Source organism: Acrocarpospora corrugata, assembly GCF_009687845.1.
Taxonomy (GTDB): Bacteria; Actinomycetota; Actinomycetes; order Streptosporangiales; family Streptosporangiaceae; genus Acrocarpospora; species Acrocarpospora corrugata.
In genome coordinates this window covers 1-57,395 of record NZ_BLAD01000082.1, presented here as the reverse complement: position 1 = coordinate 57,395, position 57,395 = coordinate 1, and the positions used below count along the sequence as shown (strand labels likewise).

The following is a 57,395-nucleotide window of genomic DNA, read 5'->3' as shown; positions in this document are numbered from 1 at the left end:
TTGGCTGAGTCTCCTCGAGACGGAGTGCGATACCTATCGCGAAGAACGTCGGCGCCCATTCACCGATGAACAGGCCCCACCGGTCAGCCCGATCCGTACCCGCGCGCTCGCCGAAGTAGGACGCCACCCACGATGCGAAGGTCAAGCCGATGGACGCGACTCCGGCGGCGTACATCATCTCGGAACGCACCCCGATCTTTTTCAGCATGCGAATCACATTTGCCCCTTTCATGTCTACATAGTTCGCCATATACCCGAACGCCCGTATTCTTAACAGGTCGTTTGAGCCTTGACCTGCTGTGAAGTCATGGATGGGCAGGCCTTGGCGCGTGAGCGTGGCCGCCCACCGCCCGCAGGGAACTAGCGAGCAAGTTGATGGGTAAATTCGGCTTGCCGCCCTGGTGGGCATTGTCGCTCTGGCCCGCTCCAGGCATGATGGGCGCCAACTGGGTAGGGCTTAAGCACTGCGCCGCAGCTCAGGGGCCTCCAGGCCATCTCCTGCGGCGCTGCCCGGGAGGTAAGATGGCGAAGACCGTAGGAGTGGAAGAGGAGTTCCTGCTGCTGGCCGCCTCAGGAGAGCCGGTCGCGCTGGCGGGCAAGGTCCTTGCGGCGGTCGGCGGGCATCCTGGACGGGGCAGCGGCGGCAGCCTGCACCAGGAGTTGTTCCAGACGCAGGTCGAAGCGGCCACCGGGGTCTGCGCGACGCTCGCCGACCTGCGCGCCCAGTTGCACGGGGCCCGGGTGCTGCTGGCGGAGGCGGCGCGGGCCGAGGGGCTGGACCTGGTGTCGGTGGGCACTCCGGTGCTGGCGAAGGCCGTACCCGTGCTGTCGGAGGGCGAGCGGTTCGCGCGTATCGGAAATCTGTACAGGGGTGTGATCGCCGACTATCAGAGCTGCGGGTGCCACGTGCACGTCGGCGTCGCCGATCGCGAGACGGCGGTAGCCATGATGAATCACCTGCGTCCCTGGCTGCCCACGCTGCTGGCGCTGTCGGCCAACTCGCCGTTCGATCGTGGACGTGACTCGGGGTACGCGAGCTGGCGGATGGTGCAGCAGTCACGCTTCCCCGGCTCCGGGGTGCCGCCGTGGTTCGACTCGGCATCCGCCTATGAGCGGCAGGTGGACCGGCTGGTCGACTGCGGCGTGCTGGTGGACGAGGCGATGTCGTTCTGGCTGGCCAGACCGGGCGTCGGGTTACCGACTGTGGAGGTGCGCGCGGCCGACGCGGCCGGCACCGCCGACGAGGCCGTACTGCAGGCGGCGCTGACCAGGGCCCTGGTCGGTACGGCCGAAGCCGCGCTGGCCGAAGGGCGGGAGGCACCCAGAGTGGACGACCAGATTTGCGCGGCGGCGGTGTGGAACGCGGCCCGTCACGGGCTCGACGGGCCCGGCGTCGACGTGGTCGAGGCGCGCACCGTGCCCGCCGCTCGGATTCTCGACCGGCTCCTGGCGCACGTGCGGGACGCCTTGGCCGACAGCGGCGACCTGGCCGAGGTCGAGGAGTCGGTGGCCTGGGTACGACGCGCGGGCACGGGTGCCGTACGGCAGCGCCGCGCCGCCGCGGGAGGGCCGGAGGCCGTGCTGGAGATGCTGCGCGACCAGACCGTGCGGGAACAGCCGCACCCGACGTACAGGAAGAGCGCATGAACGAACCGAAACTGCCGCCCGCGCGCGGACCGCTGTCGGCCGGGGTGATCTCGGCGCTGACGCTCCGGCAGCCGCCGCCTCGGGTGGCCGGGGCCGATCCGCTCGGGGAGGACCTGCAGCTCGCCCTGTATCTCTGCTACGAGCTGCACTATCGCGGGTTCGACGGTGTCAGCGGCGAGTGGGAATGGGATCCCGGGCTGCTGGCGACACGGGGCGAGCTGGAGCGGCTGTTCCTGGCGGCGCTGCGGGGCGGGGTGACCGGCTGCGACGAGGTGAGCGGGGTGCTGGAGGAGCTGCTGGTCGAGCCGGTCGAAGCGACGGGGATCTCACACCATCTGCGTGACGACGGTGAGCTGTGGCAGCTACGCGAGTACGTCGTGCACCGGTCGATCTACCACCTCAAGGAGGCCGACCCGCACGCCTGGGTCATCCCCCGATTGCAGGGCAGGGCCAAGGCCGCGCTGGTGGCGGTGGAGTTCGACGAGTTCGGCGGCGGGCGGGCCGAGCGCATGCACTCCCGGCTGTTCGCCGACCTGATGGACGAACTCGCGCTCGACTCCTCCTATGGGGCATACCTGGAGGTGGCGCCCGCCGAGATGCTCGCGGTCGTGAACATGATGTCGCTGTTCGGCCTGCATCGCCGCCTGCGCGGGGCCCTGGTCGGGCACTTCGCCGCGGCCGAGATCACCACCGCGCCCAGCGCCAGGCGGTTGGCCCAGGGACTGACCCGGCTCGGCGTCGACCCGCTGTTCTACACCGAGCACATCGAAGCCGACGCCGTACACGAGCAGGTGCTACGGCGTGATGTCATCGGCGACCTGCTGCAGCGGGAGCCCGGCCTGGCGGCCGACGTCGTCTTCGGCGTGCGAGCGACGGACTGGCTGGAGGGCCGGTTCGGCGACTTCGTGCTCGGCCGCTGGCGGTCCGGCCGTAGCTCCCTGCTGGCTCCGATGTCCGATTCGCGATAGGGGGCGGGATGTTCCTGCTGAGACCGCCGGGTGTGTACCGGCCGCAGAGCGACACGGCGCTGCTGGCAGCCGCGTTCGGACTGATCGAACTCCGGCCGGGGGCCGAGGTGCTCGACGTGGGCACGGGGACCGGCGCGATGGCCGTGGTCGCCGCCCGCCGGGCCGGTGTGCGAGTAACCGCCGTCGACCGGTCGCTGCGCGCGGTGCTGGCCGCCAGGTTCAACACACTGATCAGAGGGCTGGGCGTACGGGTGGTCCACGGCGACCTGTTCACCCCGCTGGGCGGGCAGGTGTTCGACCTCATCGTGACCAACCCGCCCTACGTACCGGGCGACGCCGCCCCGCCCTCCGCCCACAGCAGGGCACGGGCCTGGAACGCGGGGCTGGACGGGCGCGGGATCCTCGACCGGGTCTGCTCCCTCGCGCCCGCGCACCTGGCCGACGGCGGGTCGCTGCTGATGGTGCATTCGGCGCTCAGCGGCGTCGAAGCGTCACTGTGCCGGCTGCGCGAGGCGGGGCTCAACGCGTGCGTGGTCGCCAGGCGGCGCGAGCACTTCGGGCCGGTCATGCGAGCGCGAAAAGAAGCCCTTCAGGTCCAGGGGCTGCTGGGTCCGGGACACAACGACGAGGAACTGGTGGTCATCCGTGCCGACAAATCCGACACCGCCGCGAGACGGCACGCCGCCTGAGGCCCGCCGGGTCACGATTGTGCCCGGCGGACCGGTGCTGGTCGAAGGGCCGGTCGAGGTCACGCTGGACGACGGCTCGGTCGCCAGGTCCGACCGGTTCCTGGTGGCCCTGTGCGCGTGCCGGCGCAGCCGGACGTATCCGTTCTGCGACACCAGCCACCGCCGCCGCACCCGCCTCCCGGCCGCCGAGGCCGGGGAGAGCGACCAAGCCTGTGGGGGTCAGAAATAGGGTTCGGCTCTGGCCTGCGGGGTCTTGGTGGTGTCAGCTGGCGATCTGGTACTCGTTGATGAGGCCGCCGAGGATGGCTCTGCGATGGACTCGGCGGTTGGCCAGGTCGATCGGGGTTGGCGGTCCGGTTTCGGCTTGCGATGGGGACAGTTGCCCGATGCCGCGGTGAGGTCGGGCTGTGTTGTAGTGCTCTAGGTAGCGGTTGAGTGTCCGGCGTAGATGGTGCTCGTTGAAGATGAGCATGCGGTCGAAGACCTCGCAGCGTAGAGTGCCGATGATCCTTTCGCAGTGGGCGTTCGCTTTCGGGGCCTGGGCTGGGCTCTTGAGGACCCGGAGACCGGCGTCGGCGAACACCGCGTCGAAGGCACCGGTGAACTGGCCCGCACGGTCACGGATCAGGAACTTCAGGTTCGTCGCGTCGATGTCGGAGTTCATGAGAAAGTTGCGGGCGGCTTGGGCGGTCCACTGGCCCGTGGGGTTTGCCGTGACGCCGAGCAGATGCGTACGGCGGCTGCCGTGCTCCAGCACGACCAGGGCGTAAAGGCGTTTGAGGTGGACGGTGTCCACGTGCAGGAAGTCGACGGCGACAATGTGCTCGGCCTGGGCGGTCAGGAACTGCTTCCACGTCGGTCCGCTGCGGCGCGCGGCGGGATCGATCCCGGCCCGGTTCAGGACGTTCCAGACGGTAGAAGCGGCGATCTTGTGGCCGAGGCGGGTCAGTTCACCATGAATGCGCCGGTGGCCCCATCCCGGATTCTCCGCGGCCATGCGCAGGATGAGGGCCTTGACCGCGGCCGCGGTGGGCGGGCGGCCGGGACGGCGATGTCTGCTGTAATCCCATTTCCTCGTCACGAGTTTGCGGTGCCGGGCCAGCAGGGTGGCCGGCGTGACCGGGAAGATCTTCTCCCAGTTGGGGCGGGGTACCAGGTGCGAGAGCGCCGCGAACCACAGGCGGTCGGCTGGTTCATACCGGACGCGTGGGACCTGGCGGCGCAGGACCGCGTTCTGATGCCGAAGCACCAGCAGCTCCGCCTCCTTGGAGGCGTCGCGCCGCAACAGCAGTACGGGCAAAGACATCAGGCGCCGGGTGACGGCGTACACCATAGACAAGATCACAAAGCATGGTCCCAGACGACCCGAACCAGCCGCTCGGCAACTCTCAACCCGTCCACCCCACCCGACGATGGGCTCTGCGCTGGAAGCGAATCGAGTTCTTGAGCCCTACAGGGGGTATCAGCGCATCAGCGGCGAACTGGCCGGCGTCGGCCTTCGAGCACGGGCTGCGGACCTGTCGCAGCAATTAGTGACCTCGTTCCCGGCCGAGGAAGCACGACAGGAGTCGCCTGAAGTCGTGCGGGTGCTCGAGCGCCGGCACGTGCCCACATCGGCCGAGCACGTGCAGACGGACATCGGCCAGGTGATCGAGCAGGGGCAGGGCTGCCGTCCCGAGCGGGGTGACTCGGTCCTCGGCGCCGTGGACGAGCAGCACGGGCGCGCGGATCCCTGCCAGCGTTTGCGCTGAGAGGGTGAGGTCGTCGGCCCAACGTGCCCTAGGTGGAGGGAACAACGACGCGAATGCGGCCGCCCCCGCTTGCATCGCAGCTGCACGGGCGGCGACGGCCGACTCGGTCACGAGCGCTTGGTCGAGGACGAGGCGACTCAACATGTCTCGTGCCCCGAGCGGGCCGGCGGGGGCGGCCCAGATCGCGTCGAGCTCGGCGGACAGCGGCGCCCCGGGGGCGCCCATCGTCGAGACCGCCACGACCCGGGTGACCTGCTGGGGACGCGCGGCCGCCAACGCCAGCGCCACGGCACCGCCCATGGAGTGGCCCACCACGGCGTAGCGCTCGACACCGACAGCATCCATCAGGCCCGCGGCCTGCTCCGTCCACAGCCGGAGCCCACCCCTGGATCCCGCCGGGATCGGTGTCCGGCCGAATCCAGCCTGGTCAGGGGCCACCAGGTGCCAGGACGTGCCCAGCGCCTGTGCCGTCGTCGCCCAGGCGCCGGATCCGGTCGTACCGGGCCCGGAGCCGTGCAGCATCAGCACCGCGGGCCCGGTGCCGCTCTCCAGGGCGTGGACGGGGGAGCCGTCGACTGTGACAGTCCGAAGTGCCGTCACCGGGACGGGCCAGGTGTGCTCATGCCGATGCGGAGTTGACGGACTTCGAGAAGAGCTCCATCATCGCCCTGCCGAATTGCGGCATGTCCGGCCACCCCCGGCAGGAGACGAGGTTGCCGTCCACGACGTCGGGAGCGTCGATGACCGTCGCGCCCGCGTTCTCCATGTCACCGGTGATGGGGGGGAAGCACGCTGTCTTTCGACCCTTCAGCAGCCCGTACACAGCCGGCACCTGCGCGCCGTGGCATACCAGCGCGATCGGGAGGTCGCGCGCGAAGAAGTGCTCGGTGATGCGCCTGACGTCGGCGTCGACCCGGATCCACTCGGGGGCACGTCCCCCAGGGATGATGAGGGCGTCATAGCGCTCGACGTCGACCTCGGCCCAGGGCACGTCGACCGGCAACTTCCGGCCGTTCTTCTCCACGTAGGCGTCGGAGTTGGGGTCGAACTCGTGGATGACCAGCTGAACGTCACGCATCGTCCGTGACGAGACGTCAACATCCCAGCCGCCCTCCTGCACGCGATAGTAGGGATACATGGTGTCGAGCTCCTCGGCGGCGTCGCCGGTCAGAAGCAGCGCTCTGGGCACCTACTTCTCCTCGCATCTCGGGCGGGTGAGGTGGATCCAATCCGATCCGATTGAGTTAGCTTCCTCCGCCCAGCCCGCCCCGTCAAGCCTTTACCGCCATTCCGTCCGCGCCCTTGGCCTCGTCGAACAATCGCCGGAACCGCTCGCCGGACAGCAGGATGTGCCGGCGCATGGCGTAGGCGGCGGCCTCGGGATCACGCGCGGCGATCGCGGCCAGAACTTCTTCGTGCTCGGCCATGGCCAAGTAAGTGACCTGGGTGTCGTGGTGAAGCCGGAACAGGTGCACGTGCGTGTGCAGGCGAGCGAGCGCTTCGCGGATGACCTGGTTCCCCGCGCTCAGGGCGACGAGATCGTGAAAAGCGGCGTCGCGTAGCCCGAAGGCGCCATAGGCCAGGGGCCCGTCGCCCCCCTCCAGCTCCGCCATCTCCTCCAGCATTCGTCGCAGACCGGCCACCTGCTTGGAGGATGCGCGTTCGGCGGATCTGCGCGCCGCTGCCGGCTCCAGGAGCAGGCGGATCTCAAGCATGTCCTCGAATCGTTCACGGGTGATTTGGGGGGGAATGCGATAGCCGGCATGGGGCACACGCACGACCAGGCCCTCGGCCTCCATGCGGTTCAGAGCGTCTCGGATCGGCGTCTGCGAGACCCCCAGCTCTCGCGCCAGGACGTCGATCGTGACGCGGGAGCCAGGCTCGATCCGTAGCGACATCAGCTGTCCGAGCAGCGTGTCGTACACCTCGTCGGCAAGCCGGCCGCGGGATCTTCCCGGCGGCATTCCGTCCGTCATGGCCCCACGGCGCCGCGCGATCATCGCTTCGTCGTCCATCGTGACGTGAGGTCCTTTCTTACGTCTTCTCTTACGTCTTCGGGAACCTGTTGACATCGGTCGCAACGCTGCGGGATGTTGACGCCCCCACTCGGATCGTATAGGAAAGGTGGCGGATGCCAGCCATCCTTCACCCATCGGGGAACCATCCGCCATCGCTCCGCTTCGATCAGTTGGAGCTCCCATGAGCATGCTCGGCGTACTCGTGACGCCTGAACCCAGCGACTGCTCGGCGGAGCATGCAGCAAGGCTCCAAAATTCCCCACCCAGAAAGCAGGCAAGAAAGATGCGGTATCCAAAGCGACTAGGACGACTGTCCGCGGCCATGTTGTTGGCCACGGCCGTGGCGGCTTGCGGCGGCGGCACGGAGGCGAGCGCCCCCAAGGCACCGGCGACCATCCCGGAGCTCACCAAGGACCCGCTGACCCTCAGCTTCATCTGGTTCGAGTGGCCCCCCGCCCAGGCGCTCGAAGCCTTCGCGAACGCGGAGTACACCAAGGATCGCCCGAACGTGACCATCAAGGTCAACACCGTACCGAACGCGAACTGGCACGACGCGATATTCACCCAGTTCGCAGCGCACAAGACCGACTTCGACATCCCGATCCTGGACTCGCAGCACATCGGCGAGGCCGTGACGAACGGCAACATCGTCGACATCACCGACTTCGTCAAGCAGAACATCGACGTCAATGCCTACAACCCGTACCTCCTGGCGGCCTACGGCCAGTTCCCCCAGGCGGAGACCGGGAAGCGCGACGAGAACGCCAGCCTGTACGGACTGCCGCTGCTCGGCGACACCTGGACGATGATCTACCGCAAGGACCTGATCGGCGACAAGCCACCGCAGACCTGGGACGAGATGATCGCAGCCGCCGCGAAGTGCCAGGCGGACAACCCTGGCGTCAGCGGGCTGGCTTTCCACCAGGCCAACGGCTCCGACGCCGCGGCCGTAACCTACAACACGGTCAACGGCGTCTACGGCGGCAACCTCTGGGACCCCAAGACGCGCAAGATCGAGGGCGTCCTCAACGACGCTGCGGGTCAGGAGGCGATGGACGTCCTGGTCAACAAGATGAAGCCGCTGACCGCCACGGGCTCAGGCAACTGGTTCATCGACGAGGTGAACGCGGCGGTCGCCCAGGGCAAGGCGTGCATCGCGTTCAACTGGATCGCCGCGAGCGGCGGCCTGCTTGACCCGAAGCAGTCGACGCTCGGCACCACGCGGGAGGAGATTCTCGGCAAGCTGGGTTTTGCCACCCTGCCGAGCCAGAAGACGAACCTGGTGCCTCTCGGCGGCATGGGGATGCACGTGTCGGCCTACTCCTCCGAGGCGAACCAGGCGGAGGCCCTGAACTTCATGAAGTGGTTCCAGCAGGCCGACATCCAGAAGAAGTGGGCCGCGGCTGGTGGCGTGCCATCGCGTACGGACGCCCTGGAGTCGCCCGAGTTCCTCAATGCCGGGCCGTTCAACAAGGTGTACGCCGACTCGGTTCCGCGGATGCGGGACATGTGGAACGTGCCCGAGTACGCGCGCCTCGTCGACATTGAGAACACCAACGTGAACGCCGCTCTCAACGGCGCGGAGACGCCGAAGGACGCGCTCAACGACATCGCCAAGGAGCAGCAGGCCGTGCTCGACTCCAGCGGCAGCAAGGGCGGCGGCGGGCTGTGAGTGACCCCGTCCCTCTGACGACCGACCACCCCGGGCAGGTGGCGTCCGCGACGCCGCCTGCACCGGGCTGGTCCCGCCGCTTGAGCGACCGCTGGCTCACTGTGGCATTCATTTCCCCCGCGTTGCTGCTGTTGCTCGCAATGTCGGTGTTCCCGTTGCTGTGGGCGTTGTACCTGTCTTTCACCGACTACTCGGCCACCCGCGGGGGGTCCGCCCATTTCGTCTGGTTCGAGAACTACACCGCCATCCTGACTTCGGCGCAGGTCCACCAGAGGGCCTTGACGACGTTGATCTACGTGGTCGGCGCGGTCACCCTGCAGACCGTGCTCGGTTTCACCATCGCCTACCTGATCTCACGGCGCACGCACGGGCGAGGACTGCTGACCACTCTGTTCCTAATTCCGATGATGCTGTCGCCGGTCGTGGTCGGGCTGTTCTGGCGATTCATGCTCGACGCGCAATTCGGCGTGATCAACAGCATGCTCGGCTCGCTCGGCCTGGGGCAGGTGGAGTGGCTCACCCGGCAGCAAACGGCATTGATTTCCCTGATCCTGGTCGACACCTGGCAATGGACGCCGTTCATCATGCTCATCGCACTCGCGGGCCTTACCGCGGTCCCCAAATACTTGTACGAGGCCGCCTCGATCGATCGGGCGTCCGAGTGGTTCCGGTTCCGCACCATCACTCTTCCGCTGGTGTGGCCGCTGCTCCTCATTGCCGTGTTGTTCAGGGCCATCGAGGCCTTCCGGCTGTTCGAGCTCGTCTACATCCTCACCAGCGGAGGTCCGGGGGTCTCCACCGAGACGTTGTCGTTCCACGTCTACAAGGTCGCGTTCCTGGGCTTCAACACCGGAACCGCCTCAGCGTACGGGATCCTCATGGTCCTCATCGTCATCGTCCTCACGCAGCTCTACCTGCGCTACTTGAACAAGCTCAAGGAGGACTGATGGCCGTCTCCATCAACGAGGCCGTGTCCACAGATCCTGCCCGGGATCGCACGCCCCCCGCGCGCCGCTTTGGCGGCCGGGGCCTCTCCGTGCTGGAGATCGCGGTGTTGACCGTGCTGGCCGCCGTGATGCTCTTTCCGGTGCTGTGGATGATCGAGACGTCCATCAAGGAGAACCGGGACGTCTACGCCATCCCGGCCAAGTTCTTCGACTTCCAGGTCACTCTGGACCACTTCAAGGACGTGTTCTTCTCCTCCGGCGGCGGTCGCTCGTCCTTGTCCGTCTCGTTCCTCAACTCCGTCGTGGTCGCCGGGGTCTCCACGGTGCTGGCCACCGTGCTGGGGGTCCCGGCGGCCTGGGCCTACTCACGCTTCGCCGTGAAGGCCAAGAAGGACCAACTGTTCTTCATCCTGTCCACCCGCTTCATGCCGCCCGTGGTGGTCGTGATCCCGATCTTCCTCATGTACCGCCAACTCGGACTCATCGACACCAAGCTCGGCCTGATCCTCATCTACACCGCGTTCAACGTCCCGTTCACGATCTGGATGATGAAGGGGTTCGTCGACGAGGTACCCGCAGAGTACGAGGACGCCGCCATGCTCGACGGCTACACCCGCTTGCAGGCGTTCCGGCGATTCACCCTTCCCCTGCTCCTGCCCGGCATCGCCGCGACAGCGGTGTTCGCACTCATCTTCTCGTGGAACGAGTTCGTGTTCGCCATCTTCCTTACCTCCAGCGACAGCGTGCGGACGGCCCCACCCGCCATCGCCGGCCTCATCGGTGGAACCACTGTGGACTGGGGTCTGGTGGCCGCCGCCTCCGTAGTGTTCGCCCTACCGGTGCTCGTCTTCGCCTACCTGGTGCGTAAGCACCTCATCGCCGGTGTGACGCTCGGGGCGGTGCGACGCTGATGGCGGGCATCGAGGTGAACGCCCTGCACAAGCGCTACCCGGACGGGACGGTCGCGGTTGATCACGTGGACCTGTCCATCGGCGACGGCGAGCTGTTCGTGATGCTCGGCCCTTCGGGCTGCGGCAAGACGACCACGCTGCGGGCCATAGCCGGCCTGGAGAGGCAGACGACGGGCGACATCCGCATCGGCGACACGCTGGTCAACGACCTGCCGCCGGCCGAGCGCGACATCGCCATGGTGTTCCAGTTCTACGCTCTCTACCCGCATCTGAGAACCCGCGACAACCTGGCGTTCCCACTGCGGGCCGAGGGACTGCCCAAGGCGGAGGTGAACGAGCGGGTCGAAGAGGCCGCCCGGCTGATGCGGCTTGGTCCGCTCCTGGACCGGCGACCGCACCGGCTGTCCGGCGGGGAGCAGCAGCGCGTCGCGCTCGCTCGCGCCCTGGTGCGACGACCGCGCGCATTCCTCATGGACGAGCCCCTCACCAATCTGGACGCGGAGCTGAGGGCGGACATGCGCACGGAGATCAAGCACCTGCAGGGGGAGCTGGGGACGACGATGGTCTACGTCACCCACGACCAAGTCGAGGCGATGTCACTCGGTCACAGAATCGCCATCCTCAACAAGGGCCGCGTCGAGCAGATCGGCACGCCGCTGGAAGTCTACGACCGTCCGGCGAGTCTTTTCTGCGCCGCGTTCATCGGCTCCCCGCCGATGAATCTGATTGAGGTGGAGGTGGCCGACGGGAAGCTGCGCAGTAAGAGCGGACTGGTCCTCACGCCACCGCCAAACCTGCCGCGCGACCGTGGCCTGGTCGCGGGCGTCCGGCCGGAGGCGCTGGAAGTCACAGAACCAGGGGCGGAAGGTTCGGTCCCGGCCCGCGTGGTCTCGGCGGAGTGGCTGGGCGACGAAATCATCTACGTGGTCGACCACGGCGGCCAGGGCGACGTACGGGTTCGGATGCCACCGACTGTCCGTTTCGATGCTGACGCACCGGTCGGGCTGCGGCACACCGGCGGGCCCCCGCCGGTCTACGACGTGAGCACGGAAGAGCTGGTGGCCTGATGGGAACCGTGGCAGTGCACGGGCTGTGCAAGTCCTTCGGTAAAGTCCAGGCCCTGGACGGGGTGACGCTGGACGTGCCGGACGGCTCGTTCTTCGTCGTGCTCGGGCCCTCCGGGGCAGGAAAGACGACGACCCTGCGAGCGATCGCCGGCCTTGAGAAGCTTGACGCCGGGTCGGTGCATCTGGACGGGAGGGACGCGACCGGTGACGCCCCGGCCGCACGCGACCTGGCCATGGTCTTCCAGAGCTACGCCCTCTACCCGCGACTCACCGCGTACGAGAACATCGCTTCGCCGCTGCGGGCACGCCGCTGTTCTTCGAGCGAGATCGCCGCTGCCGTCGAGCGGATGTCGAGCCTGCTGCACATCGAACGTCTGCTGCAGCGTCGTCCGGCGCAGTTGTCGGGCGGTGAGATGCAGCGTGTCGCCCTGGCCCGGGCGCTGGTCCGTCGCCCGCGCGCGTTTCTCATGGACGAGCCGCTGACGAACCTCGACCTCAAGCTCCGCGTCGAGATGCGCACCGAGCTCACCCGCATCCACCGGAGCCTCGGAGCAACCTTCGTCTACGTGACCAACGACCAGGTCGAGGCCCTGTCCATGGCCGACCAGGTCGCGATCCTCAAGGAGGGGAAGGTGCAACAGGTCGGCACGCCGGCCGAGGTGTACGAGCGTCCAGCCAACCAGTGGGTCGCGGGCTTCGTCGGGAGCCCGCCGATCAGCCTGCTCGCCTGCCACGCCGAGGGAGATCGTCTGGTCGGGGCGGAAGGCTGGACGCTGCCGCGGCCCCGCTGGACCACGGCTGAGGACGGTCGTCCGCTGCTGCTGGGCCTGCGCGCAGAGGACCTGTCCGTCGAGCAGCGTGGGAACGCGTCGTTGTCGGGGGAACTCTACGGGCTTGAGCCGCTCGGTGACCGAACGGTGGTCGACGTCCGAGTGGGGACGGAGATCCTCAAGGTCAAGGCACGACCCACCGTCACCGGTACGCCGGGCGAGCGGCTGCACGTCACGGTCGACCTGGACCGCGCGCACCTGTTCGATGCGGGCACCGGGCTGGTGCTGTCCGAGGCCGGAAGGTAACCGCGCAGGGGCGGCGACGTCAACATGCGCCCGCACGTGGCAATCGAGCCTCGGCGGACCGTCACCGGTGAGCACGGCCTGACGACGATGAAGCAGCCATGGCCCGAGAAGGCGATCGGTGGTGCGGGGCGTCGCCCTGCAGCCAGGGCCAAGGCCACGTTCGACCCGTTCGTCAACGCGCGTGGCGCGATCGCTGAGGTCACGCTGGACATCACCAAGAACATCACAGGAGGCGACGCAATGAGTGACCCGATGAACGTCCTGGCCCCCGAGCACCGGCGGCTCCGGATTGGCGACGCCTGGCGCGACGCCGCCAGCGGAGCCACCTTTGCCGTCGAGGACCCGGCCACCGGCAAGACCATCGCCGAAGTGGCGGACGCCGGCGTCGTTGACGGGCTCGCCGCTCTGGACGTAGCGAGCAAGGCAATGGCGGTGTGGGCGGCGACCCCGCCGCGAAAACGGTCAGAGTTGTTGACCGCGACGTACCGGGCACTGACCGAGCGATCCGAGGAGGTCGCCCGGCTGATAACGCTCGAGATGGGCAAGCCGCTCGCCGAGGCTCGGGGAGAGGTGGCTTACGGCGCCGAGTTCTTCCGTTGGTTCGCCGAGGAGGCGGTCCGCGTCGAGGGGCGCTACAACACCGCTCCCGCTGGTGGATATCGCATCCTCACCGTGCCGAAGCCGGTCGGACCGTGCGTCTTCGTGACGCCCTGGAACTTTCCGTTGGCCATGGGTGCCCGCAAGATCGCTCCTGCGCTGGCGGCGGGCTGCACGACGATCACCAAGCCGGCAGCCCAGACGCCACTCACCATGCTGTTCCTGGCCCGCATCATGGAGGAGGTCGGCGTTCCCCCGGGCGTCGTCAACGTCGTGACAACCAAGCGTGCCGGCGAGGTGGTCTCAGCACTGCTAGCCGACCGTCGGACCCGCAAGCTTTCGTTCACCGGGTCGACCGAGGTCGGGCGCGTGCTGCTACGACAGGCGGCGGACAACGTGCTGCGCACCTCCATGGAACTGGGCGGCAACGCGGCCTTGATCGTGTGTGCCGACGCGGACCTGGACGTCGCGCTCGACGGTGCCATGGTGGCCAAGATGCGCAACATCGGGGAGTCCTGCATCGCGGCCAACCGAATCTACGTCGAGGAGCCGGTGCGCGAGGAGTTCACGGCTCGCTTTGCCATGCGCATGGGTGCGCTCTCGGTGGGCCATGGTCTCGACGACGGTGTGGACGTCGGGGCGTTGATCGACGAGGCCTCGGTCACCAAGATCGACGAGCTCGTCGCCGACGCGGTCAATCGCGGCGCCCGTGTCTTGGTGGGCGGCGAGCGTCCGGATGGGCCGGGCTACTTCTACCCGCCTACGGTCCTCGTCGACGTGCCCGAAGACGCGCGGATGCTGGAGGCGGAAATCTTCGGCCCGGTGGCGCCGATCATCTCGTTCACGTCCGACGACGAGGTAATGGCGAAGGCCAATGACACCGAGCACGGCCTGGTCGGATACGTCTTCACCCGTGACCTCCAGCGGGCGCTCCGGTTCACCGAGGGGCTAGAGACGGGGATGGTCGGCATCAACCGTGGTCTGATCTCGGACCCGTCAGCTCCGTTCGGAGGCGTGAAGCAGTCCGGGATCGGCAAGGAGGGGTCGCACGAGGGCATCCTTGAGTACCTCGACGTCACCTACGCGGCGATCGACCTACCGTGACCGGCCCGCTGCTCCGGGTGCCCGCCGAGGATCACCGCACCCTGTGCACACATGACCTGACCGGCCTCCACACGTGGGGCGGGGCCCGGGCCATGGTCGGCACGAATCCGCTGGCACCCGGGGACGCCGTAGACTCCGCCGGTGTGCGCGCCACAGACGCGGCCGCGGCGGTGGATGGGGCGATCAGCCCTTTCGGCGGTCCCAAAGGCTACGCCCTCGGGCTCATGATCGAGGTGCTGGTCGCGACCTTGACTCGTACCGCCCTTGGCGACGATGTCCGCGGAACCCTCGACCCGACTGACCCGCCCACCAAGGGCGACGTCTTCATCGCGATGGACCCGAGGGCGCCCGGGCACGACCGAGTCTGGGAGCCCGGCGCGCGCGCCTGCGCCACCCGGCAGCCAACCTTGTCGACGCCGTCCCGGTCTCGCAGGTGACCTGGACGTCCGCCCAGCAAATCACCGCCGACGTTCCAGAGAGGCACTGACATGCTTGAGACCGTTCGCGGACCACGCCAGCTGATAGTGGGCGAAGGGGTCGCGCAGAACATCCCACGAGTGGTGGCCGAGTGTGGCTCACGAGTCCTCATCGTGACCGACCGGGTTCTTCTGGGGCAGCCGGGCGTGGCCGAGATCGTGGCCGCCGTGCGGGAGAAGGTCGAAGTCGTCGGCGTGTTTGCCGACGCGACTCCGGACGTGCCACTCGCCGATGTCGCCCTGGCCGTCTCGGTCGCCGCAGAGGTGGACGCCGACGTAATCCTCGCCATCGGGGGTGGCACGGTGATCGACCTCGCCAAAATCGTCGGCGTCATCCGGCGCCACGGTGGGACGCCGCGCGACTTCTACGGCGAGTCGAAGGTGCCGGGGCCGACGATTCCTCTCGTCGCGGTCCCGACGACGTCAGGCACCGGCTCCGAGCTCACGCCCGTCTCGGTGTTGACCGACCCGGACCGCGAGCTGAAGGTGGGGGTCTCCAGCGTCCACATCGTGCCCGACTTCGCCATCGTCGACCCCGAGCTCACCTACACCTGCCCTGCGACCGTCACTGCCCACTCCGGCATCGACGCGTTTTGTCACGCGGTGGAGAGCTACACCGCGCGACCCCGGGCCCACGGACCGCGCGACCCTGTGGAGCAGGTCTTCCTCGGCCGCAACCCGATCACCGATCACTACGCGCTCCTGGCCGCGGAGCGGATCGCCCGCAGCTTGCCCCGTGTCGTCAGGGACGGAGGCGACAAGGACGCGCGCGCGGACATGTCCTATGGGTCCATGCTAGCCGGGCTCGCATTTTCCCACGCAGGCAACGCGGCTCCGCACGCCCTCCAGTACCCCATCGGCGCAGCCACCCACACACCGCACGGCCTGGGCGTCGGGCTGCTGCTGCCTTACGCGCTGGACGCGGCCAGGGATGCCATCGGCGACCGGTTGACCATCCTCGCCGGGGTGTGCGGGCTCGACGTGACCGACGCCTCGGATGCCGAGGCCGCAGATACGTTCCTCACCTGGCTCGACGGGCTCCTTGCCGACATCGGCATCCCTACCACCTTGGCGGACATCGGCGTGGCACGCGCCGACCTCCCGCGCTTCGCGGAGATGGCCAGTGGCGTCACCCGCTTGATCCAGAACCATCCAGGCCCGACCGACACCGCCAGCCTGACCGCGATCCTCGAAGCGGCCTGGATCGGGGACCGGACCCGACACGTTCTGACTCCGGAGCAGAGATAGTGACGGGCCTTTCACAAGACGACGAGTTCCCTGCCCCACCCTGGGTATCGGAATTGTTGGCTACGCCTTAATGGGAGCCGCCCATTCCCAGGCCTGGCGCACGGCTGCGCGCCCACCAGGCCGGCCACGGCCACAGCAGCCACAATCCCACCGGCCCTGCGCCTGCCGAAAACCTGATCCACGCAGCTCAGGCGGCATGTGAGTATTCGTGAAGGACTCCGCCGAGTCGGTCTTTTCGGCGTACGTTCAGGCGGGCGATTCGCTCTGCATCGATGATCGGATCCTGTGGGGCTCAATAATGGGATTGATGTCTGACCTGCCGGTTCTCGGGGTGTCACTTGGCGATCTGCCCCTTAATTCGTAGGTTGAGGTTCGAATCCCTCACACGCCGCCCATCTGAGATAGCGTTACCCGCTCCGGTAGTCGCGTGCTAACGCCAAGCTGGGCGCACACGTCGCGCCCAGCTTGGCCTAGCAGCCAAGCTGGGCAACAGCACAGAATGGCATGCCGGCGCAAGGAACTGCACCGAGGGTACGCGGTCGGGTTTCAGTAAAGCCGGGGCAGGGTAGCTGACGGTTGCTCGGCGGTTGCTCATTGGCAGGCGATACGGGGCAACATCGCGCACCACCAGCGGGCATTTTGACCTTTTAATCCGTAGGTTCAGGGTTCGAATCCCTGGCGCCCCACCACCGCTGACCTGGGAGTTCTCCCGCACGGCAGATCAGTCGATCATGACCTGGGACACGGATGGGTCACACCTGGGTCATCCAGCCGCACCGCCCCCGGCGCACCTTCCGGGCGGTTCCGCGCGCCGCCGACAGCACCAGCCGCGCCGTCGCCCTGGCCGCCTGGCGGCGCAGTTCCGGCAGCACCGAGGTGTAGGTGTCGGCGGTCAGCACGATGCTGGCGTGCCCGATCTGGCCCTGCACCTGTACCGCTTCAAATTCGAACACGGGGTCTGAGCTGGCGTTTCATCGGGTCAGTTACGCGGCTCGGTGGTACTCGTTGATCGCTCCGCTGAGCACCTTTCGGCGCTGAATCCAGCCTTCCAGCGGCACCACAACTTGCTCGTCTTGATCAGGTGGCCGTTGTTGGCGGGACTGGTGCGGGCGATGCGCGTTGTAGTGATCGGCGTACTCTTGCAGGACTGATCGCAGGTGGCGTTCGCCGTAGATCAACATCTGGTCGGCGCATTCGGCTCGTACGGTGCGCACCCAACGTTCGGCATAGCAGTTCGCTCGAGACGCCCGGGGCGGGATCTTGATCACCTTGGTGCCGTTGTCCGCCAGGACATCATCGAAGACCCGCGTGAATTTCGCGTCCCGGTCGCAGACCCGAAATCGCATTGCGGTCGCACGGTCGCCCAGGTCGATGACGAGGTTACGGGCCTGCTGGGCTACCCGGGCGCCGTCCGGATTGGCGGTCACCCCAAGGACATGCACGATTCGGGTGCCGACCTCCACGACGAACAGGACGTAGAGCCGGCGCAGGGTGACGGTATCGACGGCGAAGAAGTCGCATGCCAGCGTGCTGGCGGCGTGGATGCGCACGAAGTCCCGCCACCGATCGTCGTGACGGCGGGGCGCCGGCCCGAGGCCGGCACGCTTGAGGATCCGGCGGACCGTTGAACCACTTACCCGATATCCCAGGCGCATCAGTTCACCGCGGATCCGTTCATAGCCCCAGGATCGATTTTCTGTGGCCAGGCGTTCGGTCAGCGCCACGATCTCAGGATCGGTCGGCGGGCGGCCTCGGCCTCGTTTGGGGTAAGTCCACTTCCGAGTGACCAGACGGCGATGCCAGCGCAGGAGCGTGCCCGGCGTGACCAGCCGGTGCGCCCGAAGCGCTTTCGGCAGCCCACGGGTCAGGGCTGACAAGATCGCCCGGTCCGGCCAGGACAATCGTGGCTGTCCGGCTTGACGACGCAGTACCGCGACTTCGTGACGCAACACCAGGATCTCCAGGTCCTTGGAGTCGTCACCGCGCGCCAGCAGGCACAGCCAGCCGACCACCCGACAGAAGATCAGATATATAAGACGGAACACCACAGGCGTCGAGGATGCCCGACGTCAGCCACCGCATCAGCCCAGGTCACCAGCCAGAGCCGAATAATGACACCTTTCACGTTCATCACGGCGAGGTGAGGCCGTGTGTGGTGGCCGGACCGAGCCCGGCCACCGCCAGAATCAACGCCTCGTGATCAGTCCTCCGCTCGGATCCCCTCTCTCGAGGGCATGGCGCAGTTCCGCCCGGACACCGTCGTTGCAGAACGCGACCTCGACCGCCGTTCGGGCCATGCCGTCCAGTGCCGCGGGGGGCAAGCCACCTTCGGAGACCAGCGCCCGCACTTCCGACGCGAGCCGCACTCCTGTCGTTACGGGGTCGTCGTCGCCGAGTACCACCCTGCATCCGGCGGCCAGGAAGCGGTGCATCGGATGCTCCGCCAGACTGGGCGCCGCACCCGTCAAAACGTTGGATGTGGGGCACACTTCGAAGCACACCCCCTTGTCGGCGGCCCACTCCAGCAGCCGGGAATCGTCAGCGGCCCGGCTGCCGTGCCCGATTCGCGAGACGCCGAGCAGGTCGACGGCCTCCCGCACGGCATGACCGGGTGCGGCCTCCCCCGCGTGGGCGGTCACGCCGAGCCCGTGCGAGCGAGCCATGGCGAAGGCGGCGACGTACGGCTCCAGCGCGGGGAACAAAAGCTCGTCACCGGCCACGTCGAGGCCGACGACGCCGGCCCCGGCCAGCCGGCAGGCCGCATCCGCCACCTCCATGTTGACGTGCTCGGGAACGTGCCTGAGCAGGCATGCCACCACCCCGGCCGGTATCGGCGCCGAGGCGACGCCTTCGCACACTGCCTTCAGCACCTCGTAGATCGACCGGCCGGGTCCCGCGTGGGTGCTGGGTCCCACCCGGAGCTCGACGAAGGACGCACCGTCGGCCGCGGCGTCCTCGACCGCCTCCCTGGCCGCGCGGGCGATGCCGTCCAGGTGCGCGAGCACGGGATAAGCGGCGGCGACGTGGGCGAGGAACACGGTGAGGTCGGCGCGTTCCCGCATCCGCAGGGCGGCCTCCCAGCCGGCGTCCGGTTCGGGAAGTCCTGCCGCTTTCGCCAGTTCGGCGGCGGTCTCCGGCCGCAGGCATCCTTCCAGATGGGTGTGCAGGTTGAGCAGCACGGCTACAGCCCCAGACGGTAGACGGCCTCGAGGGCCACATCGATGCTGTGCTCCCAGCCCGTGTGCAGCCGTTCGTTGGCCTTGCCGTACACGACGTCGCCCGTCACCAGGTTGCCGGAGACCGCGCAGACCATGCCGGCGCGCAGGCCGCGCAGTCGCGCGACGACGAACATGGCGGAGCTTTCCATCTCGACGTTGGCGAGCCCCATCGACGACAGCTTCGCGATCCACTCCGGCGACTCCGCGTAGAAGGCGTCGTCGGTGGCGTTGAGCCCGGCGTGGGCGGCGAAGCCGCGCTCCTCGCCGAACTCCGTCGCCACCTGCTTGAGCATCATCGTGAGCTCGAAATCGGGCACGGCCGGGTAAGGGAGCGGCACGTACGCCGGCGTCGTACCGTCATTGCGGTACGACCCCTCACTGACGATCAGGTCGCCCACGCTGATGTGCGGTTGCAGCGCCGCGGTGCTGCCCACGCGGATGAAGACCTTCGCCCCCGCGCGCGCCAGCTCCTCGACGCCGATCGCGGTCGAAGGACAGCCCATGCCGCTGGAGCACGCGGTGATCTTCCGGCCCTTGTAGGTGCCGGTCACCGTACGGTACTCACGCTGGTGCGCCACCTCCACCGGGTCCTCGAGCCGATCGGCGATCAACTGCACGCGGAAGGGGTCTCCGGGCATCAAGACGACCTCGCTGATCTGGCCCGCCTGGACGCCGACGTGGTACTGCGGCCCGGTGACCCCGACGGCTGACTTGTCCACCAATTCGGTGCTCATTCGCTTCCCTTTCGCTGAGAGATCATTTCTTGGCCGTCCCGCCCGTGCCTGGCCGATAGGGCACGCCTGCGGCGGCTGGTCCACGGACGCCACGACCGAAGACCACCAACGCGAGAATCGTCGCGATGTACGGGATCATGTTGAGGAACTGCGCGTCGACCATGTCCTGCGGCAGCCGGATCACCAGCGCGCTGGCGAAGCCGAAGAATAGGCCGGCGACCATGCTCCGCAGCGGATTCCAGCCGCCGAAGATGACCGCGGCCAGCGCGATGAAGCCGCGGCCTGCCGTCATGTTCTCCGAGAAGGCGGTGAGGAGGCACAGGGACAGGTAGGCACCGGCGACACCGCAGAGGGCGCCCGACGCCGCGACGGCGCCGTAGCGCAGGCGGAGCACCGGCACGCCGGCCGCCTCCAGAACCTTGGGCGCCTCGCCGGAGGCCCGTAGCCGCAGACCGGTGACGGTGCGATTCAGGAACCACCAGACGGCGAACGCGCAGAGCAGGGCCCCCCAGAGGAACCACGACTGGGCGAAGAGAGCCGGGCCCAGGACGGGGATGTCCTTCAGAACCGGCACCGGCGTGCTGACGAAACCGGCCACCTGGGGGGAGCTGCCCGGATTTCCGTACACCTGGGTGAGGAGATAACTGGTGCCTCCCAGGCCGATCAGATTGAGCGCGGTCCCCGAGATGATCTGGTCGGCGCCGAACCGGATCGTCATGATCGCGTGGACCAGCGCGAGCGCCGTCCCCGCCGCGATCGCGCACAGCAGCCCGGCCCAGGCGCTCCCGGTGAGATACGACCCGAGCACGCCGAAGAAGGCGCCGGTGAGCATCAGCCCCTCCAGGCCGATGTTGACGACTCCCGCGCGCTCGCAGAGGATTCCGCCCAGCGCGGCGAAGATGAGTGGGGCCGCGAACCGGAGTGTCGAGGCGATCAGCTCGGTCAGATCGAGCATCATCGCCCTCCCACGGCGAGCCGGGCGGCGCGTGCCCGCCGAGGCCCGGTCCTTCTGCGCAGAGTTTGGACCGTCACGAAGAGCAGCACGATGCCCACCAGGACGTCGATGAGGTGGGCGGAGATTCCCACGTCGAACTGCATCTGCTGACCTCCGGAAGACAGTGCGCCGAGGACGAGCCCGCCGGCGACGCACCCGACCGGGTGGTTGCGGCCGAGCAGCGCCACACCGATGCCGAGGTAGCCGAGGCTGGTCACGAATGGCACGGTCATGTGGCCGTAGGTGCCGAGGACCTCCCCGGCCCCGGCGAGCCCGGCGAAGAGCCCGCCACCGCCGAGTGCCGCGGCTGCGGCGACTGTGGGCGATGCGCCCATGTAACGGGCCGTTCGTGGTGCGAGCCCGGAGACGCGCAACTCCATTCCGTACGGCGTCCGCCACAGGACCACCGAGGCGACGACGGCGCCGGCCAGCGCGACGACGAGCCCCAGGTGCGCGCCGGCGAGGCCGCCGCCGATCATGGGCAGCCGATTCGACGGAAGCGCGAAGTCCGATCCGGGCACCTGGCTGTGCGCGGAGAGCGGGTGCAGCAGCAACCACGTGGACAGGTCCGCGACGATGAAGTTGAGCATGATCGTCGTGACCACCTCGTGGGCTCCGAACCTGGCCTTCAGCGCGCCGGCGAGAGCGCCCACCAGCCCGCCGGCAAGCCCGCCCAGGGCGAGGACGGCCACCGGCCCGATGACCGGCGGCAGGCTGAGCGTGACGCCGGCCCATGCCGCAGCGGTGGCGCCGGCCGCGAACTGCCCGTCTCCACCGATGTTGAACAGGCCGCCGCGGAAGGCGAAGGCCACGGCGATGCCGGTGAGGATGAGCGGCGTGGCGTTCTGCAGCGTACGGCCGATGGCCTCGGGAGACCCCAGGGCCCCGCGGAGAAGGGACACGTACGCGACGGCCGGGGAAACCCCGGACAGCGCCATGATCACCGCTCCGGCGACGAGGCTCAGTGCCACGGCCGCGGCCGGAGCGGCGAGCCCGCGAAGGACCTGTGCCCTCCAGGCGCGCGGCGTCATCACGATCCGTCTCCCGTGGTGGTCGTCACACGGCTTCCGGCTCCGGCCATGAGCAGGCCGAGGGACTCGTCGGCGGCCTCGCCCCGGGCGAGCTCCCCGGCTACCCTGCCGCCGGACATCACGACGATCCGGTCGCTGAGTGCCTTGATCTCGTCGAGGTCGAGACTGATCAGAAGGACCGCACGACCGCGGTCGCGTGCGTCGAGCAACCGCCGGTGTACGGCATGGCCCGCCATGACGTCGACGCCGCGCGTCGGCTGGCTCACCACGAGGACCTGGGGATCATCCGCGAGCTCTCGCCCCACGAGAAGCTTCTGCTGGTTTCCGCCCGACAGGGATGCGGCGGTCTGATCGACGTGCGGCGGCCTGACGTCGTTGCCCTCGATCAGCCGGCGCGCCACCGCTCGCATCGCACGCCGCGACAGGAGGCCGCGCACACGCAGACCGCGGTGCCGGTGCCGGCGCAGCACCGCGTTCTCGTACAGGGGCAGGTCGAGGACGAGACCCTCGTTGCTGCGGTCCTCCGGCACGTAGCCGAGCCCGGCCTCCAGCCGATCACGAACCCCCGCGCGGGTGACGTCGGCGCCCGCCAGGGCGATCGAGCCGGCTCCCACCGGGCGAACGCCCGAGATCATCTCGGCGAGTTCGGTCTGGCCGCTGCCGTCCATTCCCGCGATGCCGACGATCTCGCCTCCGTGGACTGCCAGATCCACATCGCGAACCCGCCCTGCGCGGTCGGACACTCCCCGCAGGGTGAGCATCGGGGACTCGGATCTGGCCCGGGGCGCCACCGTGAGTTCGAGCTCCGTCTCTCTGCCCACCATCAGGCGCGCGAGCTCCCCTTGGGTGGTGGCGGCCGTGTCCACAGTGCGGACGACCCGGCCGTCCCGGATCACCGTGATCCGCTCCGTCACCGCCAGCAGTTCGTGCAGCTTGTGCGAGATGAGGATGACGGACATGCCCTCCCTGGCCATGCCGCCGACGACCTGGAAAAGGCGGTCGCTCTCGGCAGGAGTCAGCACGGCCGTCGGCTCGTCGAGGATGAGGATCCTGGCTCCGCGGTAGAGGGCACGCAGGATCTCCACACGCTGGCGAGCGGCGACGCCGAGCGCCGCGATCTTCGCGTCCGGGTCCACCTCGAGGCCGAACCGCTCGGAGATCTCCACGACGGACGCTCGGCCCCTGGCCCGGTCGAGTATCCCCGCGTGGGCAGGCTCGGCGCCGAGCACCAGATTCTCCATGACCGTGAAGGCGGGGATGAGCATGAAGTGCTGGTGGACCATGCCGATCCCGCGGGCCAGCGCGGACGCGGGGCCGGCGATGTCGACCGGCGTGCCGTCGATCTCGACGGTCCCCGAGTCCGGCCGCAGCAGGCCGTACAGGATGTTCATCAACGTGGACTTGCCGGCCCCGTTCTCTCCCAGCAGACCGAGCACCTCACCGCCGCGCACCTCGAGGTCGATCCCGTCGTTCGCCTTGACCGCCCCGAACGTCTTGGTGACGCCCCTCATGCGCAGGGCGGCGCGGTCGCGCCGATCTTCCGGGATCATTTGCCGCCGACCTCGGCGAGCGTCGTGGCAGCTTTCAGGGAGCCGTCGACGATCTTCTGCTGGGCGTCGGCGACGGCGGTCTTGACACTCTCGGGCACGACCGAGTCGAACTTGCCGAACGGTGCGAGCGCGATGCCCTGGTTGGACAGGCCGAACGACTGGACGCCCGCCTTCCACGTGCCCTTCGTCTGCGCCTCGATCGTGGACGTGACCGCGGTGTCGACCCGCTTGAGCACAGAGGTGAGGACAGGGGCGTTCGGATTGGTCTGGGCCTGGTCGACGTTCACGCCGATCGCGAAGAACTTCTGGTCCTGGGCCACCTTGAACAGGCCGTCACCGCTGGCCCCGGCCGCGTGGTAGATCACGTCGGCGCCCTTGGAATGCATGTTGCTGGCGATCTCCGAGCCGGTGCCAGGATCGCTGAACGCCTGCGTCGTCGTGCCGACGTACTGGTAGAGCACCTGGCAGTCGGGGCACACCGACAGTACGCCCTGCTTGTATCCCGCACCGAACTTCTCGATGAGCGGGGACTCCTGACCTCCGATGAAGCCGACCACCTTGTCGGCCGGGTTGGTGTAGTCGGTCTTGACCTGGGTCATGAGGCCCGCCACGACGCCGGTGAGATACGAGCCCTCCTCCTCGCGGAAGACGAGGGAGGTGACGTTCGGCGCCTCGACGACTGAGTCGATGATCCCGAAGTGCGTGTTCGGGAACTGCTTGGCGGCGGCGGTGATCGCGTCGGTGAAGGTGAAACCGATGCCGAAGACGGGCTGGAAGCCGCTTTGGGCGAGCTGGTTGAGGTTGTTGGCGTAGTCGGCCGGTGTCTGCGGGACCAGGACGCGGCCCTCGGCGCCGAGGTTCTTTTCCGCGACCTTGAGGCCGGTACTGGCAAGATCGTTGAAGCCGTGGTCGCCGAGGCCGCCGATGTCGGTGACGACGCCGGGCTTGATCGCGACCTGGGAGTTGGTGCCGGTGGCCGTTGCCGAGCCGTCACCGCCACATCCGGTGACTACCATGACGGGGACTACCAGCAGGGCGGCGAGGTGCAGAGCTTTCATGCTCGCTCCAGGGGGTTCAGGGGGACGAGGTCTGGACGACAGTGAGGTGGCCTGCCTCTGGGGTGATGAGGTGCTTGGCCACGTAGATGGGCGAGCCGTCGAGTAGCACGCGTTGGGTAAGGACGAGGATGGGGCTGCCGCTCGTCACTTCGAGGGCATGGGCTCGCTCGCTGCCGGCCGTACTGACCGAGACCTCGCACGAGCTCGGTCCCAGAGCGGCCCCGAACCGGTCGCTCAGTACCGCCAGCATGCTGACAGGATCGGCGTGACGCTCCTGCAGCTCTGCTTTCAGCTCCGGGTGGGTCACGGCCAGGCGGTCCTCTCCCGGAACCCACTCCTGTGCGAGAGCCAGCGGCACGCCATCACCGACGATCAGGCTCTCCCACATGAGAATCACGGCATCGTCGGGCACCTGCAGCCCTCGCTGCGTGAAGTCTGTGCTGGTCTCGAGGTTGGCCTTCCTCCGCCGCACGGAGTAGGCCGGGCCGGGAGCGGCGAGCATCCGCTCTATCGGATGAAGCTGCTCCAACCCGATGGCCGGGATCACGTCGACGACGAACCGCCCGATACCACGCTGGTTGCGGATCAGTCCGTCCTCTTCCAGCAGGATCAGTGCCTCGCGCATCACGCTGCGGCTGACTGCGAACGCGGAGCTCAGCTCGGGCTCCGACGGCAGCATCTGCCCCGGGCCGATCACGCCGCCGCGGATCGCGCCCGCGACCTCGCTGTAGACCGCGACGCGCAGCGGGAGGTTGCCGCGATATCGCAGAGGACTGGCGAAGGTCGACGCCGGAATCGCTCCCGCACGTGTGGCCATTGAGGGTCTCCAAAGGGGGTATATGATGTCAGACATCCTCGATGTGCTGGGAGTCTTCACCAACACGGTTGCTACCGTCAACCCCCCGGCCACACGATTTAACAGAGACGTCACCGAAGGCGTGGCCGAAGATCAGCCAGAGCCATCACACCCGAGGACCCGGGCAAACCCGAACTGACGCTTGTTCGCAACGCCGCCGAACGTCACGGTGGCAAGGTCCTCGCGCAGAGCCGACCCGGCGATAGACACGAGCACGACCCGAACCCCCGGCTGGAGATCGGGCCGATTCACCTGACGCAATACGGCGACCTGATGACGAAGCACCACGATCTCGATCGCCTTGACCCGATCACCGCGACCCAGCAGGACCAGGAACTGAGAGACACGCCCGAGGATGAGGTAGAGGGAGGACCACGACACGTCAGCGGGATGCCCGAGACCTCATGCTCCAGCCACGAACCCCCAGGTCAACCACTGCCGAACACACTGCCGACACCATGCCCGAGGAGAACCGTGACTCGACGAGAACCTTGTGACGCGGACGGACGCAGCCCATCGACGCGAGTAAGCCTCGGCCACCAGTTACGCTGAAGGTGCAACACAGGCGCCGCGACGGAGGGAGTCGAGCGACGGTGAGCGTAGACCTCGAACACGAGCCCATTCATGACCTCGCCCGCCGGGTTATCCGGTTGGCCGAGGAAACCCAGCACGCCGCTCAAGTGCTCGAACGCCGTCTGGATGCGCTGGAACGCCGCTCCGAAGCCGCCGGCAGAGCCGAACGCATCCTGAGCATCGCCGCCGGCATGCGAACCCATCTGGGTCAGGACCGGCTCTCCGTTGAAGACCTGTACGACCCGGACACCGGCCTTCCCGCGTGATCATCGATTCCAGCGCCATCATCGCTGTCATCAACGGTGAGCCCGAGGCTACCCCGTTCGCCTACGCCATCGCCGTCGCCGTGTGTCGCATCTCGGCTGTCAACTACATCGAAGCGGCCATCGAAGCGGCCATCGTGGCGGACAACCGCGGTGAGGCCATGCGCAACGCCTTCGACACACTCGTTGACGAGATGGGCCTCATCATCGAGCCGGTAACACCCAATCAGGCCAGGATTGCGCGCTGGGCGTACCAGACCTACGGCAAGGGCAACAACTCCAAGGCCAAGCTCAACATGGGCGACTGCTTCGCCTACGCTCTCGCCAAAGACCTCGACCAGCCCCTGCTCTTCAAAGGTGAGGACTTCCCGCACACCGACATCACCCCCGCGCAACCCTGACGGTCAATCAATCCCCTTCTCAAGGTGATCACAGGTTCCCTGCGGGAGCAGCCGATGGAATGAGAATGCGCGAGTTCTACCGCCTGGCCCAGACTCGAGCGCGAGCTGAACAGCACGTCGAAAGCCGACGGTTAGTTCACCCGCACCGCCTCCAGCTGGGACGAGCCGTGACCTGGTTGATCAACCGAGGCGCACAGGCGCTTTATGCGGGATGAGTCGCTGGGGCTTCAAGCCGTGGACAGGCGCGGAGCCCATTACAGACGATCGAAATCATGCGCTGCCGTGCAGCGTCGTCGATGCCGTCACGTTCACGGGCCAGGCAGCCGACGACCAGCGCCTTGACGTCGGCGGTATCAACGTCCTGGCGTACCGCGCCGGCTTGCTGGGCCCTGACCAGCAGGCCGCGCAAGGCAGCCCCGAAATCCCGGTTCGCGGTCGATGCGGTGGCTTGAATGTCGAAGCCCGCGCTGCTGAGCGCGTCGCCGACCGAGTGGTCGGCTGCGCCTTCCTCCACCAGAACGGCGAAGAAGGTGAAGAAGGCAGTGGTCGCGTCCTTGTCGGCGGCGAGTTCGTCGGCGCGCTGGACGAGTTGCCCGATGCGGTTGAGGACGACGGCGCTGAACAGCTCCTCCTTCGTCGGGAAGTGCCTGCTGAGGGTGCCGGTGCTGACGCCCGCTCGCCGTGCGATCTCGCGTACGGAAACCGAGGCGCCGTGTTCGGCGAATGCGGCTCAAGAAGCCGCGCCTGATTGCGACGGCCGTCGGCGCGCTGGCGTCTGACCGGCCTGGATGCGGCTCGGTCGTCTGTCGCGCCCGGTTCTGGCTCGCCTGAGTGTCGTTCTTGTGCCATCGATGTCGATCCTAGACAGCAGTGCCGCCCGTCGCAGCGTCCATTGTCGATGGGCGGGACTGTGCGCCTGCCGATAATTCCATCCGTCCAGGTCACGGCCTTGCAGGACTTCTCTGGTACGCAGGCTTCGACTCCTGAAGAGGAGCCAGTGCGGCAGGATGACCGGTCGTGCTCCTTCGCCTGGCCTATCTCGCCGTCACGAACACCTTCGCGGCGCTGCGGTTGCTCCCGATGGGAGATCGGGACAAGGACGTCGAGATCCTCGCCCTGCGTCACCAGATCACCATCCTCGAACGGCAACTCGGCGTCGGTGCCAGGGCGAGGTTCGCGCCCGAGGACCGAGCCTTCCTCGCCGCCCTCCTGACGCCGCCGCCACGCGACGTCCTGCGCCGGCTGAGGCTCCTCATCCGGCCGGATACCGTCATGCGGTGCTACGCCGCCGCCGACCGGGGCGGGGCGGCGTTGGCGCTGCGCCGTGCCCAGTTCGAGCGCGACCGATGCCTGGCGATCTATCAAGCGCTGCAGGCGACGGCGTCGCCGGATCGCCGGCTGGAACTGCGGGTCTGGGCGCTGGAGCTGCTGCGTCATGATGCGCGTACGGCGCGGAGTGGCCTGACCGGATGGTGGCCTCCCTCCGTGCTGGTGGATGTGCTGTTGTGGGAGAACAGCGCTGAGGAGGCGTGGCAGGCAGCGCAGGAGTTCGGCGCCGTCGATCAACAGTGGCTGCGACTGGCTCGGCTGCGGGCGGAAACTCACCCTGCCGAGGCGATTCCCGTCTACGAGCGCCTGGCCGAGAGCGAGATCTCGCTGATGAAGAACGACGCCTACGCTGAGGCCGCCGATTTAGCCGCGCAAATCATCAGACTTTATGATCGTTTGGGCCAGGGTGCGGACGGACACGCCTACCTGGAGCGGCTACGCACCGTCCACAAGCGCAAGCGTAACTTCATGGCGGAGCTTCAGCGGCGCGGCCTTTGAGGTCCCGGGTCGACTCGTCGGTGCTGCGGATCATGAAGTAGCCGAGAACCTCGCCCAGTATGCTGACGCTGTAGGCGGGCTCACACAAGCGACAGTGACGTAATCTGTGAAGCGGACCAGCGAAAGGGGATTGCTCATGAGCGCTCAGCCGCACGAGCTGGCGAACGTGAGCTCACCCGTGCTGGACAGGAACTTGCGGTCGATCCGCGTGGCCTTGACCGTGCCGCAAGATCGCGAGGCTTTCGACGCAGGTCTGCGCCTGACTCTGGATGAAGTGCGTGCCACGCTCGATCTCGGCAAGCTAAACGAGTTCATCCATACCTGGTGGCTGATCGCCCACGACTCCATACACGACCCCGCAGGCCGCGAACGCATGTACGCGCACGCCGCACAGGTACAAGACCTCGCCGACCACGGACAAGCTGTGCCACGTGGAGACAGAACCTGGCGCGAACTACTCGCTGAACGCGGAGTGCAGGCATAGGTGTACTCGATCACCCAGCCGGATCCCATCGCCCAAGACCAGATCGCCGCTCTACCCCTTGATGCCGTCCGTTACCTTGCCGAAGTCTTCGCCCTGCTGGAGACGGCACCATGGGCCGGCAAGCCGTCCAAGCCGGAAGGAAATCTCCGGATCATGCCCTTCGGGACGGGCGGCTCGTTACCTACGTCGTGCTGGAACAACAGCGCGAGGTCTACATCGTCCGCGTCCAGTGGCTCTCTACCGCACAGCGTGTGGGGTGCGAAACCCGAATGTGGCCTCTGGTCTATCCACTTCGTCCATGCGGCCCGTCGGTGCTGTTGATCAGGCCGTCAAATATCTGTTGGCACCTCAGGGATTAGTCCGCTTTCCCCGGCAGTTCGGACACTCTGGCGTAAGATCCAAGGTCGAGAATACGTGATCGTGTTTCAGTAAAGCCGGATAGGGTAGCTGATGGTTGCTCGGTGGTTGCTCATGGGCATGCGACACTGGGCAACATCGCTCATCATCGTCGGGCATTTGACGGCGGCATATCCGGGCGAGATGATAGAAATGGATAGCCTACGGCATTGATTGACACTAAGAAATTCGTCTTTTAATCCGTAGGTTCAGGGTTCGAATCCCTGGCGCCCCACCACCTTTGACCCTGCGGTTTTACCCATTTCACTAGTTGCCGGATGACAGCGAGAGTCATCGTAGGACACATGTGAGTCACATTGGGATTGCTCGTGCCCCTTTCGCGGCACGAGGCGTCTGGCGTGCCGCGACCAGCACGAGCCGAGCGGTCTTTCGGGCGCTATCGTGGTACAGCTTCGGCAGTACCGACGCGTAGATGTCCGCGGTCACTACGATGCTGGCATGCCCGAGCAAGCCCTGTACCACTCGTAGGTCGTCTCCGGCGGCCAAGGCCAGCCGCATGTATCCCCAGGTCTGAAAGACAATGCTCCTCGCGGCGTCCGCGGGCATCCTTTACGGAATCCAGGACGTGCTGATCCGCGACTCCCTGGTGAGGCTGGAGTGAGCGGGGCAGGGGCCCAACTGGCTGCTGACCGCGTGGCAGCCGTACAGCCTGGTCATGGTCGCGGTGGTGGGCATCATGCTCAACCAGAGCGCCTTCGACACCACGCCGCTGCGCGTGTCCCTCCGGGCCGCCACCGCGGTGGAGCCGATCACCATTATCGCCCTGGGCGTGGCCATGCTCGGCGAGCGCCTGGGCGTGGACCCTCCCACGTTGGCGGGCCAGGTCGCGGGCCTGATCGCGCTGGTGACCGGCATCGTCATCCTCGGCCGCTCGCCGTTCCTGGCCAAGTCCGACCAGAACGCCTCTTGCCAGAACAGGGAACGGGGGTGATCCTGCGGTGCGGCGGGCGGATCTAGGATTGTGACGCATGTGGACGCGTTGTTCAGCTCCTGTGGCGCTTGTGCTGTTCCCGACGGTGATGGCGTACGTCGGAAGAGCACTCATCGCGATCACAGGGTTGTTTTATTACGACATATCCGTGCGGGACGGGATTGGGATCTTCTCGCTGGCGCAGGGGCTCGGCGTCGGGTACCTCGGTTCGGCAGTCTTCGACGTGGCCGTCGCCGTCCTGCACGTAGAGATCTTCACGATCGCTTTCGGGGTGCCGGTCGTCCTGGTGGTCGCCGCGCTGCTGTGGCGTGAACGCCACTTCACCAGGACCGTGGTCTGGCTGCTGGCCATCTTCGCGGTGACCAATCTCGGCGCTAACCTGGTCGCCCTGTTCTCGAATCTCTCGGTCTGCCCGCCGCTGGGTGACCACGAGTCCACCTGCTACCGGGGCGCCGGGGCGACCCCGTTCTTCCTCTACGCCCCGGCCTATGCCGTCGCCGCGTACCTGCTGGGGACTCACTCCATCGCTACAAAATCGTTCACCAGTTCGGATCCTATTCGCACGAAAGATCACTAATGTCAAGATTTCGATAAAGAATCTTGGATGTTAGCTTCCTTGTGCGCAATGTCCATGTGATCTCCCCGCACCACCGTGCGGTCTACAGGCATGCCCAAGGAGTGGTTTGTGAGTCTCACCGCGATGGGACAGCGTCCATCAGCGTCTCCACATCGACGAAAGGCCCGCGGCTTTCTCATCCCTGTCCTGGCGGCGTCGGTCACGCTGGCAGCCGGACTTTCCCCCGTTCCGGCGCAGGCGGCACCCTTACCGCCGTTACGCCTGGCCGGCGCCCCTGAGCCGAAACCCCCGGCGGAGGGGGGGCTGGTCGTCGACAAGTTCATCGCGTCCGCCAGGACCAAGGCCACCAAGGCCGGCGAGCGCGTCGAGATTCCCGAGCACAGGACCGAGTCCAGCACCGTCTACGCCAACCCCGACGGCAAGACCCTGCGCATGGAGCTCTACACCGAGCCCATCCGCGTGAAGAAGGGCGATGGGTTCGCCCCCATCGACACCACCCTGATCCAGCGTGACGGCGTTATCGAGCCCAAGGCCGTCCAGGGTGAGCTGGCCCTGTCCACGGGCGGCGACCGCACCCTGCTGCGCAGCGACTCCGAACGCTCGGCCGCCAGCGTGTCGGCCCCGTCCAAATTGCCCAAGCCCGTGCTGAAGGGCAACACGGCCACCTACCGTTCCGCGTACGGCCAGGGCGTGGACCTCCAGGTCACCGCCACCGCGACCGGATTCCGCCAGGAGATCGTCATTGGGAGCCGCCCCAGTGGGCCGCTTCGCTTCCGCCTGCCCGTGGACCTGCCGGAGGGCATGTCCTTCACCGCCGACGCCGCCAGCCGGCCGTCCCTGATGTCGGGCGGCGAGAAGATCCTGGACCTGCGCCCCGGCATGCTGCTGGACGCCGCCGCCGAGGCCCCGGCCGCCCCGATCGACGGCGGCCGTCTTGGTAAGGCCGCCGTCACCCTCGAGCCGGGCGCCTCCACCCTCGTGTACGCCCCCGACCCGGCCTTCCTCGCCGACCCCGCAGTCACCTTCCCGGTGACTCTGATGGCGGTCGACTCCGACTGGTGGGAGCCGGACATCTCCGACGGCGGCTCCGACACTTTCATCAACAACGATGCGTGGACGTACAGCGCCGACGGCTTCAACCTGGATCGCATCCTGGTCGGCAAGTCCAATAGTGGCTCCGTACGCTGGCGCAGTTACCTCAAGTTCCCCGACATCCCGCACGACTCGCCGCTGCGTCAGGGCACGGTGCAGAACGCGGACCTGACGCTGTGGAATCACCTGTCCAACAGCTGCGGCGACGCGGTTGGCTCCGGGGTCATCGCCCGGCGGATCACCTCGCCGTGGGACGAGTTGTCGCTCCAGTGGAGCGCGCAGCCGACGGTCACCAACGCGGGCTCGGACGACGAGCTCGGAGCCTACAGTCCTGACTGCGCGCTGGGCGGCTGGGCGGCCAAGGAGTGGTTTCTGATCCACTCGGTCAACGGGATCGTCCAGGAGTGGGCGGATGGCGCGCCCAACTACGGTTTCCAGCTCACCGCCGGGAACGAGAACGACCTGACCAACTGGCGGCGTTACCGTACCCAGGAGTACACCTGCTGCAGCCCGGGCGCCCACCCGCCGAAGCTGACCGTGGACTTCGAGCCGGGGCAGCGGCTGCGGCTGATGTTCGGCTTCGACCAGCGGCCTTCGGGCCTGCCCACCTACGACGAGGCCGCCGCGAACGCGCTCGAACCTGGCGATGAGGACCTGCCCCCGATGACGGTCGCCGACTCCATCGAGCACGACGACGCGCCAGGCGTCGCCTATGAGGTGCGCAGGAATAACCTGGAGCCGCTGGAGGGCGGCGAGTGGAGCGCCATGGATCCCGAGGTGGGGGACGACCAGCCACCGGCGGTGGTCGCCGTCAGCCCGGTGGCCGACTCCACCCAGGTGCCTGTGGACCAGCAGGTCACGGTCACGTTCAGCGAACCGGTGGATGAGGCCACGTTCAAGCTGAAGACGGCCGCCGGAGTCCCCGTCGCGGGCACGACGGCGGTGGACGAGGCCAGACTCCAGCTCACCTTCACCCCTGGCGCGCCGCTGGCGGAGGGCACGGTGTTCACGGCCGAGGTGGCCGGCGCCATGGATCTGTGGGAGAACACCCTGCCCACCCACACCTGGTCGTTCACCACCGTGGACGGCGGTGAGCGCGGGCGCTGGAGGTTCGACGAGGGCGAGGGGGAGACGGCTGCCGACTCCTCCGGGCGCGGCAAGGACGCGACTCTGAGCGGCACCGCGAACTGGATCACCGGCAAGGCCGGGAACGCGGTCTCCAACACGCAGGCCGAGGCGTTCGCGGCCGCGCGGGCGGAAGCCGTACGCCTAGGCAAGGCCGTCGAGGTCGCCGGGGCCACCACCGCGACGAGCGTCACCCGCGCCGAGCCGGACGGGAAACGTTTCACCACCACGATCACCTCGGGGCCGACGCGGACCCGCGTGGGCGGCGCCTGGATGCCGATCGACACCTCGCTGGTCGACCACGGTGACGCGCTGAAACCGAGGGCGATCGCCTCCGGCGCGAGCCTGGAGGTCTCAAGCGGCGGTTCCGGCGCGTTCGTGACCATGACCGCGAACGGGAAGAGTTACGCGCTGCGCTGGCCGTCGCCGCTGCCCAGGCCAACCGTCGAGGGCAACGTCGCCACCTTCGCCGACGCCGCCGGAGCGGGGGCCGACCTGGTCGTGACCGTGCTGCCGACCGGGTTCCGGCATGACGTGCTGCTGCGGGAACGTCCGGACAAGCCGCTGGAGCTGCGGATCGGTGTGGAGAACACCGGTCTGCGGCTGTCGGAGGGCAGGGGCGGACGGCTGCTGCTGACCGGCCGGAACGACAAGGTCGTGGCCTCGGCGCCCCGCCCGGTGATGTGGGACGGACGCGCGGATGGCCGCCGCCAGCTGGCCGAGGATCGCGCGGTGGACGCGGAGGTGGTGGAGCGGGCTGGCCGAACCGAGCTGGTGCTCAAACCCGACCACGCCTGGCTTTCAAACCCGAAGACCGTCTATCCGGTACGCATCGACCCCAGCACCACACTCCCTCTCCACCAGGACGTCGAAGTCGACTCGCTGAGCGACGAGGACTGGCCGGGCGACCCGACCGGCCCGTTCCTGCTGGCCGGGACGCAGAGCGGCAACCTCAAGTACCGCGTGCACCTAAAGTTCGACACTACCGGCCTGCCCGGCAGCACGGTCACGGCGGCTACCCTGTCGCTCAACAACATCGACGCCCCCAGCTGCGGCAACGCCGTGGGCGCGGGCATCCAGGTGCGTCGGCTCACCAGCACCTGGGACCCGGACAACGTCCACTGGGGCAACAAGCCCACCAGCACCACCGAGGACGCCCAGACCGTTACCAAGGCCATCAATCCGAACTGCGCCACCTGGCCCGGCCTGCTGCAGTGGAACGTTACCGGCATGACCCAGGACTGAGCGGCCGGCGCGGTCAACCACGGCCTGGTGCTTCAGTCCCCGACCGAGGCCAACACCAACAACTACCGGGTGTTCACCAGCGCCGACGACACCGACTTCGGGGTGCCGCCGACGCTGACCGTCACCACCAGCGGCCCCGCCTCCGCACCCGCGATCACTGGCCTGGCGATCAGCCCGGCCCAGCAGGTGGCCGGGGTGACGGTGACGAGTTCGCTCACACCGCAGCTGGCGGGAACCGTGTCCGACCCGGCCGGGGGCAACCTGACCGGCCAGTTCGAGGTCGAGCACGACCCGGCGGCGACCGGGCAGGGCAGCGGCCAGATCTGGACGGGGTCCTCAGGTGCGGTGGCCTCCGGCGGACTGGCGGCGGTGACCGTGCCGGCCGCGAAGTTCCAGGACGGGTGGCAGGTCCGCTGGCGGGCCCGCGCCGTCAACGCCGGAGCGGGGACGAACTCGGCCTGGTCGGCGTGGCAGCTGGCCACCGTGGACGTGCCCAACCCGACCGTCGGGTCGCTCCAGGTGACGCCGTCGCTCGTGGTGGGCGGCACGACGGTGACCACGAGCCTGACCCCGGATCTGCGGGCGACCGTCACCGACCCGGCCGGTCAGGCGCTGCGCGCCGAGTTCGAGGTCGAGCACGACCCGGCCGTCCCCGGGCAGGGCAGCGGCCAGATCTGGGCGGGCGGCGTGAACAACGTGGCGTCCGGAACCGTGGCCACGCTCGCCGTACCGGTCGGGGAGCTGACCGACGGGTGGAAGGTCCGCTGGCGGGCTCGCGCTGTCAACCAGGCGACCACGATCAGTTCGCCGTGGTCGGGGTGGCAGAACGTGACGGTCGATCTGCCCGATCCGGAGCCTGAGCCCTCGGTGACGGGTCTGCGGGTCGATCCGTCGCAGCAGGTGGCCGGGATAACCGTCGCCACCAGCCTGACCCCCGCCCTGGTGGCGCGGGTGAGCAACACGGTCGGCGGGACGCTGCGCGCCGAGTTCGAGGTCGAGCATGACCCGGCCGTCCCCGGGCAGGGCAGCGGCCAGATCTGGGCGGGGGGCGTCGACAATGTCGCCTCCGGCGCGGAGGGCAGCGTGAGCGTGCCCGCCGGAGAGCTCGGCGACGGCTGGAAGATCCGCTGGCGGGTCCGCGCGGTCGCGGGTGAGCTGGCCTCGGCCTGGGCCGACTGGCAGCACGTCACGGTCGAACCGCCCAAGCCGACGGTGCAGGAGCTGTCGCTCACGCCGTCGCGGGTGGTGGAAGGGACGACGGTCAGCGGCGCGCTGACCCCGTCGCTGGCCGCCCGGGTCAGCGACCCCGGCGGGCAGGCGCTGCGCGCCGAGTTTGAGATCGAACACGACCCGGCCGCCACCGGGCAGGGCAGCGGCCAGATCTGGGCGGGCGGCGTCGACAACGTGGCCTCCGGAACCGTGGCCACACTCGCCGTCCCCGCCGGAGAGCTGAGCGACGGCTGGAAGATCCGCTGGCGGGCGCGGGCGGTCTCCGGCCAGCTCAGCTCGGCGTGGGCCGGCTGGCAGCAGGTCACGATCGACATCGTCCACCCCGGCGAGGAACCGCTGGCGGTCACGGACGAAGCGGTCATCCGTACCGACGACAGCTTCACCGTCGCCGCGTGGCTGCGGTGGAACGACAAGGAGGGCGACTACCGCGTCATCGAGCAGCGGGGCACGAACCGGGCGCCGTTCCTGCTCGGCAACACCCCCCAGCACGGGCTGGTGTTCACGCTCGCCGACGGCGACAGCGCCGGGGCGACGGCGGCCGGAGTGCTCTCCGGGGTTGAGCCGCCGGTGGGCGAATGGTTCCACCTCGCCGGTGTCTACGACGCCGGCGCGGACACGGCCACGCTGTACTTGGACGGGGAGGCGATCGGCACGGCTCCGATCGGCTTCGATCCGTGGCACGCCGAGTCGGCCATGACCCTGGGCACCCGCATGCTGGGCGACCTGGACGAAACCCGCGTCTTCCAGCGGGCGCTGTCCGCCGAGGCGGTCACCGGGCTGCTGGCCGAAGAGCCCGCCGCCCGTACGGCTTTCGCCATCGACAAGACCCCGGAGAAGCCCGCGGCCGCGGCCGCCGCGAGCGTGGTTCCCGGGTTCGACTACGAACGGCACAACCTGGAAACCTGCAACGACAAACTGCGGCCCAGCGGGCTGGTCTACACGGCGGAAGGGTTCCGGGAGCTCAAGCCATACAGCGGCTGCTGGACCAAGTGGCTGGGCTGGGGCGAATGGGACGTCGACCGGAAGAAGTCCGTCGCCGCCGGACGGCCGATCCCCGTCCCCGACCCGGACGACGCCGTGGTCGCCGAGACGACCGTGGTCATGCACACCTACCTCGGCAACGCCGACGGGTCGGGCGTGGTCGGCGGCGGCTCCCACAATCCCCGGGACATCTCCGTCTGGACCGAGGTCAAGGACGTACGGGCCTTCGACGACGGCCAGCCGACGACCAATTTCGACAACGACTACATGAGACTGGAGGTCACCGCCGCCAAGGGCGAGGACAGCGGAAACTGCGTACGCAGGGCGAGCGACACCGACCGCCGGGCGAGGGTAAGCACGTGGAGGGCGGGCACCGCCTACGACGACTACGTGTTCACCTCCCAGCCCAAGGCGGGCGACGACGCCTCGATCGACATCTGTGAGATTTCCCCCAAGCTCTACTACGAGGACCGCTGGGGCCCCCTCGACGGAGAGATCGCGTTGTGGAACAAGCCCGAGAACCGCATCTACCGGTACAGCCAGGTCCCCCGGGTCCGCTGTGACAACAGCAAGATGGGGAACAAGGTTGGCTCGGACGACTACCGCCACAAGAAAGCGTGCGTGTTCGGCTCCGCCAACCGGATCTTCACCATGTCGCTGAGCGACACCGTCATCACCGGAGCCGCGTTCCACAACTTCATGGCCATGAACTTCCCCAACGCCACCCGCCCGGAGCGGCGCGACGAGGACGGCAACGTCCTCGACAAGGACATCCCCGGCGACTACGGAACGGGAACGGAACCCGAGGACAAGGACAACTTCCTGCGGCGCGGCACCGCCTCCCCCGGCAGCGCCGCCAAGGAGTGGTCGGATGCCAACCGCGCCAAGATCGTCACACCGTGCCGGCACGAGCGCACCCGCCTCGAAAACGAAGGAGTCACGGTCGCCGGCACCCTGGAATGCGATGAATTCCCCTACGCCAGCAGCAAAATGGGCGCCAAGGACGCCAACGGCAACTTCTCGATCATGTACATCCCGAAACTGCAGAACAACCGGCACGGGCGCTACCTGTCGGCGTTCTACTCGCGTTACCGCGTGGGCACTGATAACAAGTTCTGGGTGAGAGTCGTGGACTAGCCGATCCACGAGAATGATCGCGACACCGCTCTGGCGCGGCCGGCTTCCTGCCGCGCCAGAGCGTTTCCCTCCCCCATCCGAACAGGACTCGACCGTGGCTTTCCCCAACGAGCGTTACGACCTGCTCAACGAATACGAACTGCACGACTTCTTCGTCGGCGTCTGGTGCAAGGGCTTGAGCGTCGTCGAGGCCGCCACGCGGCTACGGGCCGACCTCGATTCGGCCACCGAGTGCGTGTGGGCGGAGATCGGCGACGGCCTGGACGGCCTGGACGCGGACGACGGCGTGGTGTGGATCGGCGAGCAGGCCCCCGGCTGGACGCTGATCATCCAGTACGAGGGCCTGCACATCGGGATGGGCGGACCGCAACGGGAGCTGTCGGAAGGCGGCGCGCTCCTCTACCTGGGCTGGCCGATGCTGGAAATGGAAGGCCCAGAGGACATGGAGTACGTGGTGGACGGGCGCGCGCTCACGAGCATCCCCCTGGCCGCACCCGACGTCAGGTTCGGCCCCGAGCCCGACGCGCTGAACCGCTACCTGGACGGGCTGCCCCTGAACCGGGAGACGGCGGTGGACGAGCGACTCGACGCCGCGTTCCAGCTCGTCGGCCGGATCACCGGCCGGGAACTGGACGCCGCCTGGCTCTACGGCAGCCACACACGATACGTCATCCCCGCCGCTGCCTGGGACCTGGAGTAGCGCAATTTTGGAGAGCAAACCGCACCATTGGCAAAGACAAAGCGGCCCTGCCCATTGCCTGACTATGGGATGGGCAGGGCCGTTGCCTCCGGGGAGAGACGCCCGCGATGCGAGGTCGGGCCTGATCGGCGTGGTAACCGCGGGCCCTCGACCTCTGTGAGTGGGTCCTCAACCTAACTGAAGCCAAAGGGTGAGAGAGGTGCGCCTGCCGAAATTCCGTCCATGCAGTTCAAGCGGCATGTGAGTACTCGTGGAGGACTCCGCCGAGCCGCTCTCTCCGGCGTATGGTCAAGCTCGCGATTCGCTCTTGATCGATGATCGGATCCGGGACGGGACGCAGTGGGGCCGCCTGGGCGAGGGCTTGGTGGGGCCGGGCCGTGTTGTAGTGCTGCAGGTAGCGGGTGAGCGTCCGGCGTAGATGGTGCTCGTTGAGGATGAGCATGCGGTCGAGCACTTCGCGGCGTAAGGAGCCGGTGATCCTTTCGCAGTGCTGCGCCTGGCCGAGTAGCCGGGGGCATCGCATATACACCGAAGCAGCCACCCTATGGACGGAGGTAGCCGGATTGATCACACAGGCTGGCGATACCGGCGACGCAGCGCACCTTACCCAGGCCAGCACAACCCTCCACGACCTCTCGCGAATAGATCATGACGCCATGCAGGCGCTGACCCGGGTACAGACGTGAGGCATCTACAACGAACGATGACGCCCTGAAAGGGTGATTGCACCACTATTAGTCGATCTTGTAGTGGTGGAGGGTATCGGCTCAGTCTGGATCTCCACATGTCGGTGGGCTGCGAGGTGGGCGCGGCCCACATTGCACCGGTCAGTTGCGAGGAAGAAGGTGACATCACGATCAGCTGACGGGAGATGTGATGATTCTCAGGCGAATCGCCGCAGCCATGACCTTGGTGGCGGGCCTGCTGGTGTCGGCGTTACCAGCGGACGCCTCCGCTTCGGTAACGCTGGAGGCGACCTACACGACCTCGCTGGAGAACGGCTGGGCGCTGGTGGAGCGCTACCGCGACAACTCCTCCGGGTTCCAGGCCGAGACCTATCCTTCCGACGGTCGGGGTGATCACTCTGGTCAGACCAAGCGGTTGTTCGGCGACGTCGCCCGGCCGCATTCCTCCAGATTCCTGCTCTACCACGCGCCCGGCTGGCAGAGCGGCACCAAGGCCACCCCGGTGCTGCTGGTCCACGGCGCCAACCAGACGGCCGACCTGGCCTGGGCCAACCCCAACGCCCGCGGGGCCTACGGCTGCGGCCAGGCCAGCTGTCCCACAACAGGGCTCATGCAGTATCTGGACGCGCGCGGCTACAAGGTCTTCGCGGTCGGGTTCCCGCACGTCACGGGCGAGGGCCACTACTGGGCCGAGCAGATAGCCGACGCGGTGGCCAAGATCAGGGCCAAGACCGGTGCGGCGCAGGTGGACGTGATCGGCTGGTCGAAGGGGGCCTTCAACGCGCGCATGTACGTCTCCTCGCTGCGGCAGCCGTGGGGCACGCCGTACGCGGGCGATATTCGCAAGCTGCTGCTGGTGGGCGGGCCGAACAAGGGTTTCGACTGGGGCTACCGGCACGGTTGGACCCACGATTTCGCGATATTTCCCGAATGTGGGGGAACGTTGAACGCGCCCGCCCCACACTCGAAGATGATCTGCTACGGCCTGTGGCGCAACCACCCCGAGCTGAGCTACGAGGGAAGCGCCTACCCGGGCTCGGACGACATGCTCTACCGCTGGGACAACGTCTACCCGCTGCCCGCCGCCGAACAGGACTGGTACACCACCTACTACGGCGGCACCGGTTTCTACACCTACGGCCGCGGCATCCAGTGGGCCATCGACCGTGGCTCCCTGGTCGCCCCGCTGATCGCCGCGGGCACCCCGGCGAGCGTGGCCGTCTACCAGCTGTGCGGCAACTCTCCGGACATGGCGCTGCTGCACAATGAGCACACCGGCCCCTCCGACGGCGCGGTCTTCGTCGCCAGCTGCACCGCCTCCGACGGCCTCACCACCCGAGCCGGTACGGCCACGCTAAGCCTCAACCACCTCAAACTCGGATGGTCCGCCACCGCGATGACCCAGCTCGCCACCTGGCTCGGCTGACGGATCCGAAGGCCGACCGCGGCCTCGGGATCACCTACGCTGCGCGTGCGGTGGCTGGGCTGGTCGTGCTCGTCACCGGGCACCCCGGGCCCCCGCACGCCAGCACCGACTGCTACGCCGGACACTCACCCGCTACCTCGATCATTTGCCGAGCAGACGCCTTCGTCGTGGCTGCGCTTCTGCGGTCTACTGGTAGTCACCTGGCTGGACCGACCTCCGGGAACGCAGCTTCGAGTCGGCCGGCATACAGTCCACAAGACCAACTCGGCGGAATGCTCCACGAGTACTCACATGCCGCTTGGACTGCACGGATGGAACTTTCGGCAGGCGCAACGTCAGAAGATGTTTCATGAGATCGAACGCTGGCCCGTTTGCCAGATTGAGTGGAGCGGAGAGAAGACCAGCTTCACGAGGTGCGCCCCGCCGTCGGCGAAGACGTCGAGGCGGTCGCCGCCGAGGTCGGCGTTGAGGCTCTTGTAGACCAGGCCGTCGTTGCCGAAGATCTCCAGCTGGCCCCGGTCGACCAAGAGCTGGATCTTGACGGTGTCGCCGTCGGGGGGCATCGGCACGCCGTCGAGGGTGGCGGTGGCGGTGTCGTAGGCCACCTCGCGGGGGCCGACCCGGAAGCCGACGCGGGTGGTGCCCTCTTCTATGTGGAACTCGGCCTCGACCGTGCAAACGGCCGCGCCGGTCAGCGTCCTGTCGGTGTCGAGGCGTACGTCCGCCCAGGTCAGGGTGGTCTCGCGCAGGTCGTCCAGTTCGGCGATCGGCGTGCTCAGCACCTTCGGCACACCGTCGACCACGCGCAGGCGGAACTGCACGGGGAAGGTGAGGTTGCCCGTCCAGACGCTTCCGGCGTTGCCGCCCTGCCAGGCTATCGAGATCGCCCGGTCGTCGGGCAGGTTGGCGAACGTCAGGCCGGCGTAGTAGTCGCCGCCCGGGTGGTTGGTGCCGTGGTTGAAACGTTGCGGCTCCGGGTGGGCGGTGGTGAAGGCGCGGCCGTCGAAGTCGCCGACGACGTACTCGCCGCTGGCGCCGTTGAGCACCCAGTTCAGGTTGCCGTCCAGGGGCAGGGGGATAAGGTCCGGGCATTCGTACAGCCAGGCGGCGGGGTAGCGGGAGGCGAAGGTCCAGTCGAGGAAGTTCGGTGAGGTGAAGAAGTCGACGCCGTAGCCGCTGTGGTCGGACCAGATGACCATGCACCAGCGGCCCGTCGGCTCGTGCCGGAAGACCTTGGGGTCGCGGCTCTTGCCTTCCGGTACGGCGACGCTGCGGCCGTTGTCGTAGGTGTGGAAGGTGTAGCCGCCGTCGGTGGAGTAGAAGAGGGTCACGCCGTCGGTGCCTGAGTAGAGGAGGATCGGCGCGTGGTCGCCGGACCGCAGGCCGCTGACGTTCTCGGTGTCGACCACGCCGCCGCCCGAGTAGAGGTTCCCCGGGTGCAGGTCCGGGCGCAGGGCGATCGGCTGTTCCGTCCAGTGGACCAGGTCGGGGCTGGTGGCGTGGCCCCAGTGGAGATTGCCCCACGCCAGGCCATCGGGGTTGTGCTGGAAGTAGAGGTGGTAGACGCCGTCGTACCAGAGAGGGGCGTTGGGGTCGTTGATCCAGCCGCGGCGGGCGCTGAAGTGGAACTGGCCACGGTTGTGCTCGTCGTACATGACGGAATTCTCTCGTCCGATCCGCACTGCCATCGACCCCGCAGCCGCATCGCCTGGTGGCTGGCCGTGCTTCGTCACGCCTGTACCTAGCCCCTATCCATGATCATCGATGGCGCCGATTTCTGCACCCGGACTTCTCGAAGGCTGTAAGCGAGCCCGCTGTGCGTGACACACGACGGCTGCCAAGAGGAACTGCCGGGAAGGCAAAGCCTCAGCGCGCAGGTGGCGCGTGCGGATGGGCAGGCCGGGGCGGCCGGTGTGATGGCAACCATGACTCGCTGCGGCTTGCGCGATGTGGTCGGCGTCGTCGGGTGAAAACGCAACCGCACCCCGCCAGGCGCGCCGCCTTCTCCGGTTCGTCAGAGATCGTTCTTCGTGCGGCAGGTCACAAAGAAGGTGGTCTGCGCCGATCCTTGGTAGGGGGAGGAGAGTTCCACCTTGAAGTACCCGCTCTCCGACCGGTTCGTGCTGTATGGGCTAAAAATAATCTTCTCCTGCGCTCCGGTTGCGGTGAACGACGTGCTCCCGCCGGAGATGTACGACCACTGGTTGCGGGTCTCGTTGCTCTTGCGGTACCACCGGTAGTCGAGGAAGACGGGGCCGCCGGCCACGGCGAGCATCGCGCTGAGCGTGAACACGGCGGGTTGGCCGCCCAGCCCGCACTCCTCGCCTTCGTCCGCGCGCTCAATGTTCACATTGGACAGCGTCGGCTGCACGCAGACCGTGTTGGCTCCCGCGGCCAGGGAGTCGGGGACGTAGGGGGGATCGATGATCCTGAGGCGCATCGAGCTCCTGAGGCTGGTCGTGCGGACGAAGCCGTGGACGACGGTCTGGGTGCCGGGCGCGTGGAACGTCACAGATACGGGCTCAGGGCCGGGCCAGGGCAGATTCTGCTGGTTGACCCATACGTACTTCACGGTCATCGGTTCGGAGACCGTGATCTTCCCCGAGACGGTGAGCGACAGGCCGTGTGGTGTTTCGTTGCAGGGGCCGATGTAGGTGGGAGGAGTGATCGTTACACCCCACGCGGTGACCGTGGCCGCGATAGCCGCCGCGTGTGCGGTCGCGGCCTGGACGGGCCCGGCCGCCAGCCCCGCGAGCAACACGCCGACCGTTCCCAGACGCAGGAGAAACGCTGAAGATCTCATACCGCATTCCTTTCCTGATCAGAATGAGGCACATGATTCCCAGCCCGGGTGGGAGCGACTTGTGGATCACTGCAATGGCCTGCGATCGGGGCATCCTCTCGCTGTTTCAGGACCGTGCGCCTGCCGATCAACCACCACATGCCTCCGCCTACACCCAGCGATCTCGATCAGGTCCGCCTGCAGCGCCGGCAGATACTGAACGGATCTGATCAACCTGTACCGGCGGGCTGAATAGGACAACCGCAGGCCAGAGGCCGCATCCGGATTTCGCACCCCACAACCTGTTCGGGACAGGTGTTTGGTGTTGCAGATGGCCAGTGTCGAGTTGTTGGCCACGGCGGTCGCGCCGATCAGGGCGTCGGGCGGGTCAATGCTTGCCCCGGCGCTCTTGCACCATCTACGCCGGACGCTCACCGGGCCGCGCTGGAAAACTCAGAGGCTGGCCCAAAATGGCGGCGGACCAAACCGGACCAGATCGCCACTTCCATCGGCTGACTAGCGCTGGTCGCGGCGCTGCGCTTCCTTGCGCGCCTCGGCCTGAACCGACCGCTCGCGTTTCAGCCACTCGGGGTCTTCCGCCTTGATGGCGTCGATCTCGGCGGTGGTGAGCGGCCCGGTGATGCCGCCCCTGGCCAGGCCCGAGTGGGAGATGCCCAGCTTTACGGCGACGACCTGCCTGGGGTGAGGTCCGTTGCGCCGCAGATCGGCCAGCCATGCCGGCGGATCGGCCTGCAGCGCGTTCAGCTCATCCCTGGAGACGACTCCCTCCTGGAACTCGGCGGGAGTAGCCGAGAGGAGCACACCCAGCTTCTTGGCCGCGGTCGCGGGCTTCATCGTCTGAGTGGTCTTGAGCTTGGTCATGGTGTCAAGGGTAGGGCGCGAAGCCGTTTTCTCTGACACCGGTACCGTGAGGAGATGACTGACAGGGAATTCCGGCTGGTTTACGTGCCCGGGGTGACGCCCGCCAAATGGGTCAGCGTCTGGGCCGAGCGTGTGCCCGACGTGCCTCTCATCCTGGTCTCCGTTGCCGCCGCCGAGGTGGTGAAGTTCCTGCACGACGGCTGTGCCGACGCCGGGCTCGTGCGGCTGCCCGTGGACCGCGAAGGGCTCAGCGTGATTCCTCTCTATGTCGAGACCACCGTGGTCGTGGTGCCGAAGGATCACACGGTGGCCGCCGCCGACGAGGTGACTGTTGCCGATCTCGCCGATGAAGAGGTGTTCCGTCCGAGGGACGACACTCTTGAGTGGACGGCCCTGCCCGGACTGCCGGCATTTGCGCGTCCGGACACGACGGAGGAGGCGATCGAACTGGTGGCGGCGGGCGCTGGGCTGCTGCTGGTCCCGCAGTCGCTGGCGCGCCTGTATCAACGCAAAGATCTGACCTACCGGCCGGTTGTGGAGACGCCGCAGTCGCACATCGCGCTGGCCTGGCCCACGGAGGCGACGACTGAGCTGGTGGAGGACTTCATCGGCATTGTCCGTGGGCGTACGGTGAACAGCTCGCGGGGGCGTACCCCCGCTCCTGCCCCGGGGAAGGCGCGGGAGCAGCCGCGGAGTCCCGCTCCGGGCGGGTCGGATCGCCGGGGTGCGCAAACCGGCCAGGGTAGGAAAGGCCGCCGTCCCCGCTGAACCGTGTATCGCTTCAAGAGTCGTAGTAGGGCGCTTGACCTGGCCTTCTAGGCTCGGCTGTAGCGTTCCTGGTTTGCCCACAGGCCGTGTCGTAACCAGTCTGCGCAGTGTTACGTCGGTATCACCGGCCCTGGGCACCGGGCAGAGCGTCACCATCGGCTTCTACGGGACCTACACCGGCACGAACGCATCTCCGACGTTGTTCACGCTCAACGACGTGCCATGCACGGCGAATACAGCGCGTTCGGCCCGGCTGACCTCTCCCGTCAACGGCCAGGTCTTCACCGTACTAACGGAGGTACAGCGCCTCCGACTGCACTGATCAGGTACCCGAGGCGCAGACGGTCCCGTTCCTGGGAGTCTTCCCCGTCAGCAGGTACGCGCTGACCTGCCCTTTCACGCATCCTGACTGAAGGAAGGCGGTGTGCCCGTCCCCGTCGAAGGTGAGCAGCACTCCGGAGTCGAACTGCCTGGCCAGCGCCTTGGCCTGCTTGTACGGCGTGGCCGAGTCACGTACCGTGCCCACCACCAAGATGGGCGCGGAGCCCTTGGCCGGCAGCGACCGGGGCACCGGGGACGGCTTGGCCGGCCAGGCCGCGCACGAGTCGGTGGTGTCCTCCCCGTCGGAGAAGTAGTCGCCGAACAGCTCCGGCTTGCCGCCGTTCTCGCCGGAGGAGACCGACCGGGGGCGGGTGGTGACGGAGGCGCCCCGAGGCCGGTCGGCGCAGTTGATCGCGCGAAAGGCGTCGTCAAGGTTGCTGTAGGTCCCGTCCGGACGCCGCTCGTTGTAGAAGTCAGCCAGTGCCTGGAGCGCGGTGCCGTCGCCCTTGAATCCCCTGGCCAGCGCGTCCCGCAGGTCCGGCCAGCTGTCGGCGCTGTACATGGCGGCCTGGATGCCGATCAGCACCACCGGCTCGGTCACCTTCCTGCCGTCCGTAGTGGAGGGAAGGGCCTTGCGGTCGGCCCGCTTCAGCAGCTTTTTGGTCTCGGCGAACGCCTTGGCCACGGTACGCCCCTCGAACGGGCAGTTCGCGGCCTTGAAGCAGTCCTTGACGAAGGCGGTGTAGGCCACGTCGAAGCCCGCGCCCTGGCTGTCGGACGCCTCGTTGTCGGTGAGCGCAGGGTCCACCGCGCCGTCCAGGGTCATCGCCCTGACCCGCTTGGGGAACAGGTCGGCGTAGACCGCGCCCAGGTAGGTGCCGTAGGAGAAGCCCAGGTAGGTCAGTCGCTCGTCACCGAGCGCGGCGCGCAGCACGTCCATGTCCCGTGCCGCGTTGAGGGTGCCGACGTACGGCAGCAGGTGGCCGGAGTTGGTTTCGCACGCCTTCAGGTACTTGCGGTCCGCCACCTTCAGCGCCTTCTCCTCTGCCTTGGTCTCTGGGCTGTCGTCCACGGCGAAGTACGCGTCCTGCTCCGGGCCGGTCAGACACCGTACCGGCGCTGACTCGCCCACCCCGCGCGGGTCGAAGCTGACCAGGTCGAACTGGGCCCGCAGCGCCGAGCCGAAGGCGACGCTGTCGCCGCGCAGGAACTCCAGCCCCGACCCGCCTGGGCCGCCGGGGTTGGTGACCAGGGAGCCGATGCGCTTGCCCCCGCCGGCCCGCAGCCGGATCACCGCCAGCTGGATGGTCTCTCCGCCGGGGTCGCGGTAGTCCAGCGGCAGGGTCAGCTTCGCGCACTGGAAGCCGCCGCCGCAGCCGGTCCAGCTGAGCTGCTGGGTGTAGAACCTGCCCAGACCTGGCGTCCCGGCCTGGGCCTGGTCGCCCCGGGCCGGCGACGTGAACGTGGTGGCGAGCAGCCCCACGCCCAGCATCGTGATGAGTCGGGATGCGCGTCCCATATCCGCGTCCTTCGGGTTGATTTCGGGTAGCAGGCTCCTCCCGAATCGGCGCATCCCGCGCTTACGAGGCTCTCTAAGGTCGCTAACCTTGATCGCTCTCACGAGGCCATCGACGAAGTGGCGCTGAGGAACGGGAACGTCGATGACCGGGGAGGACGATGATCAGGGACGCGGCCATGACCTCGTTGTAGCGGGGACCTGGCCGGAGATCAGGACTCCAGGCCGAGCGGCAACGTGTAGCGCGCGGGGTCGTTGACGGACGCCCGGGTCAGGACATACTCGTTCCAGGTCGGACGGCGGTCAGGACCGCGATGGTGACGTGCGCTGGGCGAGCCAGCGGCAAGTATACCGACCAGAAGACGCGCGCCTCCCCTTCGTCGCCCGCACGGCCTCCCGCAGCCCACGGCGCGATCACGTCGGCGTCGGCCGCGCACGTGGATCTGCCGGTGGTGCAGGGTCAGGTTGGGCACGCCGGCATCGTGCTGACCGCCGACACCTACACCTCGGTGGCGCCCGGAGCGTCACGGGATGATCAGGCGCCCACGCGGTCTGCTGCCACTGGAGGAACTGTCCACGCGCGGCTGGGGTCGGTCTCCTGGATCGGGCCCTGAGGCCATGGGCGGTTCACGGCCGGGGCCTTCGTGTGCTCACGGACGGGGTTCGCATGCCGCACGACTATCTGGCCGGGTACCGCGCCGATCTGGCCCGGCATGGCCTGACCTGGGGCGAGCCGCCGCTGGCGTACGTGCGGGTGATGAGCCCATCGAGGTTCATCGACGACGGGACGTTCCACGCGGCGGCGCTGGAGAGAGCGCGTGCGCAGGCTCCGGACGCGTCCGAGGCCGAGCTGGAGATCCTGCTGCGCGAGCTGAACTTCGACGAGGTGCTGCTGGAGGTCATCGGTGACGACCCGCCGGACGGGCTGGCGATCCTGCGCCTGACCCCGGCCGGTGACGTCCTGCTCGGGCGGACCCGTGCTGTCCTGGACCGGCCCCTGCCGCTGACCCTGCTGATCGACAACCGGCGCGGGCCGGCGACCCTTTCCATCGGCGGGCGCTCGGTCAAGGTCGAGGCCGGCGGGGTGCGGGTGGTCGAGCTGGACACCGCGGCCGAGGTGACCGGCGTGGACCTGACCGGCTTGACGCGTGCCGCGAGGCCGGCGCGATTACGGCTGCGGGCCGGGATGCCGTGCCGGTGGAGCGTCTGGACGGCCGATGGGCAGGGCTGGTACCCCCGCGACGCGCCCGCCCGCTGCGACTACCACGGCACACCGTTCTTCCACGGCGACGACCTCGTCCTGGACGTCCCCGCCGAACCGCTGACGGTCCGCGTGACGCGCGGCATGGAATACGACATGGCCGAGACCGCGCTGACCCCCTCAGGGGACACGCTCGTCCAACTCACCCCCGGCCGCCGGTACGACGCCGCCGCCCACGGTTGGTACGGCGGTGACCTGCACGTGCACCTCAACTTCACCGGCGACCTCGTCGCCACGCCGGACATGGCGGCTGCCATGCAGCTCGGCGAGGACCTGCACGTGCTGAACCTCGTCGCCGCGAATGTGTCCGGCGAGCGGATCATGGACCGGGAGGCGCTTGAAGCCTGGGCCGGGCGGGATCTGCCCTGGTCGGACGCGACTCATGTGGCCCGGATGGGCGTGGAATACCGCGACGACCTGCTCGGCCACATCATCGGCTTCGGCCCGGCGGCGCCGCCCACCCGCTATCACGCGGGTTTCCTCGGCGCCCCCGACTGGCCGCCGGTCACGAGGGCCTGCCGTGAGCTGCGCGAGCTCGGCGCGGTCGTCACGTACGCGCACGCCTTCCACGCGCCGGTTCACGGCGCCGCTGACGTGATCGGTTCGGGACGTCCACAGTGCACCGCGCGGATGGCCGTCGTGGACGCCGCGCTTGGGCTGGCCGACGGCCTGGAGGTGCTGCACTTCTCCTCTGCGGCCGGCTCCTCGGCGGTGTACCGGCGGCTCGTCGGGGCGGGCAATCGGCTGGCGGCCCTGGCCGGCACCGACACCATGGTGTCGTTCACGCGGCAACGGATGGAGATGGTCAGCAGCCCGATCGGGTTCGAGCGCACGTACGCGCGGGTGACCGGGCCGCTCACCGCCGCGCCGTTCGCCGAGGCCGTACGGGCCGGGCGGACGTTCGCCACGACGGGACCGTTCGTCGAGCTCACTGTGGACGGGGCGGGCCCCGGGGAGACAGTCTCCTGCTCCCACGGGACCGTTCTGCGCGTCGAGGTGCGCGTCACCGGAGTGGAGGCCGAACGGGTGACGGTGCTGGCCGGGGACACCGCGGTGGCTATGAGGGGCGGCGTGGGCGAGGTCTCGGCGACGGAGTCGACGTACGTGGTCGCGGTGGTCGAAGGCGGCCCGCACCCGCGCAGCCTTTTCACGAACGTCTTCGCGCACACGAGCGCGATTTACGTCGAGGTGGACCGGCGGCCGGTCGCCCGCCGGGCGGACGTGGAGTTCTGCCTGGATTGGCTGGCCCGCCTGGCGGCCCTGATCGAGGACAAGGCGAGGCTGCCGGAGGCCGGGCAGCTCACGGACTACCTGGACCTGATCGCGGAGGCTCGCGCCGTCTACCGTGAACGTCTCACCTGGTGAGACTGGGAGAGCTTTTGGGATGGCCGGGCGCGGAGGTCATCACCCGGGTAGCGCGGTTATGCCCGGTGCCAGGCTCGACAGCGGTCCAGTCGCACGCGGCAAACGACCGTGAGTGGACCTGTTCATGACGTTCTCCACTGGCTTTCCTGGTTCCCAGGGGCTGATCAGCCACCCGGAATCAGACGTGGGGAAACATGAGCGAGATCACTACATCGGCAAGCCCGGCAGAGGGCGTGCCCTACCACCGGCTGGCTCACGGCGTCGGCTGGCGTCGGATGGCGCTCAGCCTGGTCTCTTTAGTGGTGGCCTCCATTGCGGTGGTGGCGGTGGCCTTCATCAGCGTGGACCAGGGGCAGCGGAGGGTTGTGCTCGCCGAAATGTGGTTCGGGCTGGCCCTCGGCTTCGTGATGCTGGCGATGCTCTTGCCGGTCGCACTGCTGGCGACCCGAATTCAGGGCCGCCCGGCCGGGACCCTGTCGTCGGTGGTGGGGCGGCTGCGCTGGGGGTTGTTGTGGCGGTGCCTACTAGCGGCGGTGGGAGCCGCCGTGATCGTCTCCGTGGTGCGCTTCGCGGCGGCGGCGACCGGTCTTGAGGCCCCGTACGACTTCGGGGACGACACGAACGTCGACGTCGATGGCAGCCTGAACTGGTCAATCGCCCTGACGTTGCTGTTCATGGCCATGCCCATCCAGTCGGCGGCCGAGGAGTACATCTTCCGTGGATGGTTGCCGCAGTTCTTCGGCGCGTTCCTGCGGAACCCGCTGCCCGGCGCCCTGGTGAGCGCGGTGGCGTTCGCCTACGGACACGCCTGGTTCATACCGTCGGAGGTCCGCGGCTTGGAATTCCTGAAACTCTTGCTGACAGGCCTGGTGCTCGCGTACCTCACGATCGCGACCGGTGGCGTCGAAGCGGCCATCGCCTACCAGGCGACCTCCAACATCATCTCTGCGCTGGTCACCTTCCTCCCAGTACCCTACGAACTCACGGAGTACTTCCCCTACGGGGCCATGATCGCGCAGGCTGTCGGCCTGGCGATGTTCGCGCTGCTGGTGCTGCGGCTGCACCGCCGGGGTGGGTACGCACGCCTGGCCTCACCCCCGCCAGGCGGTCGTCGCCTGTTGGGCTCCCCCCTTTAGGCGTTCTTCACAGGACTAGCCGGGCCTCTCCACCTGAATCCGGCAGGTTGCACGTCTTCAGTTCTCGGGTCGGCTCTGGCGCACGCCGTAGCCGGCATGTACGTCTGGGTCGAGCCCGTGGGCGGCGGCGAGCTTGGATACGAGAGCGGTGAACGTCTCGCGTTCGGCGGCGTCGAGGGGGGCGAGCACGTCGGCGTTCTGTGTCTCGGCCGCAGTGCGAAGCGCGCCGAGCACCTGTCGCCCGGCCTCTGTCACGTCCAGGCGGTGGTGTCTCCGGTCGGCGGGGTCGCGGGTGCGGGAGACATGGCCTGCCGCTTCGAGGGAGTCCACGAGCACGACGACCCTGCTTGGGACGGAGCCGAGTCGCGTCGCGAGCGCACGCTGACTCAGCCCGGGCTCGCGGGCGATGATTCGGAGCACGCCCGCCGCCGCCGGGGTGAGTCCGACTGGCTTGATCAGCTCGCCGAACCGGGCGGAGGCGAAGGCGCCCAGCTGCGAGAGCAGGAAGCCGGTGCGTGGGGGACGGCGTGGGGAAGTCACGCATCCAGCATAGCTCAGTTGACTGAATAATTCACACTATGCATGATTAATGCTATGACCGAATCCATGCGTTCCATCCGCCCGTGGCGCGGTGCCGGCGGCCCGCCCCTGGGGTCGCTCGCGATCGTGACCCTCGCCCTGACCATCGCCGGGGTGGTCGTACTGGTGGCCGGAACCGGATCGGCGCCGGCTCCCTTCGCCGACGCGACCAAGGTGGCGGGGTGGTATGCGGCCCATCCGATGGCGGTACGGATCGGCGCCCTGCTCCAGTTCGGCGCCGCTGTGCCGCTGGGCATCCTCGCGGCCTCGGTGTACGCCAGGCAGTTGCGCCTCGGCGTGCGTGTGCCGGGGCCGGTCATCGGCCTCTACGGCGGGATCGCGGCATCGATCGCGCTTCTCTGCTCGGCTTTGGTGACCTGGTCGCTGAGCTTCCCCGGTGTCGACGCCAGCCCGCAGGTCACCGCGATCCTCGCCCGGCTCGCCTTCGGGCTTGGCGCGCGTCATGAGCATCGCGATCGTGGTCGGCGCGAACGGTGGGATCGGCGCGGCCGTCGCCCGACGCCTGGCCTCTGCCGGGCATAGGATGCTCCTCGTCGCACGTTCTGCCGCCCCACTGGAAGAGCTGGCCGTACATTTGCGAGCGGAAGGAGCCGAAGCGACCGCCGGGTCCTTCGACGCTGCCGCGCCCGGTGCGCTGCGCGACTTCCTCGCCGCGCACGCTGGCGACGGCATCGACGTCGCGGTGAACAACCTCGGAGTCTCGCACCGCCCTACTCCGTTCGGCGACCTCTCCGAGAACGAGCTCGATCGCGTCCTCGGCACCGACCTGCGCGGGCTCGCCCGGTGCCTCTGCGCCTGCCGATAATTCCATCCGTCCAGGTCACGGCCTTGCAGGACTTCTCTGGTACGCAGGCTTCGACTCCTGAAGAGGAGCCAGTGCGGCAGGATGACCGGTCGTGCTCCTTCGCCTGGCCTATCTCGCCGTCACGAACACCTTCGCGGCGCTGCGGTTGCTCCCGATGGGAGATCGGGACAAGGACGTCGAGATCCTCGCCCTGCGTCACCAGATCACCATCCTCGAACGGCAACTCGGCGTCGGTGCCAGGGCGAGGTTCGCGCCCGAGGACCGAGCCTTCCTCGCCGCCCTCCTGACGCCGCCGCCACGCGCGCACCCAGTTGTGCAAGGTGGTGTCGTGGATTCCGAGTTCTCTGGCCACATGCGTCACCGGACGGTCCCCGTCCAGCACCATGCGGACGGCCTCGTCCTTGAACTCCCGCGAGTACGGGCCCTTGCGCCGTGCCAACTTTCTACATCCTTCCGGTCGCCCCAACCCTAGTTGGGGAGCTGTCCGGAATCTCTAGGGCACCTCAATAGCGCGTGGCCGATGCCGAGGTTGCTGTCGTTGATCAGTTGGGCGCACTCTCCGAGGAAGTCGCGGTAGAGATTGCGAACAGGGCGCCGCCGGTGCCGGCCTTCTCCATGAGCAGGGCGGCCTGTGGCAGGTCCCGCTGCGGGTTGTCGCTGCGGTGCAGCTACTTCTGCACCTGTGTGGCGGTCTTCTCGATGCCTCGGTAGCCCAGGTTCGCGATGGGCGGGTTGAGGAAACCGTTGGCGCACGCCTTGATCGCGGGAACGATCTGGTCGTGTGGTGAGGGCAGGTCGCGCGGCACCGTGAGTGTGAACGAGCGGTTCTTGGCGGTCATCGGGCCGCGCTCGGCCCTGGCCATGGCCAGGCTGGTCAGGGTGGTGGTTACCGCTCCGCCTTGCTGGTCGGTGTCCACCAGGCGGGCCTGCTGTGTGTCGTACCCGTACATGGCTACGACATGGCCGCCGAAGTGCACCGCGGGTACTTCGAGCTTGCGTGAGGGCCGGACGTGGGAGCTCGCCCGCAGCGCGGGCGCGTCGAACACCACGGCCTTACCGCTCGCCAGCGCCGCTGCTCCGGCCCGTACCCACCCGGCCTGACGGCCGCTCCTACCATGGAGGTAAGGAGGCGAAAGACATATCGCGGCCCCTGTCGTACCCCCTACGGTCGGGACCGTCTGGGAAGGAGATCGACATGTCAGTGCGGTTGAACCACACCATCGTGGCAGCCCGTGACCGCGAGGAGACCGCCGCGTTTCTGGTGGAGATTCTCGGTCTGCCGCCCGCGACGGCCTTCGGGCCGTTCCTCGTCGTCGACCTCGGCAACGAGGTGTCCCTCGACGTCGCCGGGACCGACGGTCCCGTACATCCCCAGCACTATGCCTTCCTGGTCACCGAGGAGGAGTTCGACCAGATCTGGGGCCGGATCAAGGACCGCGGACTCACCTTCTGGGCCGACCCGTTCCACCAGCGGCCGGGCCAGATCAACACCGACGACGGCGGTCGCGGCCTGTACTGGTCCGACCCCAACGGCCACAACCTGGAGATCATCACTCGCCCGTACGGAGGGTGACCACGCGTGATCTTTACGCCGAATCCCGGATACGACTAACGCGACAATTCTCGTTCTACAACCTCAAGATACGAGATATTCGAACGCCGTCGTCGCCTCCGAGGGTTCGGGGGCTGTAGTCCTTTGGCCTGCCGCGTCCGAGGAGGCGAGCAGGGACTGGCGGATGACACTATCGGCAGGCGCACAATCAACCGCTTGGACGTCGTAGGCGATCAGCGCGGCAACGGACAGCATCGCGAGGAACAAGACCGAAAGAAATATTCTGCGTGGCTTTAAACGTATCCACCCCATGTGCTCAGCCATACGCTCGGCAATCGCGGCGATTACGGGCCAGACAATCGCGAACACGCCGAACAGCGCGAACCGCCCTGCCAGCCAGCCGAATCCGGAGAAATTCTCACCTGAACTCAGATCGCCGAGACAGCCGACCTGGACTCCGCCGACGATGACGGCGGGAACCACGCACGTCAGGCGATGCCATGGCCAAGGCCATGCCCTGGGCGGATGACATCATCGGCAGGCGCAGAGCCAAGAACAGACGAACTTGGTCCCGGTACGCCTTCACCGTCGTCGGCCGCAGCCGCTGCTCCACGCTGAACGACCGATAGCCAAGCCGGAGCCCGACCGTCCGCCGCGCGCTCCCCGGAGCATTGCTCCTGCCGAAACCTCATCCACGCATGTCACAGAGCCGGGGATCGTGACCACGGCACCATCGTCGATCCACACCGCGAGCGAGCCCACCACACCGGAGCACGTGACGCCACCGTAACCGGTAAGCCCGACGGTAAGCGGAGCGGAAGAAGTCGGTAAGCCACTCCCGGCACGGTGGGACCTGTCAGTAGCAAATACGGCAGCCGACATGCCGCGGTGGCGATCACCGTCAGCGGCACCCACAACGGGGCGGTTCCGGCCAAGGCAGCGGCGCGATCCTTCCCACCGGTCTCGCGATTTTGTCGTACCGACCTGTCTAAATCTGTCGTGGACGCCGGATCTGGTTCGACGCATGAATATGGAGAGACGCGATATGTCCCGATTGATGGAACGGCACAACTACCTCGGACCTGGCGACCCCGGCTACGACGAGGCGCGCAGGACGCTCAACCCGGCTCTGGACCCGCGCCCGGCCCTGGTGGCCGAGGCCAAGGAGGCGGGGGACGTGGCGGCCGCCGTGCGCGCGGCCCGGGAACTCGATCTGGCCCTGACCGTGCAGGCCACCGGCCACGGCACCCACGTCGCCTGCGACGAGCGGGTGCTGCTGCTCAGAACATCCGAAATGACCTCCGTCACCGTCGACCCGGAGCGCCGGACCGCCCGGGTCGGCCCCGGGGCGCTCTGGAGCCAGGTGATCGCCGCCGCCGCGCCGTACGGGCTGGCGCCGCTGGCGGGGTCGCACCCCGGTGTCGGCGTGACCGGTTTCACCCTCGGCGGCGGCCTTGGCTGGCTCTCCCGCCGGTACGGCTTCGCCGCCGACAGCGTGCTCCGCGCCGAGATCGTCACCTCAGACGGGCGGATGATCACGGCCGACCACGACCAGCACGCCGACCTGTTCTGGGCGCTTCGCGGAGGTGGCGGTGGCTTCGGGGTGGTCACCGCGCTGGAGTTCCGGTTGTATCCGGTGCCCGTGGTGCACGCGGGGGCGGCCACGTTCCCGGTCGAGCGTGCGGCCGAAACCCTGGCGTTCTACCGCGACTGGTGCGCGACCGCCCCTGACGAGGTGAGCACCGCCCTCGTACTGACCCCGACCTCCCTGACGATCAAAGCCATGTGCGCGGGACCCACCGACCCGCTACGCCCCCTGTGGGCGACGGCGATCACCGACACCATGTCCCCCATGCCGTTCGGCCAGGCCGCGATGGGCGGCACCGCCGCCCGCCACCTCGACCTCCTCCCCTCACTGCCGGACGCCACCATAGACACCCTGGTCAGTGCCGGCCAGGAAGCCATCGTGGAGGTACGCCACTGGGGTGGCGCGCTGGCCAAACCCGGCGGCCCCGTGAGCCACCGCGACACCCGCTTCTCCGTCATCGTGGACGCCCAACTCCCCGGCGTGGCCGAGGCGCTCGCGCCGTACGCGAACGGAGGCGTCTTCCTCAACTTTCTCGCCGACACGAGCCGGACAGCCGACGCGTACACCCGCGACGACTACAACCGTCTCATCGACGTGAAACGCGCCTATGACTCGGCCGATCTGTTCCGGACCGGCCACCGAATCCGAGAGCGTCCAGGCCACCGGTTGGTCGCCACATCCCCTGCGCACAAGTGTGCTCCCCGCCCGGCGGTAGCGTCGGATTCATGACTGATGCTGCTCGCGGCGTGCAATGCGGGTGCGGAGGAAGCCAAGGTTAAGAAGAGTGGCCAGACCACCGAATCGGCCGAAAGTACGCCTGATCGCTGGATGATCGGCTGACTTGAATCGGGCCGTTCGTGTGATGTGTGGACATGGGAGAAGAAGCCACGATCCCCTCATGACCGACAACAGCGCGACGGACCGAACCAAGCCACAGAGGGCGTCAAGGGAGGGGCCGGCGGACGAGCGGACACTGGATCACCCGGCGGATGGGCGAACTTCGGGGCGGTTGGCAGGGGCGGTGGGATGGTCGCCGGGTGAACGGACGTCCGCGAGGGTTCCCGGATGGGTGGGGCCCGCTGGCCTGATTCTGCTCAGCGTGATTCCGGTGGTTGCCGGTGCACTGCGTTTGGGGGAATTGGCAGGTGGCGCGGTAGTCACCCCCGGGAATGCACGATTTTTCGCGACACCGCTACCCGTGGTGTTACACATCATCGGAGCCTCGCTCTACGGCATTCTGGGTGCCTTCCAGTTCGCGAAGAAGTTCCGTCGCCGGAGACCGGGTTGGCATCGTATGGCAGGGCGAATCCTGGTCATATGCGGACTTGTCGCCGCAGTTACCGGCCTGTGGATGACCGTGTTCTATCCACGCCCGGCAGGCGACGGCGATCTCGTCGCGGCGTTCCGGCTCGTGTTCGGCACGGCGATGGCGGTCTCCCTCGTGCTCGGTTTCGCCGCCATCCGGCGAAGAGACTTCCACCGCCACCGCGCTTGGATGATCCGCTCTTACGCGATCGCCATGGGCGCAGGAACCCAGGCGTTCACCCACCTCCCCTGGATGATCCTCGTCGGCACCCCCGGCGAGACCGCCAGGGCCATGCTCATGGCCGCAGGATGGCTCATCAACCTCGCCGTAGCCGAATGGATCATCCGCAGACCCTAATTTCAGATCCGGTGAGTGCTCCACGCTAGAAGTGAATCGAGTTCTTGAGCCCGACAGCCTACGACCCGGACAACATGTTCCACATTAACTTCAGCATTCCGCCGAAGTCATTGAAGTGACCGTCTGCCTGAACCTGTTGGGCCGCCTGGCCGTTGCTGCCGCACCTGATGGATACAGCGGGTCCCGTCCGCAGCTGGAATTGTGCGAGGTTCTCACGCGTAGTCAAGTTTGGCCAAGTCCGCCATTATCGCTTCCCAGACAGCGGTCTGGCAGGTGAAACGTTTGTCGAGGTCTGAATGCTGGGCGCAGGTCTGCAACTGTTCCACGGCTCGGAACCTGATATTACTGCGATTGATCTCCCGGATCGGGCGCAGCGCGTAGATCCCGAGAACGGCTCCAAAGCCCGGCGTTCAACTCGTACATGCGGCGCAGTGCCATCGCCGAAGGGT

At 67.7% G+C, this 57,395-nt stretch carries 55 protein-coding genes (1 of these 55 running past the window's edge); 30 read left to right on the top strand and 25 right to left on the bottom strand.

Translation table 11 applies throughout. From position 1 onward, the window contains the following. On the bottom strand, positions 1–208 hold the 5' portion of the coding sequence (locus Acor_RS32430; RefSeq protein ID WP_246239442.1) for a hypothetical protein. Its footprint begins 83 nt before the window's first position; 208 of the gene's 291 nt are visible here — the first part of the coding sequence; its start codon is at positions 206–208; the stop codon falls past the left edge of the window. A 314-nt stretch (positions 209–522) separates the two neighbouring features. Here Acor_RS32430 and Acor_RS32425 point away from each other — a divergent pair, with 314 nt between their 5' ends. Genes Acor_RS32425 through Acor_RS32410 form a run of 4 tightly spaced genes read left to right on the top strand, consistent with a single transcriptional unit; the run spans position 523 to position 3,533 of the window. Then, positions 523–1,647 (top strand): carboxylate-amine ligase, encoded by a 1,125-nt coding sequence (locus Acor_RS32425; protein ID WP_155340589.1) that lies wholly within the window; start codon positions 523–525, stop codon positions 1,645–1,647. Further along, entirely contained in the window at positions 1,644–2,615 is a 972-nt protein-coding gene (locus Acor_RS32420; protein WP_155340588.1) for an iron-containing redox enzyme family protein, read from the top strand. Before Acor_RS32425 ends, Acor_RS32420 begins: the two co-directional genes overlap by 4 nt. 8 nt (positions 2,616–2,623) lie before the next feature. Then, positions 2,624–3,304, top strand: coding sequence for a HemK2/MTQ2 family protein methyltransferase (locus tag Acor_RS32415; RefSeq protein WP_155340587.1), 681 nt, complete (start codon positions 2,624–2,626; stop codon positions 3,302–3,304). Then, a complete protein-coding gene (locus tag Acor_RS32410; protein WP_155340586.1) occupies positions 3,261–3,533 on the top strand; it encodes a CDGSH iron-sulfur domain-containing protein in 273 nt (90 codons plus the stop codon). The genes Acor_RS32415 and Acor_RS32410 overlap by 44 nt, the downstream gene beginning before the upstream one ends. A 33-nt stretch (positions 3,534–3,566) precedes the next feature. Here the strand turns inward: Acor_RS32410 and Acor_RS32405 are convergent, their stop codons facing one another. The 4 genes from Acor_RS32405 to Acor_RS32390 form a co-directional block, all read right to left on the bottom strand. Then, positions 3,567–4,610 carry an integrase core domain-containing protein gene (locus Acor_RS32405; protein WP_218034615.1) on the bottom strand — a complete coding sequence of 348 codons (1,044 nt, stop codon included), beginning with the start codon at positions 4,608–4,610 and terminating at the stop codon, positions 3,567–3,569. A 223-nt stretch (positions 4,611–4,833) separates the two neighbouring features. Next, positions 4,834–5,655, bottom strand: a complete 822-nt coding sequence (locus tag Acor_RS32400) for an alpha/beta fold hydrolase (RefSeq protein ID WP_155340584.1) — start codon at positions 5,653–5,655, stop codon at positions 4,834–4,836. A gap of 19 nt (positions 5,656–5,674) precedes the next feature. Next, complete coding sequence (locus Acor_RS32395; RefSeq protein ID WP_155340583.1) at positions 5,675–6,244, bottom strand: DJ-1/PfpI family protein; 570 nt, start codon at positions 6,242–6,244, stop codon at positions 5,675–5,677. Positions 6,245–6,326: 82 nt separating this feature from the next. Continuing rightward, positions 6,327–7,070 (bottom strand): GntR family transcriptional regulator, encoded by a 744-nt coding sequence (locus Acor_RS32390; RefSeq protein ID WP_155340582.1) that lies wholly within the window; start codon positions 7,068–7,070, stop codon positions 6,327–6,329. A gap of 325 nt (positions 7,071–7,395) precedes the next feature. Between Acor_RS32390 and Acor_RS32385 the strand changes: the two genes are divergently transcribed. From Acor_RS32385 to Acor_RS32350, 8 genes are all read left to right on the top strand, one after another. Then, entirely contained in the window at positions 7,396–8,745 is a 1,350-nt protein-coding gene (locus Acor_RS32385; protein ID WP_218034614.1) for an extracellular solute-binding protein, read from the top strand. Positions 8,746–8,846: 101 nt separating this feature from the next. Then, a complete protein-coding gene (locus tag Acor_RS32380; RefSeq protein WP_218034613.1) occupies positions 8,847–9,692 on the top strand; it encodes a carbohydrate ABC transporter permease in 846 nt (281 codons plus the stop codon). Then, positions 9,692–10,603 (top strand): carbohydrate ABC transporter permease, encoded by a 912-nt coding sequence (locus tag Acor_RS32375; protein ID WP_155340579.1) that lies wholly within the window; start codon positions 9,692–9,694, stop codon positions 10,601–10,603. The genes Acor_RS32380 and Acor_RS32375 overlap by 1 nt, the downstream gene beginning before the upstream one ends. Continuing rightward, positions 10,603–11,670 (top strand): ABC transporter ATP-binding protein, encoded by a 1,068-nt coding sequence (locus Acor_RS32370; RefSeq protein ID WP_155340578.1) that lies wholly within the window; start codon positions 10,603–10,605, stop codon positions 11,668–11,670. The genes Acor_RS32375 and Acor_RS32370 overlap by 1 nt, the downstream gene beginning before the upstream one ends. Then, positions 11,670–12,746, top strand: coding sequence for an ABC transporter ATP-binding protein (locus Acor_RS32365; RefSeq protein ID WP_155340577.1), 1,077 nt, complete (start codon positions 11,670–11,672; stop codon positions 12,744–12,746). The genes Acor_RS32370 and Acor_RS32365 overlap by 1 nt, the downstream gene beginning before the upstream one ends. Before the next feature lie 240 nt (positions 12,747–12,986). Beyond that, positions 12,987–14,447 (top strand): NAD-dependent succinate-semialdehyde dehydrogenase, encoded by a 1,461-nt coding sequence (locus tag Acor_RS32360; RefSeq protein WP_155340603.1) that lies wholly within the window; start codon positions 12,987–12,989, stop codon positions 14,445–14,447. After that, entirely contained in the window at positions 14,444–14,884 is a 441-nt protein-coding gene (locus Acor_RS32355; protein ID WP_218034612.1) for an Ldh family oxidoreductase, read from the top strand. Before Acor_RS32360 ends, Acor_RS32355 begins: the two co-directional genes overlap by 4 nt. 51 nt (positions 14,885–14,935) lie before the next feature. Further along, entirely contained in the window at positions 14,936–16,171 is a 1,236-nt protein-coding gene (locus Acor_RS32350; RefSeq protein ID WP_155340576.1) for an iron-containing alcohol dehydrogenase, read from the top strand. A 752-nt stretch (positions 16,172–16,923) separates the two neighbouring features. Here the strand turns inward: Acor_RS32350 and Acor_RS32345 are convergent. From Acor_RS32345 to Acor_RS32300, 10 genes are all read right to left on the bottom strand, one after another. Then, a complete protein-coding gene (locus Acor_RS32345) occupies positions 16,924–17,124 on the bottom strand; it encodes a hypothetical protein (RefSeq protein ID WP_155340575.1) in 201 nt (66 codons plus the stop codon). 30 nt (positions 17,125–17,154) lie between these two features. Next, positions 17,155–18,219 carry an integrase core domain-containing protein gene (locus tag Acor_RS32340; RefSeq protein WP_155340574.1) on the bottom strand — a complete coding sequence of 355 codons (1,065 nt, stop codon included), beginning with the start codon at positions 18,217–18,219 and terminating at the stop codon, positions 17,155–17,157. 138 nt (positions 18,220–18,357) lie between these two features. Next, entirely contained in the window at positions 18,358–19,350 is a 993-nt protein-coding gene (add, locus tag Acor_RS32335) for an adenosine deaminase (RefSeq protein WP_170317181.1), read from the bottom strand. Between the two features lie 2 nt (positions 19,351–19,352). Next, a complete protein-coding gene (locus Acor_RS32330) occupies positions 19,353–20,123 on the bottom strand; it encodes a nucleoside phosphorylase (protein WP_155340572.1) in 771 nt (256 codons plus the stop codon). Positions 20,124–20,145: 22 nt separating this feature from the next. Continuing rightward, positions 20,146–21,081, bottom strand: coding sequence for an ABC transporter permease (locus tag Acor_RS32325; RefSeq protein ID WP_155340571.1), 936 nt, complete (start codon positions 21,079–21,081; stop codon positions 20,146–20,148). Continuing rightward, complete coding sequence (locus tag Acor_RS32320) at positions 21,078–22,148, bottom strand: ABC transporter permease (RefSeq protein ID WP_246239447.1); 1,071 nt, start codon at positions 22,146–22,148, stop codon at positions 21,078–21,080. The genes Acor_RS32325 and Acor_RS32320 overlap by 4 nt, the downstream gene beginning before the upstream one ends. Beyond that, complete coding sequence (locus Acor_RS32315; protein ID WP_218034611.1) at positions 22,148–23,698, bottom strand: ABC transporter ATP-binding protein; 1,551 nt, start codon at positions 23,696–23,698, stop codon at positions 22,148–22,150. Before Acor_RS32315 ends, Acor_RS32320 begins: the two co-directional genes overlap by 1 nt. Next, the gene (locus Acor_RS32310) at positions 23,695–24,756 is read right to left on the bottom strand and encodes a BMP family lipoprotein (protein WP_155340569.1); all 1,062 of its coding nucleotides are present in this window, start codon (positions 24,754–24,756) and stop codon (positions 23,695–23,697) included. Before Acor_RS32310 ends, Acor_RS32315 begins: the two co-directional genes overlap by 4 nt. A 16-nt stretch (positions 24,757–24,772) precedes the next feature. Beyond that, positions 24,773–25,573 (bottom strand): GntR family transcriptional regulator, encoded by an 801-nt coding sequence (locus tag Acor_RS32305; RefSeq protein ID WP_170317180.1) that lies wholly within the window; start codon positions 25,571–25,573, stop codon positions 24,773–24,775. A 132-nt stretch (positions 25,574–25,705) separates the two neighbouring features. Beyond that, positions 25,706–25,993, bottom strand: coding sequence for a hypothetical protein (locus Acor_RS32300; protein WP_155340567.1), 288 nt, complete (start codon positions 25,991–25,993; stop codon positions 25,706–25,708). A gap of 212 nt (positions 25,994–26,205) precedes the next feature. On the opposite strand from Acor_RS32300, the gene Acor_RS32295 reads away from it, so the two are divergent. Both Acor_RS32295 and Acor_RS32290 read left to right on the top strand, forming a co-directional pair. Continuing rightward, positions 26,206–26,451, top strand: coding sequence for a hypothetical protein (locus Acor_RS32295; protein ID WP_155340566.1), 246 nt, complete (start codon positions 26,206–26,208; stop codon positions 26,449–26,451). Beyond that, positions 26,448–26,849, top strand: coding sequence for a type II toxin-antitoxin system VapC family toxin (locus tag Acor_RS32290; RefSeq protein WP_155340565.1), 402 nt, complete (start codon positions 26,448–26,450; stop codon positions 26,847–26,849). Before Acor_RS32295 ends, Acor_RS32290 begins: the two co-directional genes overlap by 4 nt. Before the next feature lie 202 nt (positions 26,850–27,051). Here Acor_RS32290 and Acor_RS46445 read toward each other — a convergent pair whose 3' ends face one another. Beyond that, a complete protein-coding gene (locus Acor_RS46445; protein WP_155340600.1) occupies positions 27,052–27,537 on the bottom strand; it encodes an SbtR family transcriptional regulator in 486 nt (161 codons plus the stop codon). Between the two features lie 329 nt (positions 27,538–27,866). On the opposite strand from Acor_RS46445, the gene Acor_RS43535 reads away from it, so the two are divergent. The 7 genes from Acor_RS43535 (at position 27,867) to Acor_RS32250 (ending at position 38,595) form a co-directional block, all read left to right on the top strand. After that, positions 27,867–28,676 (top strand): hypothetical protein, encoded by an 810-nt coding sequence (locus tag Acor_RS43535; RefSeq protein ID WP_218034610.1) that lies wholly within the window; start codon positions 27,867–27,869, stop codon positions 28,674–28,676. Positions 28,677–28,812: 136 nt separating this feature from the next. Continuing rightward, a complete protein-coding gene (locus Acor_RS32275; protein ID WP_155340564.1) occupies positions 28,813–29,160 on the top strand; it encodes a DUF6247 family protein in 348 nt (115 codons plus the stop codon). Between the two features lie 1,072 nt (positions 29,161–30,232). Continuing rightward, a complete protein-coding gene (locus tag Acor_RS32270) occupies positions 30,233–30,508 on the top strand; it encodes a DMT family protein (protein ID WP_155340563.1) in 276 nt (91 codons plus the stop codon). Between the two features lie 148 nt (positions 30,509–30,656). Next, positions 30,657–31,085: a hypothetical protein gene (locus Acor_RS32265; RefSeq protein ID WP_155340562.1), complete on the top strand. Its 429-nt coding sequence runs from the start codon at positions 30,657–30,659 to the stop codon at positions 31,083–31,085. Positions 31,086–31,193: 108 nt separating this feature from the next. After that, positions 31,194–34,547 carry a DNRLRE domain-containing protein gene (locus tag Acor_RS32260; protein ID WP_155340561.1) on the top strand — a complete coding sequence of 1,118 codons (3,354 nt, stop codon included), beginning with the start codon at positions 31,194–31,196 and terminating at the stop codon, positions 34,545–34,547. Positions 34,548–34,574: 27 nt separating this feature from the next. Then, positions 34,575–37,895, top strand: coding sequence for a LamG-like jellyroll fold domain-containing protein (locus tag Acor_RS32255; protein ID WP_155340560.1), 3,321 nt, complete (start codon positions 34,575–34,577; stop codon positions 37,893–37,895). Positions 37,896–37,989: 94 nt separating this feature from the next. Next, positions 37,990–38,595, top strand: a complete 606-nt coding sequence (locus Acor_RS32250; protein WP_155340559.1) for a DUF6461 domain-containing protein — start codon at positions 37,990–37,992, stop codon at positions 38,593–38,595. Positions 38,596–38,824: 229 nt separating this feature from the next. Here the strand turns inward: Acor_RS32250 and Acor_RS32245 are convergent, their stop codons facing one another. After that, positions 38,825–39,136: a transposase gene (locus Acor_RS32245; protein ID WP_246239438.1), complete on the bottom strand. Its 312-nt coding sequence runs from the start codon at positions 39,134–39,136 to the stop codon at positions 38,825–38,827. A 335-nt stretch (positions 39,137–39,471) separates the two neighbouring features. On the opposite strand from Acor_RS32245, the gene Acor_RS32235 reads away from it, so the two are divergent. Next, the gene (locus tag Acor_RS32235) at positions 39,472–40,707 is read left to right on the top strand and encodes an esterase/lipase family protein (RefSeq protein ID WP_155340557.1); all 1,236 of its coding nucleotides are present in this window, start codon (positions 39,472–39,474) and stop codon (positions 40,705–40,707) included. A 347-nt stretch (positions 40,708–41,054) separates the two neighbouring features. Here Acor_RS32235 and Acor_RS32230 read toward each other — a convergent pair whose 3' ends face one another. The 3 genes from Acor_RS32230 to Acor_RS32220 all read right to left on the bottom strand — a co-directional run bounded on the left by Acor_RS32230 (position 41,055) and on the right by Acor_RS32220 (position 44,371). Next, a complete protein-coding gene (locus tag Acor_RS32230; RefSeq protein ID WP_170317178.1) occupies positions 41,055–42,362 on the bottom strand; it encodes a glycoside hydrolase family 32 protein in 1,308 nt (435 codons plus the stop codon). A 359-nt stretch (positions 42,363–42,721) separates the two neighbouring features. Further along, positions 42,722–43,510, bottom strand: coding sequence for a hypothetical protein (locus tag Acor_RS32225; protein WP_155340555.1), 789 nt, complete (start codon positions 43,508–43,510; stop codon positions 42,722–42,724). A gap of 495 nt (positions 43,511–44,005) precedes the next feature. Then, a complete protein-coding gene (locus tag Acor_RS32220) occupies positions 44,006–44,371 on the bottom strand; it encodes a DUF5997 family protein (RefSeq protein WP_155340554.1) in 366 nt (121 codons plus the stop codon). Positions 44,372–44,425: 54 nt separating this feature from the next. Here Acor_RS32220 and Acor_RS32215 point away from each other — a divergent pair, with 54 nt between their 5' ends. Then, entirely contained in the window at positions 44,426–45,139 is a 714-nt protein-coding gene (locus tag Acor_RS32215; RefSeq protein WP_155340553.1) for a LysR family substrate-binding domain-containing protein, read from the top strand. Between the two features lie 322 nt (positions 45,140–45,461). Here the strand turns inward: Acor_RS32215 and Acor_RS32210 are convergent, their stop codons facing one another. Then, positions 45,462–46,979, bottom strand: a complete 1,518-nt coding sequence (locus Acor_RS32210; protein ID WP_170317177.1) for an alpha/beta hydrolase — start codon at positions 46,977–46,979, stop codon at positions 45,462–45,464. Positions 46,980–47,643: 664 nt separating this feature from the next. Here Acor_RS32210 and Acor_RS32205 point away from each other — a divergent pair. Then, entirely contained in the window at positions 47,644–49,602 is a 1,959-nt protein-coding gene (locus Acor_RS32205; protein ID WP_155340551.1) for a CehA/McbA family metallohydrolase, read from the top strand. A 194-nt stretch (positions 49,603–49,796) separates the two neighbouring features. Then, positions 49,797–50,738: a type II CAAX endopeptidase family protein gene (locus tag Acor_RS32200; protein ID WP_155340550.1), complete on the top strand. Its 942-nt coding sequence runs from the start codon at positions 49,797–49,799 to the stop codon at positions 50,736–50,738. Between the two features lie 57 nt (positions 50,739–50,795). On the opposite strand, the gene Acor_RS32195 is transcribed toward Acor_RS32200, so the two are convergent. Next, a complete protein-coding gene (locus tag Acor_RS32195) occupies positions 50,796–51,278 on the bottom strand; it encodes a MarR family winged helix-turn-helix transcriptional regulator (protein WP_155340549.1) in 483 nt (160 codons plus the stop codon). 54 nt (positions 51,279–51,332) lie between these two features. Between Acor_RS32195 and Acor_RS32190 the strand changes: the two genes are divergently transcribed. Both Acor_RS32190 and Acor_RS32185 read left to right on the top strand, forming a co-directional pair. After that, positions 51,333–51,860, top strand: a complete 528-nt coding sequence (locus Acor_RS32190) for a hypothetical protein (protein ID WP_155340548.1) — start codon at positions 51,333–51,335, stop codon at positions 51,858–51,860. Continuing rightward, positions 51,781–52,143, top strand: coding sequence for an SDR family NAD(P)-dependent oxidoreductase (locus Acor_RS32185; protein WP_155340547.1), 363 nt, complete (start codon positions 51,781–51,783; stop codon positions 52,141–52,143). The genes Acor_RS32190 and Acor_RS32185 overlap by 80 nt, the downstream gene beginning before the upstream one ends. Here the strand turns inward: Acor_RS32185 and Acor_RS46440 are convergent. Together Acor_RS46440 and Acor_RS44905 are read right to left on the bottom strand one after the other, a co-directional pair. Next, positions 52,049–52,528, bottom strand: coding sequence for a transposase (locus Acor_RS46440; RefSeq protein WP_422664848.1), 480 nt, complete (start codon positions 52,526–52,528; stop codon positions 52,049–52,051). The two genes, Acor_RS32185 and Acor_RS46440, sit on opposite strands and share 95 nt — an antisense overlap. Before the next feature lie 283 nt (positions 52,529–52,811). Continuing rightward, positions 52,812–53,192, bottom strand: coding sequence for a DUF4872 domain-containing protein (locus Acor_RS44905; RefSeq protein WP_246239434.1), 381 nt, complete (start codon positions 53,190–53,192; stop codon positions 52,812–52,814). 146 nt (positions 53,193–53,338) lie between these two features. Between Acor_RS44905 and Acor_RS32170 the strand changes: the two genes are divergently transcribed. Beyond that, positions 53,339–53,716, top strand: coding sequence for a VOC family protein (locus tag Acor_RS32170; protein ID WP_155340545.1), 378 nt, complete (start codon positions 53,339–53,341; stop codon positions 53,714–53,716). Between the two features lie 63 nt (positions 53,717–53,779). Here the strand turns inward: Acor_RS32170 and Acor_RS32165 are convergent, their stop codons facing one another. Beyond that, entirely contained in the window at positions 53,780–54,178 is a 399-nt protein-coding gene (locus Acor_RS32165; RefSeq protein WP_155340544.1) for a hypothetical protein, read from the bottom strand. A 562-nt stretch (positions 54,179–54,740) separates the two neighbouring features. Here Acor_RS32165 and Acor_RS32160 point away from each other — a divergent pair. Both Acor_RS32160 and Acor_RS32155 read left to right on the top strand, forming a co-directional pair. Continuing rightward, positions 54,741–56,012, top strand: coding sequence for an FAD-binding oxidoreductase (locus Acor_RS32160; RefSeq protein WP_246239432.1), 1,272 nt, complete (start codon positions 54,741–54,743; stop codon positions 56,010–56,012). Positions 56,013–56,382: 370 nt separating this feature from the next. After that, entirely contained in the window at positions 56,383–56,946 is a 564-nt protein-coding gene (locus Acor_RS32155) for a DUF2306 domain-containing protein (protein WP_246239430.1), read from the top strand. The last annotated feature ends 449 nt before the right edge of the window (positions 56,947–57,395 follow it).

Coding starts and splice junctions, on each gene's coding strand:
- Acor_RS32425 (WP_155340589.1), top strand. CDS start 523: ATGGCGAAGACCGTAGGAGTGGAAGAGGAGTTCCTGCTGCTGGCCGCC.
- Acor_RS32420 (WP_155340588.1), top strand. CDS start 1,644: ATGAACGAACCGAAACTGCCGCCCGCGCGCGGACCGCTGTCGGCCGGG.
- Acor_RS32415 (WP_155340587.1), top strand. CDS start 2,624: ATGTTCCTGCTGAGACCGCCGGGTGTGTACCGGCCGCAGAGCGACACG.
- Acor_RS32405 (WP_218034615.1), bottom strand. CDS start 4,610: ATGTCTTTGCCCGTACTGCTGTTGCGGCGCGACGCCTCCAAGGAGGCG.
- Acor_RS32390 (WP_155340582.1), bottom strand. CDS start 7,070: ATGGACGACGAAGCGATGATCGCGCGGCGCCGTGGGGCCATGACGGAC.
- Acor_RS32385 (WP_218034614.1), top strand. CDS start 7,396: ATGTTGTTGGCCACGGCCGTGGCGGCTTGCGGCGGCGGCACGGAGGCG.
- Acor_RS32375 (WP_155340579.1), top strand. CDS start 9,692: ATGGCCGTCTCCATCAACGAGGCCGTGTCCACAGATCCTGCCCGGGAT.
- Acor_RS32370 (WP_155340578.1), top strand. CDS start 10,603: ATGGCGGGCATCGAGGTGAACGCCCTGCACAAGCGCTACCCGGACGGG.
- Acor_RS32365 (WP_155340577.1), top strand. CDS start 11,670: ATGGGAACCGTGGCAGTGCACGGGCTGTGCAAGTCCTTCGGTAAAGTC.
- Acor_RS32360 (WP_155340603.1), top strand. CDS start 12,987: ATGAGTGACCCGATGAACGTCCTGGCCCCCGAGCACCGGCGGCTCCGG.
- Acor_RS32350 (WP_155340576.1), top strand. CDS start 14,936: ATGCTTGAGACCGTTCGCGGACCACGCCAGCTGATAGTGGGCGAAGGG.
- Acor_RS32330 (WP_155340572.1), bottom strand. CDS start 20,123: ATGAGCACCGAATTGGTGGACAAGTCAGCCGTCGGGGTCACCGGGCCG.
- Acor_RS32325 (WP_155340571.1), bottom strand. CDS start 21,081: ATGATGCTCGATCTGACCGAGCTGATCGCCTCGACACTCCGGTTCGCG.
- Acor_RS32320 (WP_246239447.1), bottom strand. CDS start 22,148: ATGACGCCGCGCGCCTGGAGGGCACAGGTCCTTCGCGGGCTCGCCGCT.
- Acor_RS32315 (WP_218034611.1), bottom strand. CDS start 23,698: ATGATCCCGGAAGATCGGCGCGACCGCGCCGCCCTGCGCATGAGGGGC.
- Acor_RS32310 (WP_155340569.1), bottom strand. CDS start 24,756: ATGAAAGCTCTGCACCTCGCCGCCCTGCTGGTAGTCCCCGTCATGGTA.
- Acor_RS32305 (WP_170317180.1), bottom strand. CDS start 25,573: ATGGCCACACGTGCGGGAGCGATTCCGGCGTCGACCTTCGCCAGTCCT.
- Acor_RS32275 (WP_155340564.1), top strand. CDS start 28,813: ATGAGCGCTCAGCCGCACGAGCTGGCGAACGTGAGCTCACCCGTGCTG.
- Acor_RS32270 (WP_155340563.1), top strand. CDS start 30,233: ATGGTCGCGGTGGTGGGCATCATGCTCAACCAGAGCGCCTTCGACACC.
- Acor_RS32235 (WP_155340557.1), top strand. CDS start 39,472: ATGATTCTCAGGCGAATCGCCGCAGCCATGACCTTGGTGGCGGGCCTG.
- Acor_RS32230 (WP_170317178.1), bottom strand. CDS start 42,362: ATGTACGACGAGCACAACCGTGGCCAGTTCCACTTCAGCGCCCGCCGC.
- Acor_RS32225 (WP_155340555.1), bottom strand. CDS start 43,510: ATGAGATCTTCAGCGTTTCTCCTGCGTCTGGGAACGGTCGGCGTGTTG.
- Acor_RS32220 (WP_155340554.1), bottom strand. CDS start 44,371: ATGACCAAGCTCAAGACCACTCAGACGATGAAGCCCGCGACCGCGGCC.
- Acor_RS32215 (WP_155340553.1), top strand. CDS start 44,426: ATGACTGACAGGGAATTCCGGCTGGTTTACGTGCCCGGGGTGACGCCC.
- Acor_RS32210 (WP_170317177.1), bottom strand. CDS start 46,979: ATGGGACGCGCATCCCGACTCATCACGATGCTGGGCGTGGGGCTGCTC.
- Acor_RS32205 (WP_155340551.1), top strand. CDS start 47,644: ATGCCGCACGACTATCTGGCCGGGTACCGCGCCGATCTGGCCCGGCAT.
- Acor_RS32200 (WP_155340550.1), top strand. CDS start 49,797: ATGAGCGAGATCACTACATCGGCAAGCCCGGCAGAGGGCGTGCCCTAC.
- Acor_RS32190 (WP_155340548.1), top strand. CDS start 51,333: ATGACCGAATCCATGCGTTCCATCCGCCCGTGGCGCGGTGCCGGCGGC.
- Acor_RS32185 (WP_155340547.1), top strand. CDS start 51,781: ATGAGCATCGCGATCGTGGTCGGCGCGAACGGTGGGATCGGCGCGGCC.
- Acor_RS46440 (WP_422664848.1), bottom strand. CDS start 52,528: ATGGTGCTGGACGGGGACCGTCCGGTGACGCATGTGGCCAGAGAACTC.
- Acor_RS32170 (WP_155340545.1), top strand. CDS start 53,339: ATGTCAGTGCGGTTGAACCACACCATCGTGGCAGCCCGTGACCGCGAG.
- Acor_RS32160 (WP_246239432.1), top strand. CDS start 54,741: ATGTCCCGATTGATGGAACGGCACAACTACCTCGGACCTGGCGACCCC.